At 43.9% G+C, this 56,314-nt stretch carries 61 protein-coding genes and 4 tRNA genes (1 of these 65 cut by a window edge); 42 read left to right on the top strand and 23 right to left on the bottom strand.

Annotated elements, in window-relative coordinates:
• Positions 1-680: 680 nt before the first annotated feature.
• On the top strand, positions 681-845 hold the full coding sequence (locus OC23_RS19115) for a hypothetical protein (RefSeq protein ID WP_161792250.1): 165 nt from the start codon (positions 681-683) through the stop codon (positions 843-845).
• A gap of 208 nt (positions 846-1,053) precedes the next feature.
• Here the strand turns inward: OC23_RS19115 and OC23_RS02165 are convergent, their stop codons facing one another.
• On the bottom strand, positions 1,054-1,734 hold the full coding sequence (locus OC23_RS02165) for a hypothetical protein (RefSeq protein WP_038342426.1): 681 nt from the start codon (positions 1,732-1,734) through the stop codon (positions 1,054-1,056).
• 375 nt (positions 1,735-2,109) lie between these two features.
• On the bottom strand, positions 2,110-3,033 hold the full coding sequence (locus OC23_RS02170; protein ID WP_171194736.1) for an alpha/beta hydrolase: 924 nt from the start codon (positions 3,031-3,033) through the stop codon (positions 2,110-2,112).
• A gap of 110 nt (positions 3,034-3,143) precedes the next feature.
• On the opposite strand from OC23_RS02170, the gene OC23_RS02175 reads away from it, so the two are divergent.
• The 7 genes from OC23_RS02175 (at position 3,144) to OC23_RS02205 (ending at position 9,465) form a co-directional block, all read left to right on the top strand.
• Entirely contained in the window at positions 3,144-4,046 is a 903-nt protein-coding gene (locus tag OC23_RS02175) for a LysR family transcriptional regulator (RefSeq protein ID WP_038342428.1), read from the top strand.
• A 404-nt stretch (positions 4,047-4,450) separates the two neighbouring features.
• On the top strand, positions 4,451-5,050 hold the full coding sequence (locus tag OC23_RS02180) for a UbiX family flavin prenyltransferase (protein ID WP_038342429.1): 600 nt from the start codon (positions 4,451-4,453) through the stop codon (positions 5,048-5,050).
• Positions 5,047-6,546, top strand: a complete 1,500-nt coding sequence (locus OC23_RS02185) for a UbiD family decarboxylase (protein WP_038342432.1) — start codon at positions 5,047-5,049, stop codon at positions 6,544-6,546. Before OC23_RS02180 ends, OC23_RS02185 begins: the two co-directional genes overlap by 4 nt.
• Complete coding sequence (locus tag OC23_RS02190; RefSeq protein ID WP_052209130.1) at positions 6,524-7,003, top strand: MarR family winged helix-turn-helix transcriptional regulator; 480 nt, start codon at positions 6,524-6,526, stop codon at positions 7,001-7,003. The genes OC23_RS02185 and OC23_RS02190 overlap by 23 nt, the downstream gene beginning before the upstream one ends.
• A 203-nt stretch (positions 7,004-7,206) precedes the next feature.
• A complete protein-coding gene (gene uraD, locus OC23_RS02195) occupies positions 7,207-7,707 on the top strand; it encodes a 2-oxo-4-hydroxy-4-carboxy-5-ureidoimidazoline decarboxylase (RefSeq protein WP_038342433.1) in 501 nt (166 codons plus the stop codon).
• The gene (gene uraH, locus OC23_RS02200; protein WP_038342434.1) at positions 7,707-8,042 is read left to right on the top strand and encodes a hydroxyisourate hydrolase; all 336 of its coding nucleotides are present in this window, start codon (positions 7,707-7,709) and stop codon (positions 8,040-8,042) included. Before uraD ends, uraH begins: the two co-directional genes overlap by 1 nt.
• Before the next feature lie 49 nt (positions 8,043-8,091).
• Positions 8,092-9,465 (top strand): nucleobase:cation symporter-2 family protein, encoded by a 1,374-nt coding sequence (locus tag OC23_RS02205; protein WP_038342437.1) that lies wholly within the window; start codon positions 8,092-8,094, stop codon positions 9,463-9,465.
• Between the two features lie 120 nt (positions 9,466-9,585).
• Here the strand turns inward: OC23_RS02205 and hpxO are convergent, their stop codons facing one another.
• Together hpxO and OC23_RS02215 are read right to left on the bottom strand one after the other, a co-directional pair.
• Positions 9,586-10,743 (bottom strand): FAD-dependent urate hydroxylase HpxO, encoded by a 1,158-nt coding sequence (hpxO, locus tag OC23_RS02210; protein WP_038342439.1) that lies wholly within the window; start codon positions 10,741-10,743, stop codon positions 9,586-9,588.
• Between the two features lie 263 nt (positions 10,744-11,006).
• The gene (locus tag OC23_RS02215) at positions 11,007-11,720 is read right to left on the bottom strand and encodes a FadR/GntR family transcriptional regulator (RefSeq protein WP_038342441.1); all 714 of its coding nucleotides are present in this window, start codon (positions 11,718-11,720) and stop codon (positions 11,007-11,009) included.
• Between the two features lie 161 nt (positions 11,721-11,881).
• Here OC23_RS02215 and alc point away from each other — a divergent pair, with 161 nt between their 5' ends.
• The 3 genes from alc (at position 11,882) to OC23_RS02230 (ending at position 14,538) form a co-directional block, all read left to right on the top strand.
• Positions 11,882-12,886 (top strand): allantoicase, encoded by a 1,005-nt coding sequence (gene alc, locus OC23_RS02220; RefSeq protein ID WP_038342442.1) that lies wholly within the window; start codon positions 11,882-11,884, stop codon positions 12,884-12,886.
• 199 nt (positions 12,887-13,085) lie between these two features.
• A complete protein-coding gene (locus tag OC23_RS02225) occupies positions 13,086-13,619 on the top strand; it encodes an ureidoglycolate lyase (RefSeq protein ID WP_038342444.1) in 534 nt (177 codons plus the stop codon).
• Positions 13,620-13,767: 148 nt separating this feature from the next.
• Complete coding sequence (locus tag OC23_RS02230; protein WP_038342446.1) at positions 13,768-14,538, top strand: hypothetical protein; 771 nt, start codon at positions 13,768-13,770, stop codon at positions 14,536-14,538.
• Between the two features lie 138 nt (positions 14,539-14,676).
• On the opposite strand, the gene puuE is transcribed toward OC23_RS02230, so the two are convergent.
• Both puuE and OC23_RS02240 read right to left on the bottom strand, forming a co-directional pair.
• Positions 14,677-15,624 carry an allantoinase PuuE gene (gene puuE, locus OC23_RS02235; RefSeq protein WP_038342447.1) on the bottom strand — a complete coding sequence of 316 codons (948 nt, stop codon included), beginning with the start codon at positions 15,622-15,624 and terminating at the stop codon, positions 14,677-14,679.
• A 128-nt stretch (positions 15,625-15,752) separates the two neighbouring features.
• Complete coding sequence (locus OC23_RS02240) at positions 15,753-16,685, bottom strand: LysR family transcriptional regulator (protein WP_038342606.1); 933 nt, start codon at positions 16,683-16,685, stop codon at positions 15,753-15,755.
• A gap of 162 nt (positions 16,686-16,847) precedes the next feature.
• On the opposite strand from OC23_RS02240, the gene OC23_RS02245 reads away from it, so the two are divergent.
• The 3 genes from OC23_RS02245 (at position 16,848) to OC23_RS02255 (ending at position 19,477) form a co-directional block, all read left to right on the top strand.
• Positions 16,848-17,903, top strand: a complete 1,056-nt coding sequence (locus OC23_RS02245; RefSeq protein ID WP_038342449.1) for a Rieske 2Fe-2S domain-containing protein — start codon at positions 16,848-16,850, stop codon at positions 17,901-17,903.
• Positions 17,904-18,392: 489 nt separating this feature from the next.
• On the top strand, positions 18,393-18,710 hold the full coding sequence (locus tag OC23_RS02250; protein WP_038342451.1) for a hypothetical protein: 318 nt from the start codon (positions 18,393-18,395) through the stop codon (positions 18,708-18,710).
• A 77-nt stretch (positions 18,711-18,787) separates the two neighbouring features.
• Positions 18,788-19,477 (top strand): hypothetical protein, encoded by a 690-nt coding sequence (locus OC23_RS02255; RefSeq protein ID WP_038342452.1) that lies wholly within the window; start codon positions 18,788-18,790, stop codon positions 19,475-19,477.
• A 39-nt stretch (positions 19,478-19,516) separates the two neighbouring features.
• Here the strand turns inward: OC23_RS02255 and OC23_RS02260 are convergent, their stop codons facing one another.
• Positions 19,517-20,215 carry a DUF1826 domain-containing protein gene (locus OC23_RS02260; RefSeq protein WP_038342454.1) on the bottom strand — a complete coding sequence of 233 codons (699 nt, stop codon included), beginning with the start codon at positions 20,213-20,215 and terminating at the stop codon, positions 19,517-19,519.
• Positions 20,216-20,778: 563 nt separating this feature from the next.
• Between OC23_RS02260 and OC23_RS02265 the strand changes: the two genes are divergently transcribed.
• The 4 genes from OC23_RS02265 to OC23_RS02280 all read left to right on the top strand — a co-directional run bounded on the left by OC23_RS02265 (position 20,779) and on the right by OC23_RS02280 (position 22,709).
• Positions 20,779-20,988: a hypothetical protein gene (locus OC23_RS02265; protein WP_038342456.1), complete on the top strand. Its 210-nt coding sequence runs from the start codon at positions 20,779-20,781 to the stop codon at positions 20,986-20,988.
• A 273-nt stretch (positions 20,989-21,261) separates the two neighbouring features.
• Positions 21,262-21,714: a hypothetical protein gene (locus OC23_RS02270; protein ID WP_038342457.1), complete on the top strand. Its 453-nt coding sequence runs from the start codon at positions 21,262-21,264 to the stop codon at positions 21,712-21,714.
• Between the two features lie 199 nt (positions 21,715-21,913).
• Complete coding sequence (locus tag OC23_RS02275) at positions 21,914-22,240, top strand: hypothetical protein (RefSeq protein ID WP_038342458.1); 327 nt, start codon at positions 21,914-21,916, stop codon at positions 22,238-22,240.
• A gap of 241 nt (positions 22,241-22,481) precedes the next feature.
• Positions 22,482-22,709 (top strand): hypothetical protein, encoded by a 228-nt coding sequence (locus OC23_RS02280; RefSeq protein WP_038342459.1) that lies wholly within the window; start codon positions 22,482-22,484, stop codon positions 22,707-22,709.
• A 207-nt stretch (positions 22,710-22,916) separates the two neighbouring features.
• On the opposite strand, the gene OC23_RS02285 is transcribed toward OC23_RS02280, so the two are convergent.
• On the bottom strand, positions 22,917-23,147 hold the full coding sequence (locus OC23_RS02285; RefSeq protein ID WP_038342460.1) for a hypothetical protein: 231 nt from the start codon (positions 23,145-23,147) through the stop codon (positions 22,917-22,919).
• A 291-nt stretch (positions 23,148-23,438) separates the two neighbouring features.
• Here OC23_RS02285 and OC23_RS02290 point away from each other — a divergent pair, with 291 nt between their 5' ends.
• Together OC23_RS02290 and OC23_RS02295 are read left to right on the top strand one after the other, a co-directional pair.
• Positions 23,439-24,050 carry a LexA family protein gene (locus tag OC23_RS02290; protein WP_038342462.1) on the top strand — a complete coding sequence of 204 codons (612 nt, stop codon included), beginning with the start codon at positions 23,439-23,441 and terminating at the stop codon, positions 24,048-24,050.
• A 4-nt stretch (positions 24,051-24,054) separates the two neighbouring features.
• On the top strand, positions 24,055-25,353 hold the full coding sequence (locus OC23_RS02295) for a Y-family DNA polymerase (RefSeq protein ID WP_038342463.1): 1,299 nt from the start codon (positions 24,055-24,057) through the stop codon (positions 25,351-25,353).
• A 79-nt stretch (positions 25,354-25,432) separates the two neighbouring features.
• Here OC23_RS02295 and OC23_RS02300 read toward each other — a convergent pair whose 3' ends face one another.
• Positions 25,433-26,338, bottom strand: a complete 906-nt coding sequence (locus tag OC23_RS02300; protein ID WP_038342464.1) for a LysR family transcriptional regulator — start codon at positions 26,336-26,338, stop codon at positions 25,433-25,435.
• 99 nt (positions 26,339-26,437) lie between these two features.
• Between OC23_RS02300 and OC23_RS02305 the strand changes: the two genes are divergently transcribed.
• From OC23_RS02305 to OC23_RS02340, 7 genes are all read left to right on the top strand, one after another.
• Positions 26,438-27,034: an NAD(P)H-dependent oxidoreductase gene (locus OC23_RS02305; protein WP_038342466.1), complete on the top strand. Its 597-nt coding sequence runs from the start codon at positions 26,438-26,440 to the stop codon at positions 27,032-27,034.
• 356 nt (positions 27,035-27,390) lie between these two features.
• Entirely contained in the window at positions 27,391-28,041 is a 651-nt protein-coding gene (locus OC23_RS02315; RefSeq protein WP_038342469.1) for a hypothetical protein, read from the top strand.
• A gap of 16 nt (positions 28,042-28,057) precedes the next feature.
• Positions 28,058-29,023 (top strand): 2-hydroxyacid dehydrogenase, encoded by a 966-nt coding sequence (locus tag OC23_RS02320; protein ID WP_038342470.1) that lies wholly within the window; start codon positions 28,058-28,060, stop codon positions 29,021-29,023.
• 111 nt (positions 29,024-29,134) lie between these two features.
• Positions 29,135-29,722 (top strand): 1-acyl-sn-glycerol-3-phosphate acyltransferase, encoded by a 588-nt coding sequence (locus OC23_RS02325; RefSeq protein ID WP_038342609.1) that lies wholly within the window; start codon positions 29,135-29,137, stop codon positions 29,720-29,722.
• A 155-nt stretch (positions 29,723-29,877) separates the two neighbouring features.
• Positions 29,878-31,290 carry a M48 family metalloprotease gene (locus OC23_RS02330; protein ID WP_413772394.1) on the top strand — a complete coding sequence of 471 codons (1,413 nt, stop codon included), beginning with the start codon at positions 29,878-29,880 and terminating at the stop codon, positions 31,288-31,290.
• A gap of 23 nt (positions 31,291-31,313) precedes the next feature.
• Positions 31,314-31,679: a GFA family protein gene (locus OC23_RS02335; protein WP_038342472.1), complete on the top strand. Its 366-nt coding sequence runs from the start codon at positions 31,314-31,316 to the stop codon at positions 31,677-31,679.
• Positions 31,680-31,719: 40 nt separating this feature from the next.
• Positions 31,720-32,079, top strand: coding sequence for a hypothetical protein (locus OC23_RS02340; RefSeq protein ID WP_038342473.1), 360 nt, complete (start codon positions 31,720-31,722; stop codon positions 32,077-32,079).
• Between the two features lie 76 nt (positions 32,080-32,155).
• Here OC23_RS02340 and OC23_RS02345 read toward each other — a convergent pair whose 3' ends face one another.
• Entirely contained in the window at positions 32,156-32,602 is a 447-nt protein-coding gene (locus OC23_RS02345; RefSeq protein WP_038342474.1) for a GatB/YqeY domain-containing protein, read from the bottom strand.
• A 27-nt stretch (positions 32,603-32,629) separates the two neighbouring features.
• Positions 32,630-32,845, bottom strand: coding sequence for a 30S ribosomal protein S21 (gene rpsU, locus OC23_RS02350; RefSeq protein ID WP_004652785.1), 216 nt, complete (start codon positions 32,843-32,845; stop codon positions 32,630-32,632).
• A gap of 144 nt (positions 32,846-32,989) precedes the next feature.
• On the opposite strand from rpsU, the gene tsaD reads away from it, so the two are divergent.
• The 3 genes from tsaD (at position 32,990) to OC23_RS02365 (ending at position 35,128) form a co-directional block, all read left to right on the top strand.
• Entirely contained in the window at positions 32,990-33,997 is a 1,008-nt protein-coding gene (tsaD, locus tag OC23_RS02355; protein WP_038342476.1) for a tRNA (adenosine(37)-N6)-threonylcarbamoyltransferase complex transferase subunit TsaD, read from the top strand.
• A gap of 176 nt (positions 33,998-34,173) precedes the next feature.
• The gene (locus tag OC23_RS02360; protein ID WP_038342478.1) at positions 34,174-34,677 is read left to right on the top strand and encodes a hypothetical protein; all 504 of its coding nucleotides are present in this window, start codon (positions 34,174-34,176) and stop codon (positions 34,675-34,677) included.
• A 127-nt stretch (positions 34,678-34,804) separates the two neighbouring features.
• Positions 34,805-35,128, top strand: a complete 324-nt coding sequence (locus OC23_RS02365) for a hypothetical protein (protein ID WP_038342479.1) — start codon at positions 34,805-34,807, stop codon at positions 35,126-35,128.
• Between the two features lie 22 nt (positions 35,129-35,150).
• On the opposite strand, the gene OC23_RS02370 is transcribed toward OC23_RS02365, so the two are convergent.
• The 4 genes from OC23_RS02370 to OC23_RS02385 all read right to left on the bottom strand — a co-directional run bounded on the left by OC23_RS02370 (position 35,151) and on the right by OC23_RS02385 (position 38,902).
• Entirely contained in the window at positions 35,151-36,059 is a 909-nt protein-coding gene (locus OC23_RS02370; RefSeq protein ID WP_038342481.1) for a DMT family transporter, read from the bottom strand.
• Entirely contained in the window at positions 36,056-36,634 is a 579-nt protein-coding gene (locus tag OC23_RS02375) for a TetR/AcrR family transcriptional regulator (protein WP_038342482.1), read from the bottom strand. Before OC23_RS02375 ends, OC23_RS02370 begins: the two co-directional genes overlap by 4 nt.
• Positions 36,635-36,810: 176 nt before the next feature.
• Positions 36,811-37,911, bottom strand: coding sequence for a DUF6670 family protein (locus OC23_RS02380; protein WP_038342484.1), 1,101 nt, complete (start codon positions 37,909-37,911; stop codon positions 36,811-36,813).
• Between the two features lie 100 nt (positions 37,912-38,011).
• Positions 38,012-38,902 carry an ATP-binding protein gene (locus OC23_RS02385; protein WP_038342485.1) on the bottom strand — a complete coding sequence of 297 codons (891 nt, stop codon included), beginning with the start codon at positions 38,900-38,902 and terminating at the stop codon, positions 38,012-38,014.
• Positions 38,903-39,076: 174 nt separating this feature from the next.
• Between OC23_RS02385 and OC23_RS02390 the strand changes: the two genes are divergently transcribed.
• From OC23_RS02390 to OC23_RS02425, 8 genes are all read left to right on the top strand, one after another.
• Positions 39,077-40,585: a DUF3336 domain-containing protein gene (locus tag OC23_RS02390; protein ID WP_038342486.1), complete on the top strand. Its 1,509-nt coding sequence runs from the start codon at positions 39,077-39,079 to the stop codon at positions 40,583-40,585.
• Positions 40,560-41,384: a protein kinase domain-containing protein gene (locus OC23_RS02395; protein WP_038342488.1), complete on the top strand. Its 825-nt coding sequence runs from the start codon at positions 40,560-40,562 to the stop codon at positions 41,382-41,384. The genes OC23_RS02390 and OC23_RS02395 overlap by 26 nt, the downstream gene beginning before the upstream one ends.
• 105 nt (positions 41,385-41,489) lie before the next feature.
• A tRNA-Leu gene (locus OC23_RS02400) sits at positions 41,490-41,574 on the top strand.
• A 71-nt stretch (positions 41,575-41,645) separates the two neighbouring features.
• A tRNA-Trp gene (locus OC23_RS02405) sits at positions 41,646-41,719 on the top strand.
• Between the two features lie 153 nt (positions 41,720-41,872).
• Positions 41,873-41,957: transfer RNA gene (locus OC23_RS02410), tRNA-Leu, on the top strand.
• A 68-nt stretch (positions 41,958-42,025) separates the two neighbouring features.
• Positions 42,026-42,099, top strand: a tRNA-Trp gene (locus OC23_RS02415).
• A gap of 581 nt (positions 42,100-42,680) precedes the next feature.
• A complete protein-coding gene (gene astA / locus OC23_RS02420; RefSeq protein WP_038342489.1) occupies positions 42,681-43,718 on the top strand; it encodes an arginine N-succinyltransferase in 1,038 nt (345 codons plus the stop codon).
• Positions 43,719-44,104: 386 nt separating this feature from the next.
• On the top strand, positions 44,105-45,559 hold the full coding sequence (locus OC23_RS02425) for an amino acid permease (RefSeq protein WP_038342490.1): 1,455 nt from the start codon (positions 44,105-44,107) through the stop codon (positions 45,557-45,559).
• Between the two features lie 86 nt (positions 45,560-45,645).
• Here the strand turns inward: OC23_RS02425 and purB are convergent, their stop codons facing one another.
• The 4 genes from purB to OC23_RS02445 are packed head-to-tail and all read right to left on the bottom strand — an operon-like array spanning position 45,646 to position 49,465.
• The gene (gene purB / locus OC23_RS02430; RefSeq protein ID WP_038342492.1) at positions 45,646-47,034 is read right to left on the bottom strand and encodes an adenylosuccinate lyase; all 1,389 of its coding nucleotides are present in this window, start codon (positions 47,032-47,034) and stop codon (positions 45,646-45,648) included.
• A 54-nt stretch (positions 47,035-47,088) separates the two neighbouring features.
• Positions 47,089-47,820, bottom strand: coding sequence for a high frequency lysogenization protein HflD (gene hflD, locus OC23_RS02435; protein WP_038342493.1), 732 nt, complete (start codon positions 47,818-47,820; stop codon positions 47,089-47,091).
• 18 nt (positions 47,821-47,838) lie between these two features.
• Complete coding sequence (gene mnmA / locus OC23_RS02440) at positions 47,839-48,972, bottom strand: tRNA 2-thiouridine(34) synthase MnmA (RefSeq protein WP_038342494.1); 1,134 nt, start codon at positions 48,970-48,972, stop codon at positions 47,839-47,841.
• A gap of 4 nt (positions 48,973-48,976) precedes the next feature.
• A complete protein-coding gene (locus OC23_RS02445) occupies positions 48,977-49,465 on the bottom strand; it encodes an NUDIX hydrolase (RefSeq protein WP_038342495.1) in 489 nt (162 codons plus the stop codon).
• A gap of 298 nt (positions 49,466-49,763) precedes the next feature.
• Here OC23_RS02445 and fmdA point away from each other — a divergent pair, with 298 nt between their 5' ends.
• A complete protein-coding gene (gene fmdA / locus OC23_RS02450; protein ID WP_038342497.1) occupies positions 49,764-50,939 on the top strand; it encodes a formamidase in 1,176 nt (391 codons plus the stop codon).
• A 43-nt stretch (positions 50,940-50,982) separates the two neighbouring features.
• The gene (locus tag OC23_RS18650; RefSeq protein ID WP_081407285.1) at positions 50,983-51,279 is read left to right on the top strand and encodes an FmdB family zinc ribbon protein; all 297 of its coding nucleotides are present in this window, start codon (positions 50,983-50,985) and stop codon (positions 51,277-51,279) included.
• A gap of 73 nt (positions 51,280-51,352) precedes the next feature.
• Here the strand turns inward: OC23_RS18650 and OC23_RS02455 are convergent, their stop codons facing one another.
• From OC23_RS02455 to OC23_RS02470, 4 genes are all read right to left on the bottom strand, one after another.
• Positions 51,353-51,895 (bottom strand): gamma carbonic anhydrase family protein, encoded by a 543-nt coding sequence (locus OC23_RS02455; protein WP_038342611.1) that lies wholly within the window; start codon positions 51,893-51,895, stop codon positions 51,353-51,355.
• A 91-nt stretch (positions 51,896-51,986) separates the two neighbouring features.
• Positions 51,987-53,135: a D-alanyl-D-alanine carboxypeptidase PBP5/6 gene (gene dacC / locus OC23_RS02460; protein WP_038342498.1), complete on the bottom strand. Its 1,149-nt coding sequence runs from the start codon at positions 53,133-53,135 to the stop codon at positions 51,987-51,989.
• 127 nt (positions 53,136-53,262) lie between these two features.
• Positions 53,263-53,667 carry an MCR_0457 family protein gene (locus OC23_RS02465; protein ID WP_038342500.1) on the bottom strand — a complete coding sequence of 135 codons (405 nt, stop codon included), beginning with the start codon at positions 53,665-53,667 and terminating at the stop codon, positions 53,263-53,265.
• Between the two features lie 472 nt (positions 53,668-54,139).
• Entirely contained in the window at positions 54,140-54,514 is a 375-nt protein-coding gene (locus OC23_RS02470; protein ID WP_038342501.1) for an MCR_0457 family protein, read from the bottom strand.
• 103 nt (positions 54,515-54,617) lie between these two features.
• On the opposite strand from OC23_RS02470, the gene surE reads away from it, so the two are divergent.
• Together surE and OC23_RS02480 are read left to right on the top strand one after the other, a co-directional pair.
• Positions 54,618-55,388 carry a 5'/3'-nucleotidase SurE gene (gene surE, locus OC23_RS02475; RefSeq protein WP_038342504.1) on the top strand — a complete coding sequence of 257 codons (771 nt, stop codon included), beginning with the start codon at positions 54,618-54,620 and terminating at the stop codon, positions 55,386-55,388.
• Positions 55,389-55,497: 109 nt separating this feature from the next.
• Positions 55,498-56,314, top strand: the 5' portion of a protein-coding gene (locus tag OC23_RS02480; RefSeq protein ID WP_038342506.1) for a peptidoglycan DD-metalloendopeptidase family protein. It continues 8 nt past the right edge of the window; only the first 817 of its 825 coding nucleotides appear in the window; its start codon is at positions 55,498-55,500; the stop codon falls past the right edge of the window.

Raw genomic sequence — 56,314 nt, forward strand, 5'->3', positions numbered from 1 at the left:
AAAAGGATGGATTTTTAAACCATTTTGGTGTTAATCCTATGGTTTATTATTTGTCTCACCTGGCTTTTCTACTTTTATCTTTAAATTTTATTAAAATGAATAATCAATCTATTCTTTTTCCAATAATAATATTATTTATCTCTTTTCTAGGGCTATATATTTTAATAAAACTGAAAGAAAAGATAAATTTTATTAATGTCTTATTTGAAACACCAATTATAAAAGGTAAATGATAATCTGCATGAGCCCTCTAAGGAGGGCTTTTACAATTATGGTTAAGCTTCTTCTGGTTGTAGTAACTTACGGCCATATGCGAGTAAATCATAAATATGGGTCACAGATCTGCCGCCAAACAGAGGGGGCTGATCTATTAATTCAGCATAGTTAAAGTAGCAGATTGAACGAATATCAAAATGTTTTTACCACTGCCTGTCTGATACAGGCAGCGGTAGAGTAAAATAAGCTGAAAATCTTTCTATCGTTTTTATCCCGATTAACTGAAGGGGATATGGACGATTGAAGTTTATTATTTTCCTGCGCTGGGGTAAATGTATTTCTTTTGTTAAGCAGACAGGTCTGTATACATGTTTTAAACAGCATTTTTATAGAATTTTAAATATCTTTATTTTGTATCCAGCAGGATATGTGATTTAAATAATTAAGTGATTTAAGGAAATTATATGAAAAAACTTATCCTCTCTTCAGCAATGCTTATGTTAATTGCATCAACTTCTGCGATTGCCGGACAAAATCATACATTAGCAACACAGGGTAAAAATCTGGCTCAGTCATCTGAATACAAGAATGTAGAAACGGTTTGCAAACATCGTTGGTGTGGGGGTTAATAATTAAAATATTTATGTTTTAATGAACTTGTTTGATAAGTATCATACATCATCATTAAAGGGAGTAATTCATTTTACTCCCTTTACTTGAGGCTTTTAAAGAGGCATTTCTCGCTTTAACTCAAAATACTTTTATACGGTTTTAAAGTTACATGATTTCAGGTTTTACTGTGGCTAATATCTGGAGATAGAGTCAGTAATCTAATGGTTAATCCTGGTTATATTGTGTCACAATAAGTTTATCTAGATATTCATACCATCGCACGAATGCTTTAAAAACACGCTTGACGGATTGAACTGCTATTTCTCTTTCAGCTTCGGTAAATGTAATCTGATTAATCATGTTTTCATCCTGGCCAATCGTATGGCCGGTTTCTTTATTAACATGAATATCACTACAATAACTTAATTGATATTCGGAATTATGTGTAATATCTCTGAGTTTTGAAAATATGACATTTCCGGTCACTTCTATTGCTTCAATAATAGCAAGACGGATATTGGCGGGTTGATTGTGGATTAAATCAATCAATTCAAAAAAAAGAATCTGATTTTCATTATTTTCTTTTGCCCATAGTTGTTTTAATGTTTCTGTAAAACTTTCTGGAAGTGCATAGTTTAGTTTCTCTAAATCTTGTATGAACCAGATCCAGTGTTCAGCATCTTCAGCGGTATGAATATTGATAATATTTTCCCAACTGTTTTTAGGTGATTGAAATGGCAAGATATATTTATTCAGATCGCCAAAACTCATGACAAAATAAGCAATAGAGGGAAGAAATATAAGCCGGTTTTTTAATGGTATTGATGGATTGTCCAGAGTTTTTAAAAGATTGGATTGATCCAGACGTATACGTTCTGAGTCGATCAGTTTTTTAATTTGCATCATCTTGCTAGCTCCGGTCAGGACGATAGGGAAATGAATTGATGGCATTTTTTATATAGGCTGAAACCATTCAGATATTAATCATTAACTGTGTTTCATTATTATGGCTTTTAGGTTTTTAATGTTAATGATGTAAATTGAATTGAAGCTGGTTTATTTGTGGTTGAATTTTATACCCGGCTTTGGTGAGTGCTGTGATGATAGTTTTAAGTTATAAATATATCGGCTTTTATAAATTTTTATTTTAGTTTGGCTATATAATCAGTACGAAGTTATAAAATAAAAACAGTTCCGGTTTAGCTATATAATTTAAATATGCTGTTCTGAACCGGTGAAAGCGGAAGGTTTCTTCAGAGGTGAAACCTTCCAGTCAGTGCATTAAAGATGTTTTTGGAAAAATGGAATAATTTTTTCTAAAGCTTGAGCAACCGGGCCTGGCTGATCATATAAATCATAATGGCTTGCACCTTTCACGATAAATAGGTTTTTCTCTTTAGACGCTGCTTTGTTAAATAGTTCATAGCCATCACGATAAGAGCCAAAACTGCCCGGAATGTCTGCAATCACGATCTGTAAGGGTTGGGTGAGCAGATGATCGGCCAAATGAAAAGCGTCAAACCCAACAGCAGCAGCCAGGCTGGAAAAACGTAATTTGTTTGGTGAACCTGTGGCCTGACCACGAGCGGTCGTATAGTAATCTACTGCTTCCCTGATATCGATATCATGAAGGCCAGACTGTTCACGTTGCTGTTGTGAATTGGGAATATAGGAGGTGATCAAGGCATCTGCACCCCGTGCTTCGGCCGTGCGTTGGGCTGCAATTGCTTCCAGAGTTTTAATGGCTGCATCAGCACTCTGATCGCCTTCATGCATTAAACGACCATAGTTTACCCCGACAACACTCGCCACTGCTTTGAAACGCCGTTCAGTCATGGCGGCATTTACGGCATAGCCGCCACCGCCACAGATTCCCAATACACCGATACGGTCTTGATTGACATAATCCAGCGTACTGAGATAATCGGCTGCACAACGGAAGTCTTCTACACGGGTTGCAGGATCTTCAAGAAAACGTGGTTCTCCACCACTTGCGCCCTGATAAGATGCATCAAATGCCAAAGTAATAAACCCGGCTTCTGATAGTTTTTCACCGTAAATTGTACCTGAAGTCTGCTCTTTACAGCTGCTAATCGGATGCGCACATACAATTGCGGCATAGGATTTGTTTTCATCAAAATCTTTGGGGTAGCGGATGGTTGCAGAAATATCAATATGTTTATTTTTGAAAGTTACGGTTTTCATCATGGTATCTCCGGAAAAGGAACTCTGCCGATGAAACCACTATAAGCGGTAAGATTTATTATGATAATCCGGTATAATAAGATAAGATTTATATTGAATACTTATAAATAATGAAAGAAAACCTGAATGATTTACATGTTTTTATGGTGGTTGCCCAAGAGCGCAGTTTTACCCGTGCAGCCGCCAGACTCAGAACCTCCCAATCAGCGATTAGTCAAACCTTACGCAATCTGGAAGACCGTATTGGCATAAAGCTGTTGTCCAGAACAACACGAAGCGTAGCACCCACGGAAGCGGGTGAGTATTTATTGAATCTGGTGCAACCGGCAATAGAAGAAATCGAGCAGGGTATGCATCAGGTTCGGGCCTTGAAAGAAAATCCGGCGGGAACCTTGCGGATCAGTGCCGATGAGTATGGTATCCAAAGTGTTTTATGGCCAGCTGTCGAAAAAATTATCCGGCAGTTTCCTCAGATCTCGGTAGAGATTACATCTGATTATGGGCTGGTCGATATTGTCGATGAGCGTTTTGATGCCGGCTTACGCAGAGGAGGGCTGGTTTCCAGAGACATGATTGCCTTGCAGGTAAGTAAGCCGATACCGATGTTAACAGTTGCAACCAGCGCGTATCTGGCGAGATATGGTTATCCCGAACATCCCAAAGACCTGATTGCACATCAATGTATAAATTTAAGGTTGCCAACACATGGCGCGCTTTATCGATGGCAGTTTACTCAGGCAAATAAAATCCAGAGTGTCAATGTGGACGCTAAAATTGTGTTTACAACCTTGTCCCCGATTCTGCAAGCAGTGAGAAGCGGGGCAGGCATTGCTTATCTGCCGATCGATATGGTGCAGCCTTATATTGAAAGTGGCGAACTGCAAGAAGTCTTGCAAGACTGGAGGCACTGTTATGAACCTTATCATTTGTATTATCCGCATAGACGAGAGCAAGCCCCTTTACTAAATATCCTGATCAATGCCTTAAAAGATAATTTTAATCCTCATGAATGAATGTTTCCGGTCATTGATGCTCATCCGGACGATCAGGGCTGGGTCTTTAATCCGGTACAGGTTACACAGCTGGATGATTTTTGGGGAACAGGCTCAGGTTTGTTGATTTATAGACATGTTGTATTTTTTAAATTATTGATAATAAAAATATTTAAATCTAATTGCTTGAACGTGTGATCAACAGAAGCCGTTTCCATTTTACTGTTCTCAATGATTCAACCTGATTTTTCAGCTTCTAATTCCTTAACGCATATCGTGATGTTTTGTGCAGACCCGTAGGACAACGCCCGGTAAATAGCTCATGTAAGTGAATAAGTAAAAAATTGTGTGCACATGCATATAACTGTTTGACACAGAGCCTGCTGCTGATAATATGTGTGCACATGCATATATTTTGAGGCAATATGAAACGTATCGTCGTATGTATTACCGGGGCAACGGGCGTTATTTATGGAATCAGACTGCTTGAGAAACTGACAGCATTAAATATCGAGACTCATTTGGTCATGAGCAAATGGGCCAAGGTCACCGTGCAGCAGGAAACAGATTATTCATTAAAAGATCTGGAAAAAATCGCCACTTACATCTATTCAGATGCAGACCAGTCTGCGCCTATTGCCAGCGGGTCATTTCGTTATGACGGTGTGGTGATTGCTCCTTGCAGCATGAAGACGCTGGCAGGTATCCGGATGGGATATGCCGAAAACCTGATCATGAGAACTGCGGATGTCGCCTTGAAAGAAAGAAGGCGACTGGTATTGATGGTACGCGAAACTCCGCTGAGCGTAATTCATCTGGAAAATATGCTCGGGGTTGCAAAAGCCGGCGCCATTATTTTTCCAGCCATGCCCGCCTTTTATCACCAGCCTTATACATTGGATGATGTGATTAACCAGGGGGTGGGCAGAATACTGGATATGTTTGATATTGATGATCCTTCTTTAAAACGCTGGGAAGGCCTGGCAAAGCAGAAAACAAGACAAAACAGGGAAAGCAAATCATGAGTTTACTTGAGAGCGCACTAGATTTTCGTACCTTTCTGAACGAACTGGCAAAGCGTCAGGATCTGGTTGAGATACAGCAGGAGGTTTCTGCGGAACTGGAACTGGCGGCAATTACCCGTAGAGTATATGAACACCGGTTACCGGCGCCGTTGTTTTGCAATATACGGGGCAGCATGCCGGGCGCACGTATTTTGGGAGCGCCTGCCGGCATGACAGCCAAAGCGGGTGAGGAATATGCCCGGCTGGCCCTGCATTTTGGCTTGGCTGCCCATAGCTCACCTCAGGACATTGTTGCCAAAATTCGCGCTGCAGTGAAAGCCGAGCCGGTCGCACCTGAATATTGCCTGACCGGACCGGTCAAGGAAAATATCTGGCTTGGTGATGAGGTTGATCTTGAACGTTTTCCTGTGCCTTTGCTGCATGAAAAAGATGGCGGAAAATATTTTGGAACCTATGGTTTCCATGTGGTGCAATCGCCCGATGGTGAATGGAAGAGTTGGGGCATTGGACGCCTGATGCTGGTGGATGGCAAGCGCCTTACAGGCCCTGCAATCCCGACCCAGCACATTGGCATGATCCGGGAAATGTGGAGCAAGCAAGGCAAGCCGACCCCTTGGGCAATGGTACTGGGTGCGCCACCCGCTGCCGTGGCGGTCGCTGGCATGCCGTTACCTGCCTATGTCAGCGAGCCGGATTATATCGGGGCCTTGCTTGGCAAAAGCCTGTCTCTGGTCAAGACACAAACCAATGACCTTTGGGTTCCTGCCAATGCAGAGATTGTGCTGGAAGGTGAAATTAGCCTGACCGAGCAGGCGCAGGAAGGCCCGATGGGGGAATATCACGGTTATCAGCATTATCAGGGCAACCTGCATCCGGTGTTTCATGTCAAGGCGGTCACTTTCAGAAACAATCCTATTTTACCTATCTGTGTGGCAGGATTGCCGCCAGAAGAGAACCATACCATTTGGGGAACCATGATCTCGGCACAGTTGCTTGAGATTATGCAACAGGCGCAGCTTCCTGTAGACTTTGTCTGGTGTTCGTATGAAGCTGCCACCTGTTGGGCTGTTGTTTCGGTCGATCCGGCGAAACTGGCCTTGCTCGATACCTGTGCCGCCGAGTTTGCCGCGCGGGTTGCAGAGCTAGTGTTTGGTTCTCATCCCGGTTATCTGGTTCCAAAGCTGATTCTGGTAAGCAATGATATCGATATTACCGATATTCAACAGGTGGTCTGGGCTTTGGCCACACGTTCACATCCGCAGCATGATCATTTTACTTTTCCTGAGCTGAAATCATTTCCGATGGTGCCTTATCTGACGGGTGAAGATAAACAACGTGGACGTGGAGGAAAGGTGATTATCAACTGTCTGTTCCCTGAGCAGTTTAAAGGCCGGGAAAGGGCAGGGACAGCTTCGTTTCAACATTCCTATCCCGAACACATACGGAATAAAGTACTGGAAAACTGGACGCGTTATGGCTATTCATCAGGATCTTAAACATCAACTGGATGAGGGGCTGGGTTTACCCCAGGATGCCCTGTATCTCATGACCGAACTGGTGCGTTATCGCGAGAAACGCCTCAGTTCATTACTTGGTCAAAAAGGTATTTCGCTGCATGAGTGGCGTGCACTACGCATTCTCTATAGCTTCAAGGGCGATGTAGCGATGAGTGAATTGATCGCGCATTCGCAGACGGATCGCACAGCATTAGGACGTACCATTAACCAGCTTGTTCACAGGGGCTGGGTCAAACGTTTTCCTGCGCCAGAGGATAAGCGTGCCTTGTTTTTGACGGTCACAGATGATTCCCGCGAAATATTTGTGCAGGTCTGGCAGCTTGTTACAGAGTTTGACCGGCAACTGCTAGACAGCATTGATGAAGCGGAGCGGCCTTTACTCAAGCGCCTTTTACAGACCATGATGCAATCAAGCGATATTCAGGATGACAAATAAGCCTTGAGGGCTGCCAGAGCACTGACAGCTCAATGTAGATCAAGCCATATATCTTGCTCAGGATAGATGGCTTTATTTTTATGCGTATAAATCAAAATAGACTCAACAATAAAAATAAGGAGCGTGGTTAAACTGGCATATTCATTGCTTCATTTAAGCCATCTGGTCAGACCAGTCAGACAATGCCTTAAATTGGAGCGTGTATGCAACTCGAGATATTCAATCAGCTAGATTCAGGTGAGGCCAGCCAGCTTTTGCAGGCCTGTGTGCATATGCCGGCCTGGATTTCTGAACTGCTGGCGCAGCGTCCTTATTGCTCTACGCAACAGCTTTATCGAGCAGCCGCCGCACAGGCCCACAGCTGGCAATGGCCTGAAATTGCTACAGCGCTGGCACAGCATCCACGCATTGGTGAGAAAAAGGCGGCAACGGCCTTGTCTGAAAAAGAACAGCAATTTTCACAACACGAACAAGCCGGGGTTGAAACCGGTGCGGTTGTGCAACTGGCGCTATATCAGGGCAATTTAGATTACGAGCACAAATTCGGGCATATTTTTCTGATTCGTGCGGCGGGTCGTTCCGGTCAGCAGATCTTGTCCGAGTTGCAACGTCGCTTACTCAATACGGCTGAACAGGAGCAGGCCGAAGTAAAACAGCAGCTGGCTGAAATTGCCTTGATTCGTTTAAAACAGGAGATTCAATAATGGCAGGCATTAGCACACATATTTTAAATGCATCACTGGGACAGCCAGCTGCTCAGGTACTGGTGAAACTCTATCAAGCAGTCAACCATCAATATATTTTGCTGGATGAACAGTTTACCGATGCAGATGGTCGTATTTCTGCTTTCAAGACCGAAACATTGATTCAGGCCAGCTATCAATTGGTTTTTGAAGTGGGGGATTATTTTCAGGCTTTAAATACAGCCAGCTTCTACCCAAGTGTCTGTATCAATTTTAAGGTGGCCGATACGCAACAGCATTATCACGTCCCGTTATTGATCAGCCCTTTTTCCTATTCAACCTACCGCGGTAGCTAAATCAATGCAAGCAATGTGGGCTTTATGAATCTGATTTGAGGAATTAACCATGCAGCAAAACAATACCCACCCAGAACGAGATGCACAGCTTCCGGCGGAACATCAATATTTGGGCATGAAGAAAAACATGTTGTATGGTTTACAGCATGTGTTGACGATGTATGGTGGAATTATTGCACCACCATTGATTATTGGAGCAGCGGCAGGGCTGGAAGCTTCAGAGACTGGATTATTGGTGGCTGCGGCCTTATTTGTCGGCGGGCTGGCCACTATTATACAAACCATCGGTTTCAAGCATGTTGGTGCACAGTTACCGATTGTGCAAGGTGTATCTTTTGCCGGTGTGGCTACCATTCTGGCCATTGTCAGCACCGGTGGCGGGCTGGCTTCTGCCTTTGGTGCGGTGATTGTGGCTTCGCTCGTTGGTTTATTGCTGACGCCATTCTTTGCCAAAATTATCCGCTTCTTTCCTCCGGTGGTGACGGGCTGTGTGATTACCATGATCGGTATTTCGCTATTGCCTGTGGCAATCCGCTGGATGATGGGCGGTAATCCCAAAGCTGAAAACTGGGGCGATCCGGCCAATGTCGGTCTGGCGGTGATGACGCTGGCGATCGTGATTATCTTCAGCATGTTACGCAGCCAGATGCTACGCCGGCTCGCAATTCTGGCTGCAATTGTCATCGGTACGGGGCTGGCATATGTTGCTGGGTTTACGGATTTTTCAACGGTCAGTGCCGGAGCTGTTGTCGCATTTCCAAGTTTCTTCCATTTTGGTGTTCCGGTATTTGAGTTTTCTGCCATTTTGTCGATGACCATTGTGACCTTGGTGATCATGACTGAAACCACCGCCGATATTATTGCGATTGGTGAAATTGTGGGGAGCCAGGTTGATGCAAAACGTATTGGCAATGGTTTACGTGCCGATATGTTATCGAGTGCCATTTCTCCAGTGTTTGGCTCATTCATGCAAACAGCTTTTGCCCAAAATGTCGGACTGGTTGCCATTACCGGCATTAAAAGCCGTTTTGTGGTGGCGACGGCGGGCGGTATCTTGATTATTCTGGGTTTGTTACCAGTCATGGGGCGTCTGGTGGCTTCGATTCCAATGCCGGTTCTGGGTGGGGCAGGCATCGTGTTATTTGGTACAGTGGCCGCCAGTGGTATACGAACCTTGGCCAAAGTAGATTATAACGATCATAAAAACCTGTTGATCGTAGCCACTTCACTGGCTATCGGCATGATTCCGATTGTTAATCAGGAGTTCTATGCACAATTTCCAACCTGGGTAAAAACCTTGTTGCACTCAGGCATCAGTTCAGCCTGTATGACTGCCATTTTACTCAATATTCTTTTTAACCATTTACCGTTCACTAAAAAAACAGTGCAAGTGGCACGTCTGCCTTTAAATTCAGGGCATTGATCATCACGGATTCAGGGCTGAATATACAAACTGAATCCCAACCTGTAGCGCATTAAAAGTGGCTTTTTTAATCTTGAAAAAAAAGCCCCCTATACAGGGGGGAGTTAAAAACGCAAAGACTTAATCCAGTGGATTACCGATAATATTACTGATAATGCCTTGCATGATATGTGAGCCTTGCTCCTGATAGAGTGACTGATACCATTCTTGGGTTACCTGCGGGTCTTTCATATGGGTCACATCGCAACGTTTGCGTGCTCTTAACACCATTTCTCGTGTCCGCTCATTACGTTTGTTTTGATAACGTGCCAAAGCATCTTCCAGACCAAAGGTATTGATTTGCAAGGCACGGGCAAGATATATCGCATCTTCCATGGCCTGGCAGCCACCTTGTCCAATATCGGGGGTGGTGCTATGCGCTGCATCACCCAGCAACACTACGCGTTCTTTATAAAAGTCCATAAAAGGTTCAATATCATGGATTTCAACACGATTGGTTTTGTGCTCATCTATATGTTCAATCAGTGTCTGTACGGGGTCGCACCAGCCACTAAAATGCAGCTTGAGATCTTGCTTATAGTGTTCACGGTGATTTTCCAGCCCAGCTGCTAACGGCACATCAAAAAAGAAATAAAAACGCTTCTGTGCAACCGGCATCAGCGAAACTCGTTTGCCTTCACCAATATAGGTGGTCCATTGCATGGCCGGCGCAATGCTTTCATCAATTTCAACCAGTCCGTTCCAGTTGACATAACCGGCATAGCGACGTTCGACCTGATAGCCCAGTACATATTGTCGGGTGAGGGAATGGGTACCGTCTGCCCCGATCAGCAGGTCGGCAGTAGCGTGTGAACCGTCTTGAAAATGAAGGCTAACCGCATCTGGACGGGCTTCAATCGCCGTCATTTTCATGCCCAGTCTGATATCTTCCAGCCCAAATTGCTGCATTAACAAGTGCTGCAGATCGGCCCGGGCAACGGGGTAGGCGCGTTGGCCAACTTCTTTATATAACGGTGTTAAACTAAATTGGGTCATGGTTTGCTGGCTTAGTCCATCGACATAGGCCAAAGATTCCATCTGTCCGCCGAGTGCCTGAATCTGGTCGGTTAAACCCAGATAGTTGAGGCATTTGACTCCATTTGACCAGAGTGAAATGGCGGCCCCAACAGGTAAAATTTCGGCTGCCTGCTCATAGATGGTGACCTGATGCCCAAATTTTTTTAACGCGATACCGGCAGTCAATCCCCCCATACCGGCACCTACAATTGCAATATTCATCGTTCAGACCCTAAATATAAAATGAAGTTTCTAAACAGTTCTAAGCGAGAAGTGTGCCAATTTTAGGAACTGGTTTTACTGGTCATACCAGATCGATTGCGTTATTCAAAAGCAAAAAATACAAGGCTGCATGGAGATGGTTCAAAGCATGCGGCAAAGTGGTGCATTGTCTGGTCGATGCTTTGCCCTGATATGACATAAAACAGCTGGCGTCCATGCCGTCCACTTTAGGGAGAGAGAGTTAAGCTGGATAAGAGGCTTTTTTAAATATGCTGATGCCGGGAAAAGTACACGCCCGCCCGTTGCGCCGCCCCGATAATATGTGCTTGCATGGCTTTTTCAGCCGCAACTGCATCCTGATGAAAGAGGGCTTGCAGTATCAGTTCATGTTCCTGAATGGTTTTAAATGCCAGTTTGGGCTGAACAAAAGGCAGGAGCTGGCTTTTTTTAATCCATTCATTATGCTGTTTAAGGGTTTGAATAATCGACTGATTATGGCTCAATTCAATAATATGTTGATGAAAGGCATAATCTGCCTCAGCGGCTGCCTGCCAGTTTTGTGCCTGAATTGCAGCGGCCAGTGACTGGTAATGTTGCTGTAAGGCCGATTGATCATGCTCAGTTAAATATTCGCAGGCCAGCAGCGCACAAAAACCTTCCAGTACATAGCGTAATTGATAAAAATCCTTGAGCGAAATACGGTGTTCACCGTCCCATTGTTCGGCGGCCTGACTGTGCTGTGAAATGACATAGACCCCTTTACCCGCCTTGATTTCCAGTAAGCCTAATGCAGCAAGGCGGGTGAGGGCTTCTCGTAGCGAAGCACGGCTGATACCCAATTGAAGGGCAAGATCACGTTGTGAGGGCAAGGCAGAACCGAGCGGATATGTTCCTTGCTGAATGCGTTGATGAATCACTTCCACCGCCTGCTCAGTGACCTGAAATGATTTTGCACCGAGCATCGTTTGTGGAGCCATACGCCACATCCTGTTGTTAAAATGCTGGTTTGATTCTACACAAAATTTTAGTTTGTAGTGACACCCGCAATTAAAAAATAGACGGGTTTTGGGCAACAGGTCAGACCAGTTGGACTGGATTTTGCATGCTTGCAAGCAAATGAAATATTCAGGATTGACCAATGACAGTGCATATTGCCCAGACTGTAGCCTTACCCGCCCATTTGCAGGCGTTCACCAATCTTGCCGATGCCAGAATTGGTGCAGGTATCGTGAGTTGTTCCGATGAGTTTTTTGCAGAAGCTGCAAGAATGTTGCAAAGCGCACCTGCCCGGTTCATTGAGGGAAAATATGATGATAATGGTAAGTGGATGGATGGCTGGGAAACCCGCCGTAAACGTGAGGCCGGTTATGACTGGTGTATTGTGCGTTTAGGTGCGACAGGAGTTGTCTCTGGATTTGATATTGATACCTCATTCTTTACCGGTAATTATCCCGCCTCTGCTTCCATTGAGGGCTGTTACGCGCCAGATAATCAATTGGAAGGTATCACCTGGACGGTTTTATTGGACAACTCGCCCTTGTCCCCTGATCAGCATCATTTTTTTGACTGCGCTGCACAGCAAGTGACCCATATCCGTATCAATATCTTTCCGGACGGAGGCATTGCCCGTTTAAGGGTATATGGCCGTGTAGTGGTTGAAAATGTCGATACAACCCGGCAGATAGACCTGATCGGGCTGAAAAATGGCGGGCGCATTGTTGCCTTTAGCGATGCACATTTTGGGCATCCCAACAATCTGATCAGTCCGGATCGTGGCTTAAATATGGGTGATGGCTGGGAGACCAAACGTCGCCGTGCCCCCGGTTTTGACTGGTGCATGATTGCGTTGGGACAACCCGGGCAGGTTGAAAAAATTGAAGTGGATACAGCCTATTTTAAAGGGAATTTTCCGGCATTTTGTTCGATTCAGGCCGCTTATGTTGATCATGCAAGCGACGCACAACTGATTCCGCAGAGTATGTTCTGGCCTTTTTTATTACAACAGCAGCCTTTGACCATGGACTGTATACATGAATATGTGGAAGAAGTGCTGCAACATCAAAAAGTAAACTATATCCGCGTCAATATGATTCCGGATGGCGGGATAAGCCGGATCCGTTTATGGGGGAAAGTCGTTGACTAAGATAAATGAGTTGATTGGGTACACTGGTAACACCTTATAAACTGGCCGTGTATAAGCTGATTTTTATAAGGGTACATTGCTGCTATCACAGAAACCGGCGGTGTCCATGCCGCCAACTGTGCTCGTGCAATATTGCGAGGTTTTTCATTGAGACAAGTGAAATTTGAGCAAGTATTTCTTTGGATGAAAGAGAATGTCTATGCATGAACAAGATATTGAAATCCGCCCTTTAACTCAAGACAGCTTTGCCCCTTTTGGTGAGGTGATCGAAAAGAGGGGTAAAGACTTTATTCCGATTAATCAGGGTCTGACTGAACGCTATCATGCGCTTTCACTCGCACAGCTGTCAGGAGAGCAGGCTGCCGTTGGCATGAGTATTTTTCATAACCTGTTTGCAACAACAGTTCCATTTCAGGTCGAGATGCTGGAACGGCATCCCTATGGTTCACAGTCTTTTATTCCATTACAGCAACAGCAGTTTATTATTGTTGTGGCACTGCCATTTGACCCAACACGACCCGATGAGCAGCAGCTTCAAGCTTTTATCAGTAATGGGCAGCAGGGAATTACCTACCATCAAGGGGTATGGCATCATCCTTTAATTACTTTGGAAGCACATAGCGATTTTCTGGTGGTAGACCGGATTGGCGGTGGTGCTAATTGTGATGTCTATCATTTATCTCAACCGTACCGGATCACGGCAACTTTAGCGCCACAGGTTGAGCCTCTCTGATGGTAGAACGGATAAAAACAAGATAAAACTTCATCTATTGGAAGCCTATGCATTTTAATTTAGAATGCCTGGTCAGCAGGATAGATGCCTGACATGATTATTTTTTTCATTCAGATTTTTTAGATAAAACAACAAATACTGATTTTCTATGTCCAGAAAACCTTATGGCACAAGCGATTTGCCTGAACAGCCTGCAAAGCAAAAGAAACAGCAGAAACAACAGCACAAACGTTTGGTGCTTGAACAACAAGCTAAAGCAAAAAGAAAAGCGATAGCAGTCATTGCTTGTTTGATGATTGTATTTGTTTTACCTATCTTTTTATTTCCAGCCTATCCTCGTAATCAGTGGCAGTATGAGATTTATCGGTATATTAGCGAGCAGATGTTAATAACGGTGGGAAGCAAAGGGCCGTTGCCATTTTTTACTATTCTTTCAAGCATTTATTATACGATTATCACCTCTGTTATAGGCGGTTATTTAAGCTTCTTATTTATTCAGAGAACCGGAGTAGGCAAGGCGTTTCAGGAAAAAATTTATAGCAAATTTTTTCAGGACGAGTTTAAGGCATCAAAGAAATATCCATGGCTTGAGAAACCGTTAATTAAAAAAACCATAGTGTCAGGTATATTTCTCTTATTATTTTTAATGGGCATTCTACATTTTATTTTTGATGAAATTTCCTTGCAGGATGGTAGCCGTAAAGGCGCGCTTATCCAGTTCAGTTATAATTACCGGCTTGGCGTAATTTTTTGGGAAGCCTGTATAAGTATAATCACGATATTCCCGTTTTTTTATTTCGGTTTTTTAATCATTTATCTTGTTAACTATTTTTTTCGGGGGTTCGGTACGGGCAAAATTATTATGCCCCCCAAAGTAGTTCATAAAAGCGCCAGAAAAAGATCGCGAAAAGGATCATAAACGAGAGCAGTCAATCGATGATTATTCAATGACAGACAGGAAGCACTGGTCGCTGTCTAGCATGCTTTTGCCAGCTTTCCCGGATATGGGAGCTATGCCATTAAGATGATTATAATATCAACAGTTTGCCAAGATCGTTTATCCCTGATAGGGATGATGCCTATACCAGTGCTCTGCGATCTGCTGACGGGTACAAATCCAGACCCGATCATGATTTTGCACATAATCCAGAAAACGTTGTAGCGCCTTAAAGCGGGCAGGCCGTCCTAAAATCCGGCAGTGCATGCCTACAGAAAGCATTTTAGGTCTGCTTGTTCCTTCGGCATATAAAACATCAAAAGCATCTTTTAAATATTCAAAAAAATCTTCACTACGGTTAAAACCTGTAGGCGAGGCAAACTTCATGTCATTGCAATCAAGGGTATAGGGAATCACCAGATGCGGCCGGGTTAGCCCCGCTGCATTGCTGAGTGTGGTCCAAAAAGGCAGGTCATCGCCATAGTAATCGCTGTCATATTGTACCTGATCATATTCCGCCAATAATTGACGGGTATTGGGGCTATCACGGCCTGTATACCAGCCGGTCGGCATTGCACCAAACAGATCTTTCAAGATGTGCATGGCCTCTGCCATATGCTGCTTTTCGGTTTCAATATCTATATTTTGATAATGTATCCAGCGTAAGCCATGTGAGACCACATCATAATGATTTGCCTTGATGGCCTCGACCACCTCTGGATTACGTTGTAAAGCCATCGCCACGGCAAAGATGGTCAGCGGTAATTGACGCTTGGCAAATTCCTGCTGAATCCGCCAGAAACCGACCCGTGAACCATATTCATAAATCGAGTCCATCGACAGGTGCCGTGCAGGATAACTTTCAGCGCCACTGATTTCGGACAAGAACTGTTCCGAGCCTTCATCGCCATGCAGGATATGTTTTTCCGCTCCTTCTTCATAATTCAGCACAAACTGAACCGCGATTTTCGCCTGATTGGGCCATTGCGCATGGGGAGGCTGATGAGCATAACCGATCATGTCTCTTGGATAGTCTGCTGTGAAACCTATGTCTTCCGATAAAACCATAGCAATGCCTAAGTGATGTAACCGATGAATCTTCACACCAAATTAGCTTGGATAAACTTGCATTGTCAAATATTAATTTTAATTAAATCAATATCTTGTGTGTTTATTTTTGGTGCAAAAATACAGTTTTATGGATCAATGTGCTTTAACATGCGCGATTTTAGTGCTTCCATTTCTGTAATGATCTGATTCATCATGATCTGGGCAATTCGCGAAAGTTGCCGTTTTGGTGCAACACAGAGCGCCAGCGTCACTGGATAAAGTCCCTTGTCCTGGATGGCTCTAAAGACAAACTCACCATTTTCTATATGAGGGGAGGCATCCAGATAACTCATGATGCCAATCCCCAGATGTTGCCTGAGTAATGAAATCATCATATGAATATCGTTGCATTCGATTTTATGTTGAGGATAAAAATCCTGCTTTTTATATAAGGCTGTGACATGGTCATGAATCATCAAGGGCTCGGCAGGGAGAATATGGTGAAATGTCAGTGTATCGGAGAAGTAGATTTTTTCTTTATGGGCCAGATGATGTTGTGAGGGAATGACAAAGCCCAGCGGCATTTCGACAAAAGCACTGACCTGTAACTGGTGCTGATGTTTTGGATTCAGAATCAGGCCAAAGTCGAGTTCAGCATTGATGACCCGATCAGCGATACGTTCACTGTCCAGTACACGGATATTGAAATTAATCCACGGATACTGCTGGACAGCCGATTGCATCACGGTACTGAGAAAACTGTTACTGAGGGCAGAAATCATCCCGAATTCAATTGAGCCCCGTTGTAAACCCTGAATTTCATGCAGACGTTTTTGTGTGACCTGAAACGCTTTTTGCCAGTTGCGTAGATCGGCATAGAGCAATTCACCAGCCAGGGTCAGTTTAAGTCCATTGGGCAAACGTTCAAATAGGGTCACACCCAATTGTTGTTCTGCCAGAACAATCTGCCGATGTACAGCAGATACCGAAATAAAAAGCTGATCGGCTGCTTTTCTTAAACTGCCTGTCTGGGCAACGGCAATAAAGTAATCGGCAAAACGTGAAAATGGCAATGTCATTGCAGACTCGCTGGAGTTAAGAGCAGTGCCCATACAGAAGCAATTATGATGCCGGACGTTCTAATTTTTAGAATGATGCATGTAATTCATTCTAATAGACGACAACAAGCTTCTATTTCACACTGCCCATAACAAGCAGAACCCTAAAAATGAGCAGCCACTATGAATGCGATTCCTTTCATTAGCCTTCCCCATAAACCATGTCATAGCCAGTTTGATGAGCAGGACTGGCAGATTCTTGCCCAGCACTGGTATCCGGTTGCACGTATTGAAGACATTACCAGCACGCCACAGCAAGTCACCTTGCTGGATATGAACCTGGCACTGTACAAGACCGAAGCAGGACAGATTCATCTGGTTCGGGATATTTGCCCACATCGTGGTGTACCTCTGAGTAAGGGCTGGGTTGAGGGAGATCAGCTGATTTGTCCTTATCATGGACTGCATTTTAATGAAGCAGGCCAATGTACCAGAATCCCGGCCCAGCCTGACTTGACTCAAATTTCTGAACGTTTTTCTCTGACCAAATTCCCTGTGGTTTTAAAATGTGGTCTGGTCTGGACCAGCCTTTGCGGACGCGATCAAAGTTTGGCTAATTTTCCGGTACTTGACACTTGGCAGAGTGATGGACATCAGGCCATTTTACCGCCTTATGTCGACATTGCTGGCTCCAGTGGCCGACAACTGGAAGGTTTTATTGATGTTGCCCATTTTGCCTGGGTCCATCATCAGGCTTTTGCAGACCGGGACAATCCGGTGGTGCCGAAATACACAACGGCACGTACCGAGTACGGCTTGCATACACATTACACCAGTCAGGTCAGCAATTATCCGCACGGCATGCAGCATCTGGCACCTGATGATTTTTTATGGCATCGGATTTTTGATGTATATCCGCCATTCTCGGCAGTGCTGACCGTTCACTTTCCCGAACAGGGCATTTTAAAGATCCTCAATGCTTGCTGTCCGGTATCGCACAATAAAACCCGGCTGTTTGTACCGCTAACCCGTAACTTTGATACAACCGGTGATCTACAGGCGGTCTATGATTTTAATGCCCAGATTTTTGCAGAGGACCAAGAGATGGTCGAGTCTCAAAAACCGGAGGAATTGCCTCTGGATATAAGTATGGAAGCACATTTTGAGGCAGATCGTTCTTCAGCCATGTATCGCCGTATTCTGGCAGAGTGGGGTCTCAGCAAGCGCTATACCGTTTAAAGTCCAGCACCGGTTTAGAGGGAAAAGACCCGTGCTTAAGCCATTTCCGCACAATGTATATTAAAAGTCGTTGTACCGTAGAAAAATGCGAGCTGGTCGGGACGATATCTGGCAGCCGTGGGTCAGGAAAATATTATAATTGGCACTCCCGGAAGCCGAGCCTGATATGTTGTTATTAAAGCTTGTTTTTACCTTTTAATATTTTGAACCTGATGAATGATATTGGTCTTGAGTATGAAAAGATGTGGATAAGGCGATTTTCTATCAGAAAAATTGAAAGATACTGACTTTTCCTTTTATTTATGAAACCGTATCCTGTTTAGACCCAAGCAGGAAATGATTGATCTGTTTTTCAATTGACTTGCATTTAACAAGGTACACCATTTATTGATGTGCCTTTTTTATTTGGTTTAATTTTCATTTTTAAGTGATTGAGTTTTGACTCGATAGTTGGGTCTTAAATTTGGCTCTATTTTGCGGTGTCATATCATGAATAAAAAGCATGTAACTTTTTCAGTAATTATTGGTTTAGTGGTTGGTCTTATCTTAGGCACTTTTGGGTATTCAAAAACGGTTGGACGTATCGATGTCATGACAACAGCCTGCACAATCGTCAATCAGGCGGTTGAACATGAGATATTGAAACCTGAACAGGTGAAACCATTAGGTGAGTTGACAGGTCAGGTCTTGAAGAAAGATTATGCATCAGTTGCATCGAAGTTTAAGTTTTCTGAAGAAAACTTAGCCAATGCTTCTGAAGGCTCGAACTGTAGCCAGTTTGTTGTTGGTGTCAATTCAGCCAAATGATAAGAAAAGCCCATAGTGTTATGGGCTTTTTTATTTTATAAACGTCAAACTTTTTTCTGCAGAACGGTAATAAAAGCGTGCGTTTTCCCAATTATCTAAAAACTGTTTGCCTGATTCCGGTACTTGTTTTACCGGCTTGCGCTTCTTTAAGCCTGGAAAACAAATATCCAAGCTACGAGTACAGAACCGACTATAAAATTTTGCAGGAAGATCGCATTACCGGCTTGGGAAAAATAAAAGCTGAAGATAAACAGGCTTCCAGTACCTTGCTGATTGGTGAAAATTATAATTATCTTCTGAGTGATGGCGGCGATGATGTTTTAAAGATCATGCAAAATTTGCCTGTACAAGAACGTGCCATACGCAACACCTTGCCGCTTGAACTTGATGTTTATAATGACAATGTTTTTTACGGACACATTCATTTTTATCATCCGGTTCCGATGAGCCAGCTCAGTGCGGCAAAAAAACAGCAATTACGTGCACTCGGTTTTATGGAAGAACCGGTGTCAGACCAGTCTGATGTGAAAGAGATATATCTGGCCAGAAACATTGCGATCAAGGGAACTGTCTATCAGGCAAAGCCGCAGCAAGCTAATCTTTCCCTCACCAGCAGTGTGCCGATTGTACTCCGTGAAGCGCGCCTGAAAACACAGGAAAATAAAGCGAATGTCATGAAAAAGCGGGTGCTGATGCCGGTTGCTCTGGCATTTGATATCGTGTCCTTACCAATTCAATGGGGGGCCGGAAAGCTGGCAAACAAATAATTTGCAACGGCCCTCAACAAGCACAGGCGGGTAGGGGTTTTAGCAGATCAACAGCAGTCTATACTCGCCGTCTTTTTCAACAGGTGCCCGATGAACGCACGGTAAAACATGTTGGCCGGGATGGTCGACTGCCAGACGCCAAAGATGGCCAACCCCGAGGTTGAGTGCTGTTGCGCCAGCACTGGGTTGATAATGCAAGTCAAAAAAATGTGCTTGCAGGAAGTTGTCAAACTCATCTGCCGGGCCATCATGGAGTTGTTCAAGCTGTGTCCTGATTTCTGGAATCAGGATTTTTTGTCTGACTTGGTGATTGGGCAGAATTTCGCTGGCAGCGCCATGATAGGTGCATAAGAACGTATCTGTTTCGATCGGTGAGCGATCGACATGATATGAATAGACGTCAGTCGAAATGAAGTCCAGCTCTGTATCGCGTGGATAAGATTGAATCAGGTTAAGCACAGGATCTGCTCCCCAATCGGTTAGCTGCCGGATATCTTGCAGAATTGTTAGCCTTGCGATATGGCCTTGTTCTGATAATGACAGTTCCAGCAGGTCTTCCGGCGTGACTTCAGTCACATGCTCTTGTAACGACAGTTTGTTTACAATTTCGGTAAAATCGCCAGAAAGACGTCTATGCCAGCACAGGGCATTCATTTTTCCATGAAAACGGGTTTGTACAAGCTCGGTAAAAGTAGAAACCACGCCAACTTGCGGGTTATCAGAAAATTGATGACTCATATAAAAAATTAAAAAGTAGCCCGTCCAATAATATACACCGATTCTGATCCGGATTTTTACATCAACCGCTTAGGTGAGGATTAAGCAGAATGGGGGAGGTCAGTCCATACTCAAGAGTCGAGTCTGGGAAAATAATGGCGAATGAGGCAGATTTGCTATTTCTTTTATGCTGCAGGACGCTTTATAAATGTGAGATTAATCACATCTTTAGCACGGCTCTTGATTTTTTTTAATGACATGGATTTTATTTAAATTTTTGATTTTTATAGTTATAAAATTAAAAAATATTTTTCGTTACAACCCCGTGATCGACAATTTAGGTTTTTATTTGAGATATTCCCTAGGCGTAATTTTGCGCAACATTAGCATGTATTGAAGAGATTTATCTCTTGAGCCAGATAAGGAGTTTTAGTTTAAATCACAGTCTTTAAAAAAAGCAGTGTAGATGATAACTGCATCATATCATCTTGCTTTTATTGTATTTTTTAATATTTTTATTTTTTATAAGATTTATCTTTTTAACCTGATGACAAGCTGTTTTACACTTTAAATGGAGTGATTCAATGAATAATATAAAAATCAAAGTAAAGGATCAGTTTGAGACTGAAAATGTTGCCCGTGCCTGGATTCGTCAAGCCAATGATCAAGAGCTTCCTTTATTCAAGCGCATAGAACACATTGAAATTGAGGGAGAAATTATCCTGCCCAATATGGAACTGCTTTATGAAAATCCGAAAGATGGCCGCATTTATAAATTTATAGAAGTGCTTTAGTCTCGCCAGCTCTTGGCTTCTATGCATCTATATCCATCCATAATCAAAAGATTATGGATTTTTTAATTGTATATCTTGGCAGCTAAAGCTGTAATTTTTCTTGTCTGATATGGTGTCTTGGATTGCAACAGATCAATGCATACAGCCTATTAAAAATTGTGTAGATGTTGCACAAAGCTGGTATTACTTACATGAGGCTTATAATTATTTACAAATAGAAAATGGTTTTCATTTCAAAATAATATTAACAAGATTTGCATTAAGGAAATGGAAATGCCCCAGTATTTGCGAATATCTGAAAATATCTACAGGAAATTTCAGGAAAACAAGCAGTTTACAGACAATAAGCAAGATTGCCTGAATTTAATTATCAAGCAGCTTCGTAAAGAGCTGGTCGACACAGACCTGAAGCTGACTTGTCAGTATATTGATTTTGTTGAAGGTTTTGAGCAACCACTCACCAACAGCCGTATCAGTCTGGATATTAGTCTGGTGCCTAGCTATAAGCACAAGGATGAATTTGTATTGTGGCTGGCAGGATTTATCGAGCGGATTACAGACGGTGGCGTAAAACGGTTACCCCCGCTACATACGGATATTCCTCCTGAATTTACGTTCCAAAGCGATCCCAATGTCATTTTAGATAGGCGCAATGAACATAGCGGGGAAAGGATTATTTCTTACTTTAGAAGTGATGACTTTGCCGAAGAAATCAAGAATATTTAGCCCGTCCTTGCAACCTCTTTTCGAGAGAGCAGGCTGATCTTGCGATGTTGACCGGAATGCAGGACAAACCGCGCCAATCGTAGCTGCGGCAGCTAAATCTGCGTTTTAATAGAAAGAATTGATTAAATTTTAACTCAATTCATAAGCCATAACATGATAATATTAAAGACTAAAATTACAATTGAATGGGGAATCAATGATGAAGGGTGCACTAGGTTTAATGTTTGTGTTTATTGTGGCAACACCTGTTTTTGCTGCTGAGACCATTGCACCTTTAACCGGTTCAGAAGCTGCTGTCGCCTCTACCGTATCAAAAGAAAAGGCCAAAAACTCTCTCATCAAGCAATCGGTGAAAAAAGCCAATATCAATGAAGAAGTAGACACACAGGCTTTAAAACTAGGCGGGATACACCGTAGAGAAGATGCAAGAGAATATCTGGAACTCAAACAGGCAGAAAAAAATGCGGCCCCCTTGCCAGACAAGACCAAAGTGAAAAATACAGCGGAAGAACTGGCAAGTAAATAGATGTATAGTGAGACCGCATATTGAACCTGTTTCAGCAGGATTCTGAAACCTTGAGTGCTTAAATTTGTAACCCAACGGTTAAGTTAATAGGAATATAAATTAAGACTTTAGCTAATTTTCAAAGACTTGGCTCGCTGAAATATAAAACGATAATAGTTATAATTCTTGTTACAACCCTCTGGTCGACAAGAGCGCAAAAATTTCCCATAGTCCTAGGAACTATAGTATTGGGAGAACTGTTATGGATAAGATTACAGTTATCGTAAAAGATCAAGAAGAGAACGAGTCTATTGTCATCGCCCAGTTAAACGATCTGGAAGATCAGGATATTCCTTTTTTTAAACGGGTCGAACATATCGAGGTAGAAGGCAATATTATCTATCCAAATATTGACTTGCTTTTTGAAAATGAAGCTGACGGCAAAATTTATAAACTGGTTGCTCCAGTAGACGATAAACGGTTTATCTAAATCCAGATGTTGGGGATCAGACAGAACAATACCCACTTGGTGGTCTGGAATAAGTGGGTTTCGTCATTTGCATGATAAAAATGTGCATCTGCTCTGGCAGTATTTTTGAGATCAATTTCTGGACAGTGGGAGCAAGTTATTTAAAGAGCCGGGAGATTAAAGGGCAGGGTCCGAGCTCTTTTTCAATTAAAAATTGGTATCTCTTGCTCAGGTAATCGGGTTCAGACCTTTTACGATATCGTTAAATTCAGAGCCATTTAACCAGAAAGATTTTTTCAGGAACAGCGTCGTCATAATACTCTCTGCGGTCTCACTATCCGGATTTTCGCAAAACAGGCCATAGCTATTGCCAAGTACGGTATTGTTCTCGATCAGGCGGATAAAGTAAGCATGTTGTTCATCTGCATAACCTAAAATAGCATCACGTTGTTTGTTCATTTTTCATGTCTCCACATCAAAAATCTTTGAATAAAACCTTACGGCTCTAGGCCAGATTTATTCATCAACCAGATCAATCACTTAACTCTGCCAAAAAAATAAAAAAACAAGCTAAGTCATTTATTTGATTCATGAATTTTAGTTGCGTTACATCCTTGTTCAAACTCGGCAAGCTAAAATCTGATCTACCGGATTTATTGTTATGCAAAATTAATTGGGCGTCAACTTGAATTTGTAACTTTTTCAAGTTAAATTATTTGAAGCTATTTTAGACTTGGGTAAGGGGGGAGTATGTCCAAAAAAAAAGAATTTGAACATGGCGGGGCCAGAGCCAATGCGGGCCGGAAGGCGCAGTTTAGTGAACCCACCAAAGTCATTCGTGTGCCTGAGTCCCAGGTCGATTTTATTAAAAACTGGCTACTCAATAATACCAAGACCGGAACCCGTTCAGATTTGACCCCGACCTTGAAAATACAGAATGTACAGGCCAACCATGAACGACTTTACCACATTCCGCTCGCAACGGAACGCGTCGCAGCGGGTTTTCCATCGCCTGCCCAGGATCATGTCGAGCAAGCGCTGGATTTGAATGAGTATTTAATCCGTAACGAAAACTCGACCTTTATAGTAAAGGCAAATTCACTTTCCATGCTGGATGCAGGTATTGATATTGATGATCCCCTGGTGGTAGATCGCAGTCTGGTCGCCAAATCCGGAGACATTGTGATTGCCCTGATTGATAATGACTTTACGGTAAAACGGCTGATGATCGACTATCAGTTCAATCCACCCAAAGTCTGGCTAAAGGCTGAAAACCCCGATTACCAGAATATTTATATTACAGAAGAGCAGGAGTTACAGATCTGGGGGGTTGTGACTTACAACCTGAAACCGATGAGGTAACCCGATGCGCCTGCCACAACGTATTTTTGCCTTGATTGATGTCAACAACTGTTATGTCAGTTGTGAGCGGGTATTCAATCCAAAGTTAGAAAACCGTCCTGTGGTGGTGTTATCCAATAACGATGGATGTGTGGTATCCCGTTCCTATGAGGCCAAACAGTTGGGAATCCGTATGGCGGTTCCTGTATTTCAGATTGAGGAACTGATCCGGCAATATCAGGTCGCTGTATTTTCAAGTAACTATGCGTTATATGCCGAAATGTCACGCCGTTTCATGAACATCCTGGCCAGCTTTGTAGAACCCTGTGAACAGGAGGTCTACTCCATTGACGAATGTTTTTTAGAGTTAACCGCTTATCAGCAAAGCTACGATTTAACTGAATATGCCCGGCAAATTCTGGATACCGTGAAGGCATGGCTGGGACTGCCTTGCTGTATCGGTATTGGTTACTCCAAAACTCAGGCCAAACTGGCCAATAATCTGGCCAAGACCCATGCCAGTTTTCAGGGAATATGCAATCTCATCGCGGAAGATCCATGCGTGATTGAAGATTTACTGGAAAATATGCCGGTGGGTGAGGTTTGGGGAGTAGGACGCAAGATTCGACAACGTCTGGAACAGATGCATATACACTCGGTCATGGACCTGTTACAGGCCGACCCGAAAATGATCGGAAAATATTTTTCAGTGGTTATGGAAAATACCGTAAAAGAATTGCGCGGCATGGCCTGTCTTGAAATCGAAGATGTTGTGCCGGACCGCCAGCAAGTTTTAAGTAGCCGTTCCTTTGGGCAGCCGATTCAGGATAAGGACCACCTAAGTGAAGCTTTAACCGAATTTACTTTACGTGCTGTAGAGCGACTCCGCAAACAGAAGCTGCTTTGTAAAGCGGTCGGGGTAAGTATCCGGACTAACCGTTTTAATAAAGAAAATTACTATCGGCCCTTCACTGTGGTATATCTGGCCGATTATAGCGATGACCGGCTACAGATCATGAAGGCTGTACTTCAGGGGCTGGACCGCATTTATCAGGACGGTCACCGTTATAAAAAAGCAGAAGTCATCTTGCTGGATGTCATTCCGCAACAGCGTCATGTGGTGGATTTGTTCCACAATACCGATGAGCTTATTGCCCGTCGTGAACTTTCACTGGCTTTTGATGAAATCAACAAGAAATTCGGGCGCGATAGCATGACTTTAGCTCGCCTGATTACACCGCATGGACGGTCATGGAGCATGATCCAGAACCATAAATCTCCCAGTTACCTCACCAAATGGGAAGACCTGCTCAGGGTGATTTGAAGCACTTGCCTGTAAACTATTAAGCAAAGCTGTTCTGGCTGGCAAGCTCGTTTTATACAGGCTGATGCAGGTCACAACGTTAATGTTTTAGTTGGGGTGCCAGCGTTGCCACCAACTGGTCAATTGCCAGACGGGTCTTTAACGGCATGTAAGGTAAAGCCGGCCAGATGACATGGATCGGAAAGTCTACACTGGAAAACCTTGCCAGTACCTGTACCAATACGCCTGACCGTAATTCATGATGAATCAGCCAGTCCGGCAGCCAGGCGATACCCTGATGCATTAATACGGCATTCTTGATGGCCTGCATATCATTCATCATCAATTTTGCCTTGGGCTTGATGGCATATTGCTGATGCGCCTCATCCTGTAACTGCCACTTGGGGAGCTGTCCCGAATAGGGATAGGAAATGGTGGTGTGCTGCTGTAAATCTTCCAGACTGTTGATGGGGGGCGACTTGCGCAGATACTCGGGCGTGGCGCAGAGTAGCATCCGGTGTACCCCCAGTTTTCTGGCTACCAGATGATGACTGTCGGGTAAATTGCCAATCCGGATGGCCAGATCAAAACCATCTTCAACTAAATCGACAGTACGATCATTAAAGGACAGTTCAACCTGTAAACCAGCATGCTGTTGGGCAAATTCAACCATGAGCGGGGCAACATAAAGCTGTCCAAACAGGGCCGGGGCCGAGATTCTGAGTAGTCCGGTGGCACTGATTTTACCTTGATCAAGCAAGGTTTCAGCACGATGAATCTCGGCAATTGCACGCTGGCTATGTTCATAAAACAGAATCCCTTCTGCGGTAAGGCTAAGGGTGCGGGTGGTACGTTTAAATAAAGTCGCCCCGAGGCGTTCTTCCAGACGGGCAATGTTTTTACTTACGGCAGAGCGGGTGAGATGGAGTTGTTCGGCTGCCTTGGTAAAGCTGCCTGCCTCCACCACTGTCACGAAAATTGAGATCGTATTGAATTCGGTTTGCATTATTGTAGATTTTTTGGAATCAATTGAGAGAAATACTATCACTACTGGTTCCTGAGCGGTAGTAGTAAGATGGCTCCATCAAGAATATGGAGAACAAACATGGCGAAAGTGTTGGTGTTGAAGTCAAGTATTATGGGTGATCACTCACAAACCAGCCGTTTGATCGATGAATTTTTAAAACAGCGTGTGGAAAATGGCATACAGGATGAGATCATCGTCCGTGATTTGACCACATTAAACCTGCCAGTACTGGATGCCGAGATTTTTCATGCCTTGCGTGGCGCTGACAATGCGAGTGCAACCATCCAGCAGATCGTGCAATTATCCGATGAGCTGATCGCAGAGCTAAAAGCGGCAGACTTATTGTTGATTGGCGCACCAATGTACAACCTGAATGTGCCAACACAGTTGAAAAACTGGTTTGATCTGGTTGCCCGTGCCCGTCATACCTTCCGTTATACCGAAACCTATCCGGAGGGTCTGGTTGAAGGTGTCAAGGCGATTGTCATGAGTAGCCGTGGCGGTATTCACGTGGGACAGCCAACCGATGCAGTCACGCCTTACCTACGTTCGGTATTGGGCTTGATGGGAATCCATGAGGTTAATTTCATCTATGCTGAAGGTCTGGATATCTCTGCATTAAAAGCCGAGGCGTTAAATGAGGCTTACCAGAAAGCGCGCCAGATCGCAGTTTAAATCACTCTCTACCCCTTTGCTGCTTTATGGCAGAATCGGACAATATTCCAACTATTGTCCGATTTTTTTTATTTAAAAAGCCTTCCAGATTTTTTATTGTATTTTGAAATGAGCATGCGAAAAACGCAAAGCCATAACCTGATAAAACCGGAATGAAAAGTCCGGACATGCTTGCTTGCCTGGCAGCTAGGATGTCTGGCTGGCCTGATAAGTGCTGGGCTTTATCCTCCGGTTTGAACTGTTTGGAGGCGTGATTGGACAAAAGGAAGTCATTTAGACCAAGGCAGTTTATGTTAGACTATAGGTCGCGTTACAGGAGCGAAAATCGCTGTAAGTGAAGAGTATGAGTAGATAAGATGGTCGGGCAGCAGAGAAACATATTGGCAACTTTGGGAATTGATATCTGGATTCCTCGAGAAGTGGTATGTCAAAAAAATACTGCGCCCAGCTTGTGGCGGGATCAAGTCATTGAAGACATCTCGCAATCTACTGTGCCTGCATTTGAGACTGGAGCGGTTGCTCAGGACGTTCAGGTCAAGGTTGTACCGGCAGCGCCGGTTACAGAAATCATTCCCCCGCCACAGGCCGAAATTGCTGCAAAACCGGCTATTCAGGAAGAAGCGGTTGCGGACAAGGAAACGGTCATTATCACAACCCAGGTTCAGGCATTTGAATTGCAAATGTATGTTCTGGAAAATTGTGCAATTTTACTGGAAAGTAGCCAGCTAGGCGATGCTCAACGCCAGTTGTGGCAAAACATTCAAAAGGCAAAACTGGGGCAATATGCAGAGTTGAAATGGCCATTTCCATTGCCCGCTTTTCAGGAAAGCAGGGGCCTTTCTTCGTATGTTCAGGGCTTTCTGGATGCAACGGCCACCAACAAAAAAATATTATGCTTAGGTCAACTGGACTTTATTCAGCATTCTAATATATTACATTTGGCAAGTTTGGACGAAATGCTGGCCCAACCTTTGTTAAAAAGAAGATTGTGGCAGCTCATGCAATAAAGAACGGAATTGAATCATGAAGAAAGTCGTTGTATTTAGCCAGATTGATCAGGATATTATCGCACGGTTGCAACAAGATTATCAGGTGGTGGTACTGCATCCCAAGCTGGGCGATATCAATGAGCAGATCCGGACTGAAGTCGTAGATGCCGATGCCATGATCGGGGCGGGGCGCTTACTCAATGAAAGTAATCTGGCGCCTGCACAAAAGCTCAAGGTGATTTCTTCGGTATCGGTGGGCTATGACAATTACGATGTCAATTATCTGAACCAGAGAAAAATCTGGCTGGCCAATACACCGCATGTATTGACAGAAACAACGGCCGATCTCGCTTTTACTTTATTGCTCAGCGCGGCACGACAAATTCCATATCTGGATGCATGGACCAAACAGGGTCAATGGAAACGTACTGTATCAACTGAACAGTTTGGTGTTGATGTATTTGGTAAAACCCTGGGAATTATTGGCCTGGGCAATATTGGTGCTGCCATTGCCCGTCGCGGTTTTCATGGTTTCAATATGAATATTCTGTACCATAATCGCCGTGAAAAAATTGAAGTGGCGCAGGCATTCAATGCCCAGTATCGCGAACTAGACCAGTTATTACAACAGTCTGATTTTGTGGTGGTTGCGGTTGATTTAAATACCGAATCCAAGGCACTGATTGGTGCAGAACAGTTCGATTTAATGCAAAAACATGCGGTATTTGTCAATATTGCCCGTGGTTCGGTGGTTGATGAACAAGCACTGATTGCAGCCTTACAGCAAAACAAAATCTTTGCAGCAGGTCTGGATGTTTATACCAAAGAACCTTTGCAGAGTTCCCCTTTATTTGAATTGCCAAATGCAGTGACTGTCCCGCATCTGGGCTCGGCAACTGCCGAAACACGTAAGAAAATGGTCAATCTGGCTTATCAGAATCTGGTAGATGCACTGCAAGACCGGACACCGCGTTATCTGGTCAATCCAAAGTTTGAATAATTGCTTACAATGCAGCACATGTGATCGCTGGATTATTGTACGGGCTGATCTTTCTAAACGGATGGATATTGCTACACTTGCGCCCTTTGTGACTTCGTCTTGGGGCGTCTGGTGTTTGAGAAATTAGCTGAACAAAGTTTAGGTTTAATGGGCTGGGAAATTGACAATCACTGGGATCTGGAGATTGATCAATGTGTCATGATTGCCGCCCCGCACACCAGCAACTGGGATGCACTTTATGCGCGTCTGGCCTTGAAAGCTTTGGGGGTGAATGTGCGGATCACCATTAAAGACAGTTATATGAAATTTCCCTTCGGACCGTTTGTGCGGGCGATGGGGGGAATCGGGATTGACCGTAGCGTAAAGCAGGCCGGTCAGGAACGTCCAAGCATGGTTCAGCTCATGAGTAACCTGTTTAAGACACATCCCAAACTGGTGATGTTGGTGACCCCTGAAGGAACACGCGCAAAGCAGGAACAGTGGAAGACGGGGTTTTATCATGTGGCGACCACTGCAGGTGTACCGATTGCCTTGGCCTATATGGACTATGCCAGAAAAAAGACCGGTGTGGGAAAAATAATTTATCCGACAGGGGATTATGCAAAAGACATGGCCGAAATCATGGCTTTCTATGCCAAGATTAATGCTAAATTCCCGGAAAAGTTCAGTGTAGACCGGCGTTATATGGCCGCAGAATAAATCGGCTGCTTGCAAAAATCATAAAATAAGGCAGATTTTTTCTGCCTTTTATAACACATTGTTGCAAATTTCTCCTTTTTTCAATGCTATATTAAATTTCTTTATTAAAATCATAGAGAAACCACTTGAGATCGTTGCTGCTTGCATGTGGCTTACTGGCCACAACTCAATTGAGCCATACAGAGGTGTTTTTGCCGACAGTGACGGCCGGGCAGACGGAAGTGCCTGAAATTGGCAGCGGTATCGGTTTGCTCGACCAGCAAAAAGAAAAATTTATTGGGGAAAAGGTGTATCGTGAAGTGCACCGGCAAATGCCAACGGTGCAGGATGCATGGCTGGAGGACCAGTTCTTGCAGGTTTTCTCAGGTATTTTAAGCCAGACCCAGCTAGGACAGCCCATCGGTCTGGTGATTGTCAAAGACCCCCAGATTAATGCTTTTGCCGTACCAGGCGGGCTATTTGCCCTGAATACAGGCCTGATTACTTCTGCCAAAAATATGGACGAGATTGCTGGCGTGATGGCGCACGAGATTGCGCACGTGGCGCAGCGACATTACAGCCGTTCTCAAGAAGCCTTCAAAGGTCAGGGTTTGCTGGCATTGGCCGGGATTATTGTGGGTGCAGCGATTGCCTCGCAGGCAGATGGCAGTGCCGGTTCGGCAGTCATGTTGGGAACTCAGGCTGCATTGATGGACAAGCAATTGAGTTATAGCCGTAATCAGGAGCGTGAGGCGGACCGGATTGGTATGCAGTTTATGTATGCGGCTGGCTATAATCCGCAAAGCATGGCCGATTACTTTGAGACCATGCATCGTGCGACCAGCCGTGTCAGCTTTTTACCCGACTTCTGGTTTACCCATCCTTTAACGACTGAACGTATGAGCGAAGCGCGGTTACGGGCTAATCAGCTGCCGAAGGTCAGGTCAAAACTGTATGACCTTGATTTTGAAATTTTGAAACTGTATACCGCAGTAGTGTCCAATCAGGCCACAGAAATCCAGTTACAGGCACTGGCCAACCAGAATAACACCGCAGCACAACTTGCACTGAGCAAGTTTTATCTGGAACGCGGAGATTATGGTCAGGCTCAGGAAAATCTGGATCTGGTTAAATCAAGATTAAAAAATCATGTGCTGATTCCTTTGATCCAGACGGATATTTATCTGGGGCAAAATAAAATAGAGCAGGCCGGCAACAGTATTGCTGCAGTGCAAAGAACCATGCCTGAAAACCGGGCCTTGTCGTATAAACTGGCAGAAGTGTTGATTCGACAAGGCCAGATTGCACAGGCACAAAGTCTGGTACAACGTTTTATCCATAAAAACCAGCGAGATATTGAAGGCTGGCAATTATTGCAACGTGCAACCAATCTGGATAAAAGCTCATCTCTGCAAGCAATTAATGTGCTATGTTACCGAGCAGAAGCCGAGTACTGGTCAGGTTATGAAGAAAACGCGATCAAGTCGATGCTGCATGCCCAGCGCTTGGCAAAAGGTAATCTGGCCATGTCGGCCAAAATCGATTCACGTCTCAAACAAATGCAGGATGACCGTCGCATGAAAATCTGAGCCGGTTAAATAAGGACAATAATATGATCAAAGGACAATGCCTGTGCGGCGCTGTGCAGTATCAATATCATGGGGAAATTGAAAACAGTATTTTATGCTACTGCTCGCATTGCCAGCAGGCACAAGGGACGATTGCCGGATGGAATAGTCCACTGGAGCAAAGCAAATTTGAGCTGATTGCCGGACATGCGCAGCTAAAAGAATATTTTCATACACCCGACAAGGCCCGGGTGTTTTGTCAAAACTGTGCCAGTCCGCTGTATTCTTATCGTATTGATTTGCCAAATGTCATTCGTTTACGTCTAGGTACAGTGACAGAAGGTAATCTGCCTGCGCCGAAACAGGAATTTTTTCTTGAGCATAAACCAAATTTTATTGAATTAAGATAAGATGGCCAGCGTAAGCAATGGCCGAGAAGTTAGAACGTCTATGAAGCAGATTTTAGTTTTTATGTTTGCAATAAGCAGTGTGGGGATCAGTTCGGCGGCATCGATTGAGCAATATGTAAATGCAGTCGATAAAATTCGTGGTGTATATGCCCGGGAGATCCGTGGCTTTCTACGCAGTCTCAATCCGCAAACGTCACAATTTACCCCTGAACAGCAGGCCAAATATTGCCAGATTAATCAGCGTTATATTCAGGATATGGCTGATGCAATTGAACGCAACCGTACTTCCTTGCCGCCGCAATATGCCAGTATGACCAGACAGGACTTAATCAAACAGGTGACAGATTCAAAAGAAATGCAAATGCTTGCAAAATATAATGTTCAGTGTGATTTTAAATAAAGCGGGGGGATTGGGTTCATTATTGAAATGAATCCAGTCTGAAACAGAGTAGTGGGGATACAGTTGGTTAAGCAGATTAGCTTAATTTGGCTTTAATTTTGGCAGATACTTGTGCAGGATCGGCACGCCCGGCTATGATCGGACGTAGAGAATTCATCACCTTACCCATATCTTTCATGCTAGTAGCTTCTTGAGCAGCAATCGTTTGCTCAATGATAGAATCAAGCTCTTCCTCAGTCATAGCTTCTGGTAGAAATTGAGAAATAACGTCAACTTCGGCTTGTTCTTTACTAGCTAAATCATCACGACCAGCGCCCTGAAAGGCTTTGATCGATTCTTTACGTTGTTTAATTTGCTTTTCAATGACCGCAAGAACCTGAGCATCGTCAAGCTCTATGCGCTCATCGACTTCGATTTGCTTAATTGCTGCCTGTACACCACGAATCACCGTTACTGTCGCCATATCTTTGGCGCGCATTGCATTTTTTAATACGTCAGTAATCTGGTTTTTTAAAGTATTCATAGTCTTCAGCAGTCAATCACAAATTAATTAGTAAAGGCGAGTAGTACGTACAGATTCGCGAGTCAATTTCTTTTGATAACGCTTAACTGCAGCAGCTTTTTTACGCTTACGTTCTTGAGTTGGTTTCTCATAGAATTCGCGCTTACGAACGTCAGCTAAAACACCCGCTTTTTCGCATGAACGTTTGAAACGACGGATAGCTACGTCTACTGGTTCGCCTTCTTTCAACTTAACTTGTGGCATGTAAAATCCTCTAAGATGATGGATAAGATCTAACGCACTATGCACTAGATCGCAAGTGAAGGTCAGTATTTTACTCATTTACAACTCAGATCACAAGTCTATAATAGCCTGGATATTATTTTTGATCGTAGTAAAGGCAGTTTAATGATTGTTTTGGGCTTGGAAACTTCGTGTGATGAAACTGGGTTAGCACTCTATGATAGCGAGCTCGGCTTACGTGGACAGGTTCTCTATAGCCAGATCAAACTGCATGCAGAATATGGTGGCGTGGTGCCGGAGCTGGCCTCGCGTGACCATGTCCGTAAAATGATTCCCTTGATGAATCAGTTGCTTGAGCAAAGTGGCGTTAAAAAGCAAGAGATTGATGCAGTGGCTTATACCCGGGGTCCGGGGCTGATGGGTGCACTCATGACAGGTGCATTATTTGGCCGTAGTCTGGCCTTTGCACTGAACAAGCCAGCCATTGGGGTACATCATATGGAAGGCCATATGCTTGCACCATTACTTTCAGAAACTCCACCGGAATTTCCGTTTGTCGCATTACTGGTCTCTGGCGGTCATACCCAATTAATGGCGGCTTATGGTATTGGTCAGTACGAGCTGCTAGGCGAGTCGATTGACGATGCAGCGGGTGAGGCCTTTGATAAGGTCGCCAAAATGATGAAACTGCCTTATCCGGGTGGGCCAAATATTGCGAAACTGGCTTTACAGGGCGATGCCCAGGCATTTGAATTTCCACGTCCAATGTTGCATCAGGGGCTGGATTTTTCGTTTAGCGGCCTTAAAACGGCGGTTTCGGTACAGTTGAAAAAGCTGGCTGAAGAAAATCGTGATGCAGATGTTGCTGCTTCTTTCCAGGAAGCGATCGTTGATACACTGGTAAAAAAATCGGTAAAGGCTTTAAAGCAGACCGGTTTAAAACGTCTGGTCATTGCAGGCGGGGTCAGTGCCAACGTTCGTTTGCGTGAGCAGCTGGAAGTTTCACTGAAAAAAATTAAAGCACAGGTGTACTATGCCGAACCTGCTTTATGTACTGACAATGGTGCCATGATTGCCTTTGCTGGCTATCAGCGTTTAAAGGCAGGACAACAGGACGGTCTGGCGGTCACCACCACACCTCGCTGGCCGATGACCGAGTTAAAGCCGACCTGAAGACAGTTTCTCTTTTTATCACGGCCAGGCTGCGGGGCAGTCTGGCGCTTTCCTATTTTTAAAAAATCAGATCATTGACAGATATACAGGGTGCCGGTGACAAACCAGTGCTCGTGTTAAGGCATTGAATATATTATTTATTTGAATGAGCTAAAACTCATTGTGGAGTACAAAAGTTGAAAATTTCTTATATTTTTACATGTGGCCGGTTAGAGTCTTTATTTAAGATTCTATGCCTCACTCAAAAAGGTGAGGACAAGGTGGCAGCAAAAGAAAAAATCGTCGAGCAATATAGAAAAGACATCGCGTTAGGGCGACCATTTGAAGAAACCGAACTTTATCAATTGATTGAACAAAGCGAAGAAAAAATTATTGTCAATCGCCTGAATAATATCCTGCGTGATAAACCAGCACAGCAAAAGAGCAGCTTTGATGCAGACGAATACAAGACTGGTGCCTGGTCTGAGTTTAATGACTATAAGCTGGCAGTACGCTTTTCAAATGCAAAAACCGAGTTAAGTGAAAAGCACTTTGCAAAAACAGGCGAGTATATGACCAGCCGTGGTATTGCCAAGCTGACGGGCTTTAACCCGACCAACATTAAAAATATGCTCAATCATAAAAGAACTGTAGTCAGAAAAATGCTAACCACTTTAGAAAAGTTGGCAAAAGAATATTAATATTTAAATCTGGTGATGGATGCAGAAAAGGTCTTTTCTGCATTTATCATCGTGATGGTTTGTGATTGTTCTGGAACACCGGTTCATATTCTCAATAATAAATCATTTTATAAAAAAGGAAGGAAAAATGTGGGTCGTTAAGGCTGCAACAATATTGGCATGGTTAGGTATCATTGTTATTGCTGCAGCAACACTATTTTCTATTTATGTTTTAAGTACTCCGTGTCGTTTTGACCAGATTTGTGAAATGCCACCGATCCATTTATTCTTTTTCATGGCGTTGATCATCTCGGTAATCTGTAATTTCATCGGTATCATGCTGGCGGCAATTGCCATGGGCGACGAGCCCCCGGTAAAAGAGTCGGCAAAAATCGCCCTGTTCTTCAATGGCAAGATGATTGTATTCAGTCTGGTATGTGCCATCTTCCTGCTATTGATGTTTATGAGCTAGAAGGTCATCTTAATCGTGGTTGCTAACGGTCTGGTTTAGACAGCACAGCCAGGCATACAAAAATCAGAGCCATGCCGAGCCAGCCAATTGCGGCCAGTTGTTCACCGACCAGCAACACGGCAAACAGTGCTGCCACCAGAGGCTCAAATAACGTGAGCGTGGTTGCAGTGCTGGCCGAAATGGTTTTTAAGGCATAACCAAACAGCAAATAGCCAAGGAACATCGGGATGAGCATCATATAACCCACCACATACAGGTTTACGGGCTCATCAAACAGGTTTGTACCGGTGAAGAATAAGGTCGGTAACAAAATCAAGGCACCAAACCCGAAAATTAGTCCCATAGAAGCTTTGGAGTCGACACCCCGGTCAATCATTTTCTTGGCGGCCCAGGAATAAAGAGAGTAGCTAAGTGCAGCGACCAGCCCGAGTATAATGCCAACGGTTTTCTGATCATGAGAAAGCTGCTGCATATTTCCTTGGGAATGTGACTCGCCCAAGGACAGGAGCAGTACTCCGGCCACACCAAAGATAAAGCTGATAAACCACTTTAATGAAAGCGCTTTTTTATCAAAAAACTTTTCCAGTAATGCGCTAAACAGGGGAGCCGAACCAATCGAGACCACCGTACCGATCGTGATGCCTGCCATACGCATAGAGGAATAGAAGGCAAGTGGATAAATAGCAACCGAGACCATGCCGATCAGCAGCAACGGATAATAAGCGCGGATTTGTGGCAAATGGCTACGGATATTTTTATGTGCCAAGAGGGCTTGTAATAATCCGCCACCGCCCATGGCGATTGCACCGATTGCTAAAGGGCTTAAATTGGGTGCATAGGACGCGGCAGTGCCTGTAGTTCCCCATAAAATAGAAGCCACCAAAACTGCAATAAAACCATAATAGGCTTTGATATTGATTGAACTGTTCAAGGTGAAATCTCTTGTTCTAATAAGCGCCGGGCCATGTGTCTGGCAGCAAATACTTTGTCACTCGAGCTTTCCAGTCCAGCACGGGCAATCGATCCTTCTAAAATAAAAGAAAGGTGCAGTGCCAGTTCCTTTACGCGTTCAGGATCATGGATAAACTGACTTAAATGTCCGGCTACAATCGCTTCGATTTCATCTTTATGTTTTTTGACGGCTAAGCGTTCAGGACTATGCGCAGGAAATTCTGCTGCCGCATTAAGCAGGCCACAGCCACGAAAACCTTTTTCATAGGCAAACTCGGCGTGGTCCTGATAGGCATCAAATACTGCCATTATGCCGTCTAGAGGTGTTTTTACCTGCATTTTTCTTTTTTCATACAAGTCGAGCCATTCCTGATGCCGTGCTTCGATATAGCAAGTGACAAGGTCTGACTTGGTTGCAAAGTTATTATACAAAGACATTTTGGCAACATTGGCTTTCTCGGTAATGCTGTTAATACCCGTGTTGCTGATGCCATCGTTATAAAACAAGCTTGACGCTGCATCCAGGATTTTTTGTTTTGCTGATTTTGAACTCATAATCGAATTTATTTATGTATACCGACCTACCTAATATTAGGGGGAAACTTTGGGTTTGGCAAGTATGAGTTGAACACTCACGATCATATTTTTTAGCGGCATAGTACCCAGATACAGGGTAAACATAAGCCTTCAAATTATTTTAAAGGCCTATTTGCAGCTACACTTAAATGGATTTATGCCTTAAATGCGTTCTGGTTTTCGACATCTATATATTCGATATAACCACGACCTTGAACGGAGGCATTTAAATATTCCCCTGTAAATGTGTAGGCACTGGCATAACCGACACCATGACCATAACGGAACGGGCTGTCGACTTCAGCACTAAGCTCCAGCACGTTCTGATCAGCATCGTTTTTAACCGACCAGATAAATTGCTGCGGTAGACGCATATATTTACCGCTTGGTGAAACATGGGGTTCGGGCTGATAGCGGGTGACCTTAAACTCGACATTGGTATAGATTTCAGCAGGACGGTCGGTATGGCGGACATGCAGGCTATAGGCCGCTGGCTGACCCAGAATATCGGCTTTGGTCAACAGTAATTGCGTGGTCTCGTTCAGGTTAATAATCTGGTAGGTAAAAAAGTCGAGCGGTAATTTATACGATTCGGGCAACAGCTTGCTGACGACCCCGTGTGCACCTGTTGCACGGGCGTATTCATAGGTACACAAACCTTGTGCCGCCGTGGTTTTACCCCGATACTCAAGTTGACCCCTAAAGCTTGCCAATAGACTAAAATGATCATAAATCGGGGTCTTGATAAACCATGAAACCTGATCGGTGACATCTAAATCAAACTCAAACGTCAGTCCATGATAAGCACCTTTCAGGTGAATATTTGGTAGTGTGCCCTGAATTGACACTTCTTCTCCCAGTGCTATCGTCGTACCATCTGCCTGAATATTGGTGTTTTCGGGAATAATGTAGGCCTTTAGCACATACTCATCAATTGCAGCGGTACTGGAAAAGAAGGTGGCACTCTTTCTGGGATGACCTACCGTAATATCGTCATGATCAAATGCCAGTGCACCTGGTGTGCCGAGCAAGATCATGATATTCAGATAACGGTGCGGTTCAGGCAGGAGCGGAAAGAAAACTCCGTAATGCGTCCATGTATAAAATTTTTCTGCGGTACGGGGCCGGATAATCTCCGGTTCGGAAAAAGGGATCGTTGAATACTTGACTGCTTTATCTAAAGTGCTCTGCGCAAGCAACAGGCTTTTGCCCAGGAGCTTGCTGGTCAGCGAAGTCGGTGGCAATTGTTTTTTCATCTCGTTTTCCTAAACTCGGTTTACGCTGGAGAGTAGGTTAGGGAAAACAATTGCCCATGCTAAGCGGAAATGAGGACAAAACCACAGCTTTAGAGGACAACTAACTACTTAACTTTTTAGGTAATTTTTCTAAATTTTGTGAACCAATCCAATGTTTTGAGAACTGGTACGCGGCACGTCCGGAACGCTGTCCACGGGCCTGACACCATTTTAAACTTTCAGCCCGGACCAGCTCGTTATATTCCAGTCCAGCCTTGACAATATAGTGCTCAACGATTTGCAGATAAAGCTGCTGATCCATAGGATAGAATGAAAGCCATAGTCCAAAGCGATCCGAGAGTGAGATTTTCTCTTCAATGGCTTCTTGTGGATGCAGTTCTGTATATTGGGGTACATCGACTTTACGCACCGGGGTATTTTCATGCATAAACTCAGGGAGCAAATGACGACGGTTACTGGTGGCATAAATAATAAAATTGCTAGAACCGGACTGGAGTGAACCATCCAGAACGCTTTTTAAACTGCGATAGTTTTCATCTTCAGCGTTAAACGCCAGATCATCACAATAGACAATAAATTTTTCCGGGCGTGTTTCAATCAGCTTTTGAATTTTAGGCAAGTCTGACAGATCATCACGTTCAATCTCGATCAGGCGCAGCCCCTGAGCCGAATATTCGGTAAGCAGGGCGCGTACGATTGAAGATTTCCCGGTGCCACGGGAGCCTGTTAAAAGCACATCATTGGCAGGAAAGCCATTCAGGAATTGTCGTGTGTTGTGGATAATCTTGTCTTTCTGGCGTTCAATCCCTTTTAAATCTTCCAGATACATTTTTTTTGGCTGTTGTATGGCAACCAGCTGCTGGTTTTCCCAGCGAAAAGCAATTGCAGAAAAGTCTGTGGGCTGTTTTGGGGCAGGAAGCACTTGCTGCAGTTGTGTCAGGACATTTGATAAAGACTGGATGATAGATTCAGGTAAATCAAGGATCGCCATACATACAAACCAAACTTAATGATGAATAGCGATACTAACATTGCCGTGACCAAAATAAAGAATATCTCATCAGAAAGATCGAAATAAATCGATTTTACCCTTGATTGTTACAACAGCTTTTTGCATTGTATAGGTGCAAGAATATAAAAAATATACTGAAAATCAGGATCGCGAATGTTCAATAGAGTTCAGGAAAAAAAGAATACATATCAGTCGCATAGGGTTGATGTGTTAAAAGAACACTTACGACACGCAAGTTGTTATGAGGAATGGAAGGAAATTGCCCTAAAGCTGGACGAAGAGTCGGGGCATGAAGCATGGAAATATGACAATGAATCGCCCTATTTTGATGCAGAAATCTTGTCCAAGCGTTATAACCTATTAAAAAAATATCGCACCCAGCACCGGACTCTTGATCTGATCTATGTATTGAGAGAGGGATTGTCCTATGATTTTGCCAATATTGGTCATCCCATGTTATTTGCCGAGACCTGTATCGGCACCAAAAAGATTATTGAAAGCTATGTTGAGGAAATGAGTGACTGTTTCCGCTATCTGGCCTCAAGTGAATGCATTACCTTTCAGCTAAAAGAAAAAATCCAGTTTTTTGAAGACTGCCAGACTGCTTATGGACAGCCAGCCCTGATGTTTTCAGGCGGGGCAACATTAGGGCTGTTTCATACAGGTGTATGTAAAGCGCTGCTAGAACAGGACTTAATGCCCCGGGTATTGTCCGGTTCCAGTGCCGGCGCCATCATGACCGGAATGCTGGGTGTTTCGGCACCAGATCAGGTTCCGGATTTGCTAAAAGGTGAACACTTCTTTAGCGATGCCTTCAAGTTTAGAAAACTGCGTGAGCTGATCAGGGGACATGGCGGATTTGCCGATGTCATGTATTTAAAACAGTTCCTGATGCAAAACCTGGGAGACCTGACCTTTGCCGAGGCTTACCAGCAGTCCGGACGCCATATCAACATCGTGATTGCCCCGTATAATACTGCCCAAAGCCCACGGATCATGAATGCCTTGACTGCACCGAATGTATTGGTCTGGAGCGCGGTTCTGGCATCTTGTGCAGTGCCCGTCCTGTTTCCGCCTGTGCATTTGACCAGTAAGCGTTATGACGGCCAGCATACCCCGTATCTGGCCAATACCAAATGGGTCGATGGCAGTATGCGTAGTGATTTTCCACAGGAAAAAATGGCCCGGCTTTATAACATAAATTACACCATTGCCAGTCAGGTCAACCCACATATTGTGCCCTTCATGCAAAGTGATACTGAACGGTTCCGCCGGGATGTACTGAGCTGGCCTGAACGCATCGTTCGACGTCAGGGTAAAGCGATTGCACTTGAGATGATGGATTTAACCCGTAATTATGTTGGTGGATTCTTTCCGGTTCGCCGTGCGCTGGATCATGGTTATGGAATTTTGGGACAGCGCTATTATGGCGATGTCAATATCATTGCCAAATACGGTTTAAGGCATTACAGCTATATGTTGAAAAATCCACGGCCAAAGCTGTTTAAAATCTTGCAACGGGAAGGCGAGCGTGCAACCTGGCCAAAAATTTCTGCCATTGAAACCCATGCCCGGATTGGTAAAACCATTGAGCATTGTTTAACATCATTGCGAAAGCAGGAAGAAAAGCAGCAGAATGAGTTCTACTACGTGGATCTTTGACCCCGAGATACAACCTGAAAACCTCACTTTAGTGACGAAAGCTAAAAGCTATGCCTTTGGCCGGCGCTTGTATCGCTGCGATATTAATCAGCAGCGTCATTGGCTCAAGTTTCATCAGTTCAATACACAGCCGGACTTGGAGCAGGCATTTCTGCGTGAGCTGGATTTTTATCGGCAGCCAGGCAACGGGCATAGCATTTTATTACCGCATCGGCTGGTTCCAATCCGGCCGTTTAAGCATTTACTGGAGGCCACAGGTGCAGAGATCGGCTTGCTAACGGTCGATGCACCATCCGATTTTTTTCCTCCGCTTAACCATAACCTTGATATCGGGCTGATCCGGCAACAGCTGTTGAAGGCTCTGGATAGCCTGGATGCATTGCATCAGGCTGGCTGGATTCATGGTGATTTGAAGGCCGAGCATTTTCGCTTATATGACGGTAACTGCACACTGATCGACTTTGAACAGTGCCTGAGGATAGGGCAGTCCATTCAGCGTTTAGAGGCTACGCCACGTTATATGGCACCTGAATTATTTCATGGGGCAGGGAAGAGTATCCAGAGTGACTTATATGCCTTTGGGATTATTGTGTATGAATGGTTGAGCCGAAACAGATTGCAGGCCAGAACTTATCATGATTGGGCGCTATTGCACTGCCAGCATTTACAGATTGGGCTTCCTGAGCAGTTGCAAGTTTTTTTGCCCTTACTGCAAGGTTTATTACAGAAACATATCCAGCAACGTTTTCTATCTGTTGCAGCAGTAAAAAACGGTCTAAACAGCACTTTTTCGCTCTAAAAGTAAACATAACACCTTGATTTGAATATTATATGTTCACTTGATAGGTTTTTTCTCAGAAAGACTTGTCATCAGAAATGTTTATCTCTAATATACAAATCCATCGGGGGCGTGGCGAAATTGGTAGACGCACTGGATTTAGGTTCCAGCGCCGCAAGGTGTAAGAGTTCGAGTCTCTTCGCCCCCACCAAATTCAAAAAAGCAAGTTTAACTTGCTTTTTTTTATGATTAAAGGTCGAGATGCCTTAATCATGCGATTATAGAGGATTGGTGTAATGGTAGCATGACGGTCTCCAAAACCGTTCGTCAAGGTTCGAGTCCTTGATCCTCTGCCAAACAAATAAAAGGGCCCTTGTGACAGCAAGGGTTTTTTTATTACCTGCAATTTGGTGGGTTGTACATAAAAAAAGCATTAGATTTCATAGATATGTTTTTTTATAAAAAAGACTTGTCATGAGGAAAGTTTCTCTCTAATATACACACCCATCGGGGGCGTGGCGAAATTGGTAGACGCACTGGATTTAGGTTCCAGCGCCGCAAGGTGTAAGAGTTCGAGTCTCTTCGCCCCCACCAAATTTAAAAAGTGAGTTTATCTTGCTTTTTTATGATTAAAGGTTGAGATACCTTGATCATGCGATTATAGAGGATTGGTGTAATGGTAGCATGACGGTCTCCAAAACCGTTCGTCAAGGTTCGAGTCCTTGATCCTCTGCCAAATAAATAAAAAGGCCCTTGTGAAAACAAGGGCTTTTTTATTGTCCGTAATTTTGTGTATGCCATGTGGTTTTTAGTGGGGAGTGACCACGGTGGGGACGTGCCTGTATAGAAAAACTAAGGCAGCGTCGTTTCAAATATTTTGTATTTCTTTCTTAAGGTTCTCGGTTTGATCATATGGGCCATGAATTCTGCCAAAACTCGTAAATTTTCAGCCAAATAGTTTTCATATTGATATTGTCAATGAATAAAATGACAAAAAACAGTCCATTTTTTGCTTAATTTTAAATTTTTTACAGCAATTAGTTTTTGAATAATAAGAGCATCAGCCTGAAGATGCATTTCTTGATGTTATTCAATCTTGGTTTCAGGTAAATGAAAGTAGTCAAAAAAGACTTGCATGATTAAAGTCAGCCCAGCGTCAATTGGCCGGGCTAGGGAAATTTAATAATTAAGGAATAAGAAATGTTTGGATTATGCATGGTTCGGCAGAGAAACGGTAAACTAGATGAATTTACTCACCCTGCTCATCAAGATTGTACCCGTCCGTTTTTGATCCGGGTAAGCTGAGGGGAATAGCGCATGATGATTATTCGTTATATCCAGCAGAAAGATATTCATGATCTTTACCAACTGGCAAAAAAAGCAGGTTTTGGCCTAACTTCATTGCAACCTGATATGGAAATATTGGCTGCCCGTATCGACCGGGCTGTCAAGACGGTTGAGGGTAAGCTGGATAAGTCAGAGCAAGGTTACCTGTTTGCACTGGAAGATACTGCCCTGAACAAGGTGGTTGGTGTTTGTGGAATTGAGGTCGCACTTGGATTAAAAGAGCCCTGGTATAATTTCCATGTGGGTACCCAGGTCCACTCCTCGGAACCTTTGAATGTTTATAAGGCCCTGCCGACTTTATATCTCAGTAATAACCATACCAACTGTAGTGAACTTTGTACCTTGTTTCTAGATCCGGATTATCGTTTAAACAAGAACGGTAAATTCCTTTCCAAGGTGCGTTTTTTATTCCTGTCAGCCTTTCGTCAATATTTTGAAGAAACGATTGTAGCTGAAATGCGCGGTTTTTCTGATGAGCATGGGCGTTCACCTTTTTGGGATGCAGTAGGGCATAAATTCTTTGATATGGAATTTGCCAAGGCAGATTATCTGAGTGGAACAGGTAAAAAGGTGTTTATCGCAGAATTGATGCCACGACATCCACTATATGTGGATATGTTGCCTGATGAGGCCAAGGCGGTGATTGGAGCAGTACATCCCAACACGGTGCCCGCTTATAATCTCCTGATTGAAGAAGGATTGCGTTATAAGGGCTATGTGGATATCTTTGATGGCGGTGCAACCTTGCAAGCCGATATTGAACACCTGCGCGCAATGAAGGACAGCCATGTGGTGAGGGTAGAGGTGGTGCAGCAGGAAAATATCCCTGTTGCTGATGCGCCGTATATTGTAGCCAATGATGATTATGACCATTACCGTGCCATTCTGGTCTATAGTTCACCTGCACACGATGTTCTGAAACTGAGTGAGGAACAGGCTCATCAGCTGCATGTCAGCGATGGCGATTCAGTCCGGGTGTTGAATATTGAAATTCAAAAAAAATCTTAAAGTGGGTCTGATCCGGCGCTGCAATTAATTCATGTAAAAGTTATGTGAATTATGTGATAATTTCATCAGCAAAAATCTGTTTATAGGAGTAACGATCTTATAAACAGATAGATAACCAGACAAGGCAGGGAACAGCTATTTAAGATCCGGGTGGCTGGTTGCTTGGTTGCCTGTTCAATCGGTAAAGCCGTGATATATCGGCCAAAAATGGCTGGTGAATAAGAAATAAGCCTATAAGCAATAATTGATAAGTGAGGTGAACCGATCAGGAGGATTTTTTTAAGCGCGAATAAGGAAAAACGGAATTTTTATAAACAGGCGGTTTGAAAATATTTTATTTTTATCAATTGCTTATAATGGTTGTTGGAAGTTGGAGTAAGGATTACATGAGTCAGAAGAATAACGAAATGCAACTTCAGGATGGAGTGCAGCAAGGGAGTGGGCAGGAAGAAGAAAAACTGCAACGCTCTTTGACCAATCGGCATATCCAGATGATTGCGATTGGTGGTGCAATTGGTACAGGGTTATTTATGGGCTCTGGCAAGACCTTGAGTGTTTCTGGTACCTCGATTGTTTTAACTTATTTAATTATCGGTTTTTTCTTTTTCTTTGTGATGCGGGCAATGGGAGAGCTATTGCTGGCCAATACAAATTTCAAAACCTTTGCAGACTTTGCAACCGCCTATATAGGCCCCTGGGCCGGATTTTTTCTGGGCTGGTCTTATTGGTGTAACTGGATTATTACCGCGATTGCAGATGTGATCGTCATTGGGGGCTATATGCAGTTCTGGTATCCTGACATACCGGTCTGGATTCCTGCATTTACTTCTCTGGCTATTTTAACCATTCTCAATTTTGTGGCTGTACGAATGTTTGGAGAGCTGGAATTCTGGTTTTCCCTGATCAAGATTTCTGCCATTATTTTATTTATTCTTGCCGGGATTTATCTTATCAGTACAGGCTTTACTTCCCCAAGTGGTGTTAAGGCGTCAATGAGCCACGTGTTTGAAACCCAGTCCATGTTTCCTTATGGTGTCACCGGGTTTTTGGCGGGCTTCCAGATCGCGATTTTTGCCTTTGTCGGGATTGAACTGGTCGGTACGACTGCGGCTGAAACCAAAGATCCACATAAATCCTTACCTAAGGCAATTAACTCCATTCCGTTGCGTATTCTGCTGTTTTATGTCGGGGCGCTGGTCTGTATTATTGCTGTGACGTCGTGGGCAAAAATTTCACCTGAGAAAAGTCCATTTGTTGAAATGTTTTCTTTGATTGGCTTGCCGATTGCAGCAGGTCTGGTCAATTTTGTGGTGGCAACTTCGGCACTTTCTTCTGCCAATAGCGGAATTTTTGCGACCAGCCGTATGCTTTATGGTCTGTCTCTGGACAATGATGCACCGAAAAGCTTTAGCAAACTGTCAAAAAGAAAAGTGCCTATTCGTGGTCTGGTTTTCTCCATGACATGCGTGACTGTCGGGACTTCTATTTTATTTATTGTTCCCAATGTAATGACAGCATTTACAATTATTTCTGCATTAACCTCTATTTTGTGCATTTTTACGTTTATGCTGATTATTCTGTCTTATATCGGTTATCGTAAGAAGTATCCAGAGCTGCACCGGCAGTCCAAGTTTAAAATGCCGGGAGGATTATTTATGGCCTGGTTTACCATGCTATTTCTGGTCTTCACCATTGTTATTTTGGCTTTAGATCACGATACCCTGATCGCACTGGCTGTGTCACCGGTCTGGTTTATCGGATTATTGATTGCATACCGTCGTAAAAAGAAAAAAATGCTGGAGCTTGATCTGTTAAAGACCAGGGCAGTGGATTATGTTTAGCTGATCTGAATGCGCTGCCAACAGTTGTGGCAGAGCTTGAAGCAAAAAAAAGCAGAGCCAAGGCTCTGCTTTTTTCATCATCGGTTTTAGATCTTGCTGATCAAGTCATTGATCTGTTTTGCCTGTTCCGCTGCATTACCTGTATAGGTTGCAGGTGTAAGCTCGGCAAGACGGGTACGTTCGTCTTCTGGAACTTGAGCAAGTTCATCGCCTTTTACGAAGTTGACCATCATGTCGCGTGTCATGGCTTGACCACGAGTTAGGGCTTTTAGTTTCTCGTAAGGCTTTTCAACGTTATAGCGGCGCATCACGGTTTGAATTGGTTCTGCAAGCACTTCTTGCGCCTGGTCTAAATCTTCATTTAAGCGGGCAGCGTTGAGCTCAAGTTTGCCAATTCCTTTCAGGCAGGCATCAAATGCAATCAGGCTTTGTGCAAAACCAACACCCATATTACGCAATACAGTTGAGTCGGTTAAGTCACGTTGCCAGCGGGAAATTGGCAGTTTTTCACCCAGATGACCCAATACTGCATTGGCGATACCCAGGTTGCCTTCAGAGTTTTCAAAATCAATCGGGTTGACTTTGTGTGGCATGGTTGAAGAACCCACTTCGCCTTCTTTCAATTTCTGTTTGAAATAACCGAGAGAGATATAACCCCAAACGTCACGGTTAAAGTCGATCAGAATCGTGTTAAAGCGACGTAATGCATCAAACAATTCAGCCATATAGTCGTGTGGCTCGATTTGCGTGGTGTATGGGTTAAATGCCAAGCCTAAAGACTCAACAAATGCCTGTGCATGTGCAGCCCAGTCGATTTCCGGATAAGCAGAGAGGTGAGCGTTGTAGTTACCGACTGCACCATTGATCTTGCCCAGTAATTCAACATTTTCAAATTGCTTGATCTGACGTGCTAAACGGTAGGCTACGTTCGCCATTTCTTTACCCAAAGTGGTCGGACTTGCTGTTTGACCATGAGTACGAGACAACATTGGTTGTTCAGCATGGGTGGTTGCCAAGGTGGCAATCGCATTGAGAATCTGCTTCATGCTGGAAACTAAAACTTCACGGCCATTTTTAAGCATCAATGCATGAGACAGGTTGTTGATGTCTTCTGATGTACATGCAAAGTGAATAAATTCGCCTGCATTTTTTAATTCATCAATGTTGGCAATTTTTTCTTTAAGGAAGTATTCAACTGCTTTTACATCGTGATTGGTGGTGCGTTCGATTTCCTTAATGCGGTTCGCATCTTCTTCAGAGAAATTTGCCACAATGGCATCCAGCGCAGCATTGGTTGCATCTGAAAATGGCGCAACTTCAATGATTTCTGCACGATTTGCAAGTGCTTGTAACCAACGCACTTCAACCGTAACACGAGCGTGGATTAAACCAAACTCAGACAAAAAAGGGCGTAGGGCATCGCATTTGCTAGCGTAACGTCCATCAAGTGGCGAGAGTGCGGTTAAAGCATTCATACAGATTCCTTAATTTTGGAATAAACATAAAAAATAAAATCGTTGGCACATCGGCTATACCACCTGATACTGCAAACGAGCGAGAGCTTGAATATCTTGCAATAACTTGCGTTTACTAAAGATCATACTCCACGAGCTGCCGCCGGACTGTTTCCATAAATGGGCCAGCTGCAAGCCTGTAAACAGGCAAGCCCGGATCCGGTTGGTATGATTAATATCTTTAAAGGCTTCCGCATTACCACGGACTAAAATGCGCGGATTAATCTGGCCGGCGGTGTCGACATAGGTTTGTGCAAGGTTGGCAATAATACTTGGGTGTAAATAGTTGTTATCAAAAAAGGAAAGTTGTTTCAGGATTTTCTGTTGGGCTGTTTCAATGATTTTAACGTATTCGGGATTGCCGTAGACTTTCTTTTCCAGCTGTAACAATGCCATTGCATAGGACATTGGCAGTTTGGCTGCCGACATCTTGGGAACCCGTGATTTGGGGGCCGTATTAAAAGGCTGGGTAATGCAGCCTTCCAGTGTTTTTAAGCCAAGCGAAATATCGGCCAGCTGGTTAAAGAAATCGAGTGTTTGTGTGGCATTGTTGGCCGTCGGGCGGATATTCAGACTGGCCTTGATGAGCAGTTCAAAATAAAAGTTACCACTATCGCCAATACTTTGCTGTCCGGCCATCGCTGTCATATGCGTGAGCTGGGTTGCCTGAAAGACTGCTGCCAATGCCAAAGCACGGTTTTGTCTGACATTCAACGCTTGCGTGTGCTGAAAGGGTAACTCGACCATGCTGCGCTTCCAATTTCCTTAAATAAAATCCGGTACAGGTGCATTGGTATGGTGAATGACACCACCGCCCAAGCAAACCTCGCCTGAGTAAAACACCACACTTTGCCCTGGTGTCACAGCGCGTTGTGGCTCATCAAATTCAACACGCACACCATTTTCAGTGTGTTCGTCACGGTAAATGGTACAGCCCTGATCCGGTTGACGATAACGGGTTTTTGCGGTGCAACGGAAACCTGTACCCGGAATATCCTGTTCGCCCGCCACCCAGTCAATTGACTCACTCCAGAGCTGGGTACTTTGCATCAATGGATGTTCATGTCCTTGACCAATGACCAGCCGGTTATTGGCAATATCTTTATGCAGGACAAACCATGCACCTTCTTGTGCATTTTTCATACCACCGATCCCGATGCCACCGCGCTGACCCAGCGTATAGTACATCAAGCCATGATGTTCACCAACTTCTTTGCCTGACTCCAAAACAATTTTTCCGGCTTGTGCTGGCAAATACTGTTTAAGGAAATCGGTAAAGCGGCGCTCACCAATAAAGCAAATACCTGTAGAGTCTTTTTTCTTGGCCGTTGCTAAATCGAGCTGTTCTGCAATACGACGAACTTCCGGTTTTTCGATTTCACCGACAGGGAACAGGGTCTTGTTAATTTCGCGACCATGCACTGCATGTAAGAAATAAGTCTGGTCTTTATTGTTATCGACCCCACGCAGTAAAGGGGCGTAGGTTTCACCACGAGAGTTTTGCATGCTCGCACCACGGCGTGCGTAGTGACCTGTTGCAATGAAATCTGCACCCAGGGTCATGGCATGATCGAGAAAGGCACGGAATTTAATTTCTTTATTACACAGAATATCCGGGTTTGGCGTACGGCCAGCCGCATATTCAGCCAGAAAGTGCTCAAAGACACGATCCCAGTATTCCATCGCAAAGTTGGCGGTATGCAACTTGATGCCGATTTTATCTGCAACGGCCTGAGCATCTGCCAGATCTTCAAGTGCTGTGCAGTATTCCGTACCATCATCTTCTTCCCAGTTTTTCATGAAAAGACCTTCAACCTGATATCCTTGTTGAAGTAACAGTGCGGCAGAAACAGAGGAATCTACACCACCAGACATACCGACGATGACACGTTGTTGCATCTAATTAAGCGTCCAAATGAGAAGTGAATGAGGGAGAAAAAGGGTGCTCATAAATAAGCGATAAAGGATATTTCTTGCCAGCAAGGGCATCTTCAACAGCTTTTAAAACCAGTGGACTGCGCGCCCGTGCAGATTCCTGGAGTTCATCCAGATTCATCCAGACTGCAGCAACAATGCCTGTGTCCAGTTGCGCATTTTCCTCAACTGAGGTCACATGTGCCAGAAAGCAAAAGCGGTAGTAGGTACGATCTGGAAACATCGGCGGGGTATAGGTATAGATCCCAAGCAGGTGATCGATTTCAACGTGATGACCTGTTTCTTCGAAGGTCTCACGGATTGCTGCCTGAACAATGGTTTCGCCACATTCTACATGACCCGCAGGTTGGTTAAACACGGTATGTACAAAGCCTTCACTGTGCTCTTCAACAAACAGAAAACGTCCGTCTTTTTCGACTACAGTGGCGACTGTGACATGAGGTGTCCAAGCGGTCATAGAAAGCACCATGGTTTTAAAAAATGTATTCTACAAAATTTGAGAGTTTTTGGCTACACAGGTGGGCTAATTCACCAAAGTGGAAAAAAATATTTGCTGCTATCAGTGTGTATTTGATGTGTTGAAAATCGAAAAGAATTGCTTCAAAAAAACAGAATATGATAGGGTGTTTTTTGAACACAAGGTAAAAACAATTATTCTAACCAGAAAAATGTAGCCTTGGTCTCGGCTTTTAATGATTCAGAACTAGAACAGAGAATTGATCAGATTCATATACATCACATGGAGTTGAAGTCATATGCAACATATTAAAATTAAACCCGGTGTCGCTTTAGCAGAACAGGCAGAAATTGGTCATAACCGTTGGCATCCGGATATTCCTTTTTTGACTTCGGTAAAACCGGGAGAAGAAATCCTGATTGAAAGTCTGGATTTTTTAGATGCTCAAATCAAAGATACTGATGATGCCTCCGATGTGAAAAATGTGGATCTCACACGAGCCCATCCTTTAACCGGGCCTTTTTATGTTGAAGGCGCTGAACCGGGGGATTTACTGGTAATTGATCTGCTGGATATCCAGCCGATTTCAGCAGTGGGTTTTTCTGGGGTGTTTGCGAAAGAAAATGGTGGTGGTTTTTTAGCAGACTATTTTCCTGAAGCGGACAAGGCAATCTGGGATTTAAAAGGATTGTTTGCAACGTCACGTCATATCCCCGGTGTTCGTATTGCAGGCTTAAAGCATCCGGGTTTGATGGGAACACTTCCTTCACATGAGCTGCTCAAAGAATGGAATCGAAGAGAGGCGTTATTGGTTGCAAAAGGACAGGCTAATCCACCTGATCCAAGAACAGCCGTGTTACGCGGTGTGACTGGCGCCGAGTTTGACCGGATGGCACTTGAGGCCGCCCGCACAGTGCCGCCACGTGAACACGGAGGGAATACCGATATTAAAGATCTGGCGGCAGGCAGTCGTATTTATTTTCCGGTCTATCAGAAGGGCGCTGGCTTCTCGATGGGTGACTTGCACTTTTCACAAGGTGATGGTGAAATCGGTTTTTGCGGTGCCATTGAAATGGATGGGGTAACTCGTGTCGGCTTTGATCTGATCAAAGGCGGTATGCAAAAATATAATATTGATTCACCTGTGTTTGTACCGAGCAATGTCAGACCTAATTATGATCAGTGGTTAACCTTTGAGGGGATTAGCGTTGAAAATGGGGTCAACCATTATCTGGATGCTACTGTTGCCTATCGTCAGGCCTGTTTAAAAGCGATTAAATATCTTGAGAATTTCGGTTTTACCGGATCTCAGGCCTATATGTTACTGACTGCCGCACCTGTTGAAGGGCGTATCGGTGGTATTGTGGATATTCCAAACTGTGCATGTACCATTTCTTTGCCAACGTCTATTTTCGAGAAGAATATTTTGCCGCAGGGTGCCTTAAACGAAAACAAGTTCTGGGGACATCGTTAGTTCTAGGGGAATGCAGAGTTAATCGTTCAATAAGGATTTTAAGATGCCACTATATGATTTTAGATGTGAACATTGTGAAGGGATTTTTGAGAAGAATGTTCCGATGGCCAGTATTGCAAGAGATCATACGTCCTGTCCCTATTGCCAGCACACCATGTTATTAAGGCCAATGATAACGGGACACCAAAAGATAGCGGTCAAAGATAAATGGCGACCGTCATCAAGTGCAGAGCAACTTGCAGGGCCCTTGGTTGAGGGGCCGGGTACCCATAAAAAAAGTGCTCGGACATCTGTGCTGCATAATTGCCGAGGTGTGAATTGCTCTTTATGTGAAGTTTGATACTTACGTTGCTGGCGTTTTAGTCGTTAAGTTGAGTCAGCATTTAATGAGGATTTTATGCTGACTTTAAAAACTAGTTATCTTGATTCAAATAATTATCTTTCACTTTCACATAGTGACGTGCCGAGTAAGGTAAAAATTCCATTTCCTTTTCGGTCAATGCACGCACCTGTTGAACCGGGCTGCCCACATACAGATAACCGCTTTTTAACACTTTACGTGGTGGTACCAGACTCCCGGCACCAATCATTACATCATCTTCAATAATCACGTCATCCAACACCACGGTATTAATTCCGATCAGGACACGATTACCAATGGTGCAGCCATGCAAGGTCACATGATGTCCAACCGTTACATCTTCACCAATCACCAGCGGAGAACCATTCGGTTTAGATTGATTCTTATGGCTGACATGCAACATGCAATGATCCTGTACGTTGCTGTTTTTACCAATCTGAATTGAATTCACATCACCACGAATCACGGCAAAAGGCCAGACCGACACATTTTCAGCGAGTTTGACATCACCTACAACAACCGACATGTCATCGATATAACAGCTTGGATCAACATCAGGTTTCTGGTCGAGATAGGGACGAATGTTCTTTTGCATGGCGGCGTTCGCTTGAAAATTTAGGGCAATTATAAAATAAAAAAGCATTCATACCCAAGCGCATGAATGCTTAATCTACCTATCCTGAAATTTAGAACAAGTTGCTGAAGAACATTTTGATATGGTCAATCATGCGGGCGAAGAAACCGGCTTCTTCAACAGGTTTTAATGCCACTAGCGGTTTCTCTGCAATGACCTTACCATCAAGACTGGCAACCAGTTTACCCACTACCTGACCCTTGGCTAAAGGTGCATTGAGCTTTGGCTGAACAACCAGCTGGGTTTTGATTTTATCGGCCTGACCTTTTGGCATGGTCACGTTAAAGTTTTCGGCCAGCCCGATTTGAACTTCATCTTCTTTACCAAACCAGACTTTTGCTTTTGCAAGAACCTGATTGGCAGGCTGAACATTGGCTGTTTCAAAGTTTGCAAAGCCCCAAGCCAGAAGTGTACGGGTTTGATTGGCACGCTCATTCATGCTTGGTGTGCCAAAGATCACCGAGATCAGGCGCATTGGCCCGCGTTTGCTTGATGTGGTCAGGCAGAAACCGGCTTCATCGGTATGACCTGTCTTTAGGCCATCTACACTTGGATCGGTATAAAGCAGGGCATTACGGTTGCCTTGTTTAATTCCGTTAAAAGTAAACTCTTTTTCTGAATAGATCGGGTAATACTTGGAACTGTCTTTAATGATGTGCTGTGCAAGGATACCCATGTCTTTGGCTGTTGAATAATGACCTTCAGCCGGCATACCGGTCGAGTTGATGAAGTGGGTGTTCACCATTCCGATACGTTTTGCTTCCTGGTTCATCATGTGGGCAAAAGTGCCTTCATTGCCTGCAATATGCTCAGCCATTGCTTTAGACGCATCATTGCCAGACTGGATGATAATGCCCCGTAACATTTCCAGCACGGTTGCCGTGCCATTAAGCGGGACATACATACATGATTCAGAGCTGCTGCCGCGACACCACGCCGATTCATTCATGCGTACCTGTTCGTTTTCAGTCAGCTCACCCTTTAAAAGTTTCTGCTCAATGATGTAGCTTGTCATCATTTTGGTCATTGAAGCAGGGGCCAGTTTTTCATTTTCGTTTTTGGCAGCGAGAATCTGTCCGGTCTCGTAATCCATCAATACATAGGATTTATTATTTAATTCTGGTGGAGCGGATAAGACAGTTGCTGCATATGAAAAGCTTGGCAAAAGTAATAATGCAGCAAGAGCGCTTTTTTGAGTCATTCTAGGTGGTTCCAATATCTTGTATGAAGCAGACGAGCCTAGCATTTTAGGATAAAGCAAAGCCGACTTCTACGGGGGAAATCGGCTTTTTCATACAGTATTGTAACCTGAACCTTAATTGCTCAGTTTATTTCGAATAATAATTACGGACATCATCGCAAATTTGGCGGTTGTCACTATCCGATGCCGCTTTTGCATCACTACGTGCTTCTTTTAAAGCTTCCTGGAAGTCTTTCTCTTTTGCCCGTTTATTTAAGGTGTCTATGGCTTTTGGATCATTATTTAAATAGGCCTTGACCAGATTGTCATAGGCTTTGTTAAATTTTAAATCTTTACCAATCAGGCTCGGACAAATCTCGGAAAGTACGTAGATCGCGGCAAGCTCTTGCTTGGTTACGGTATCAGAGGTTGGGGTTACTTCGATTTTTTCTGCATCAGCCGATTTTTTGTCTGCCGCAAAGGCTGTCGGCGCGAGCGCGCTAGAAGCGATGAGCAATGATAAACCTAGTGTTTTAAAAACATTTTTCTGCATAAGAAATCAATCTCAGAACAAGACTTAAAGAAATTGAATAACTTATAGCATAGAAAGTCGTAAAAAAATGTATGCTTGCTGTAGGAAACGTGAAGAAAATGTGGTTTTGGATGTGTAGTAGACCGAATCTGCTCAGTACCAACAGAAGATAACGCCTAAGGTGAATGACTGTATTGTAGCAGGCATATTTAACAAGCATTTATGAAAATAAATGTACATTCAGGAGCTATTACAGGACTCAGTGAAATTGCTTTGATTGTCAGGAGTTGCCAGAGAAAGGCGCCGTTGAATGTCATACGGAAGGGGAAGCAAATAGCTATCAGTACCTTTAGGGGATGGGACTGGCAAAGATTGTCCGGAAGAGTTTAAACGCCAGAAAAATAGTAACAACACAAGACTGGAATGTAGCAGGTAGTGTGCGGTATTAAACGGATCAGGTTTAAGGCCACACATTTACCTCAGGTGCGTACAATTATGCTTGGAAATTTAATACTTCTTCGCAGACGGCTTTCTGTTCGGCCTTGTCGACCTCGGTCGCTGCTTCACGGGCATCTTTTAACAGGCCTTTAAATTCAGCATCCTGTTGCAAACTTTCAAGTGACGCAGTTTTGTCTGAATAACTGCCGAGGTAGGTGCCGACCATTTTTTTGATATTCTGATCAAATTTCGCATTCTTTCCAATCAGGGCAGGACACATTTCGATCAGGACTTGCGCGTTGGCAATATCATCTTTGATTAATGCATCTGCTTCTTTGACTGAAACCGTCTCATCTGCAAATACAGCAGATGCTGTAAATAGCGTGAAACTTACCCCAAAAACTTTAATAAAATTAGATAAATGTCTCATGTTTACGTAAATTTTTAATACTAGGAAGCCATAAATATATATAATTCAAAGAATAATTCAATTGAAAAAACTGCTTAGTAAATAGTGTAGAGACTGGATTTTTGTGAATATTCTCATAGCAAACGATGATGGTGTGTTCGCACCTGGGTTACAAGCTTTGGCACATGCGTTAAAACCTTTGGGGCGTGTCGTGGTTGTTGCACCCGAAAGCGAACGTAGTGGTTATTCAAGTGCCTTAACACTGGATCGCCCTTTGCGTCCTGTTCAAATATCGAAAGATGTCTGGGCGGTCAATGGCACTCCGGCAGACTGTGTTTATCTGTCGATGAACGGGCTATTCGATTTTGAGTTTGATCTGGTGGTTAGCGGAATCAATAGCGGGGCAAACCTGGGAGATGATGTTCTATACTCAGGCACAGTCGGTGCGGCTTTTGAAGGCCGGTTGATGAAACATCCGGCGATTGCCGTATCATTGGCCGGTGCCAATGTGCGTGCTTATGAACAACCTGAACATTATGCCAAGGCAGCGCAATGGGTACATGATTTCATTGCCAGAGGCTTGCCGGTATTACCGCCACGACATATTTTCAATATTAATATTCCGGACGTCGAGCATATCCAGGGTACCCAAATCACCTATCAGGGACGCCGTGGGCAGTCTAAGCCGATCAGCAGCCATGTCGATCCGCGTGGGCGTCAGGTGTACTGGATTGGGCTGGCCGGTGAGGCTGTTACCGACCCGCAACCTGTGTCCAGTGATATCCAGTCTGATTTTTTTGCGGTGTCAAACGGTTATGTCAGTATTACCCCGATCCAGATGGATGCCACCAACTACACGGTACTGGAAAATTTGCATCAGCATGTAAATGGTTAATGGTGTGTATGTTATAACTTTGTGAATAAAGAAAGTGAGCACTCGTTTTTTCTCACTTTTTTGATACTCTTAGCGCCAATAAATTAAGGTTTTTTCGATGAGGGCGAAGATGCACTTAAACCATGTCTCGTTTTTTCTATCACAGAAAATGATTAAAACAATCGTTTTGTCTATGGCGGTTGCGACAGTGGCAGTTATGACAGGGTGTGCATCAAAACCGCAAGTCAATGGTGGAGTACGCCATACTTTGCCTGCACCAAACTACTATACGGTGCGTTCAGGTGATACATTAAGTGGAATTTCAAATCGTTATGGCCTGAATTATCTTGATGTTGCTGCATTGAACGATATTGCGCCGCCTTATCGAATTTATGTTAACCAGTCATTACGTTTAAAAGGCTCTGCATCACAGCGTACAACTTCTACTCAGGCAATGGCACAAACGGCGCCAATTCAACGCCAGAGTATTAATCTGCCGACCCAGCAACCTGTAACACCAAAACCGGTTGTACCACGCCCTGTGGTGCCATCGGTGCCTGTCAATCCGTCTTCTTCTACCATTGCATCTAGCCTGCGTTGGGTAAAACCATCCAATGGTGCCGTGATTCAGACTTTTAACCTGGCGAGTAATGTCAAAGGTACCCGCTATGGTGGCAATGAAGGCGATCCGGTTTTCGCGGCTGCCAATGGCCAGGTGGTCTATGCAGCAGATGGCTTGAAAGAATATGGAAATCTGGTTTTGATCAAGCATATTGATGGTTATATTACCGCTTATGCGCATAACAGCAGAATGCTGGTGAAGAGTGGTGATAACGTGACTGCAGGACAAAAAATTGCAGAAATGGGGTCTTCCGGTGCTTCACGTGTGATGCTGGAATTCCAGGTTCGTTTAGATGGAAAACCTGTGAATCCAAGCACAGTTTTAC

This window comes from Acinetobacter sp. A47 (assembly GCF_000805455.1).
Lineage (GTDB): Bacteria > Pseudomonadota > Gammaproteobacteria > Pseudomonadales > Moraxellaceae > Acinetobacter.

What these genes read in the sequence shown, in the direction of transcription:
- OC23_RS19115 (WP_161792250.1), top strand. Translation starts at nt 681, where the DNA reads ATGAAAAAACTTATCCTCTCTTCAGCAATGCTTATGTTAATTGCATCA.
- OC23_RS02165 (WP_038342426.1), bottom strand. Translation starts at nt 1,734, where the DNA reads ATGATGCAAATTAAAAAACTGATCGACTCAGAACGTATACGTCTGGAT.
- OC23_RS02170 (WP_171194736.1), bottom strand. Translation starts at nt 3,033, where the DNA reads ATGAAAACCGTAACTTTCAAAAATAAACATATTGATATTTCTGCAACC.
- OC23_RS02175 (WP_038342428.1), top strand. Translation starts at nt 3,144, where the DNA reads ATGAAAGAAAACCTGAATGATTTACATGTTTTTATGGTGGTTGCCCAA.
- OC23_RS02180 (WP_038342429.1), top strand. Translation starts at nt 4,451, where the DNA reads ATGAAACGTATCGTCGTATGTATTACCGGGGCAACGGGCGTTATTTAT.
- OC23_RS02185 (WP_038342432.1), top strand. Translation starts at nt 5,047, where the DNA reads ATGAGTTTACTTGAGAGCGCACTAGATTTTCGTACCTTTCTGAACGAA.
- OC23_RS02190 (WP_052209130.1), top strand. Translation starts at nt 6,524, where the DNA reads ATGGCTATTCATCAGGATCTTAAACATCAACTGGATGAGGGGCTGGGT.
- uraD (WP_038342433.1), top strand. Translation starts at nt 7,207, where the DNA reads ATGCAACTCGAGATATTCAATCAGCTAGATTCAGGTGAGGCCAGCCAG.
- uraH (WP_038342434.1), top strand. Translation starts at nt 7,707, where the DNA reads ATGGCAGGCATTAGCACACATATTTTAAATGCATCACTGGGACAGCCA.
- OC23_RS02205 (WP_038342437.1), top strand. Translation starts at nt 8,092, where the DNA reads ATGCAGCAAAACAATACCCACCCAGAACGAGATGCACAGCTTCCGGCG.
- hpxO (WP_038342439.1), bottom strand. Translation starts at nt 10,743, where the DNA reads ATGAATATTGCAATTGTAGGTGCCGGTATGGGGGGATTGACTGCCGGT.
- OC23_RS02215 (WP_038342441.1), bottom strand. Translation starts at nt 11,720, where the DNA reads ATGGCTCCACAAACGATGCTCGGTGCAAAATCATTTCAGGTCACTGAG.
- alc (WP_038342442.1), top strand. Translation starts at nt 11,882, where the DNA reads ATGACAGTGCATATTGCCCAGACTGTAGCCTTACCCGCCCATTTGCAG.
- OC23_RS02225 (WP_038342444.1), top strand. Translation starts at nt 13,086, where the DNA reads ATGCATGAACAAGATATTGAAATCCGCCCTTTAACTCAAGACAGCTTT.
- OC23_RS02230 (WP_038342446.1), top strand. Translation starts at nt 13,768, where the DNA reads ATGTCCAGAAAACCTTATGGCACAAGCGATTTGCCTGAACAGCCTGCA.
- puuE (WP_038342447.1), bottom strand. Translation starts at nt 15,624, where the DNA reads ATGGTTTTATCGGAAGACATAGGTTTCACAGCAGACTATCCAAGAGAC.
- OC23_RS02240 (WP_038342606.1), bottom strand. Translation starts at nt 16,685, where the DNA reads ATGACATTGCCATTTTCACGTTTTGCCGATTACTTTATTGCCGTTGCC.
- OC23_RS02245 (WP_038342449.1), top strand. Translation starts at nt 16,848, where the DNA reads ATGAATGCGATTCCTTTCATTAGCCTTCCCCATAAACCATGTCATAGC.
- OC23_RS02250 (WP_038342451.1), top strand. Translation starts at nt 18,393, where the DNA reads ATGAATAAAAAGCATGTAACTTTTTCAGTAATTATTGGTTTAGTGGTT.
- OC23_RS02260 (WP_038342454.1), bottom strand. Translation starts at nt 20,215, where the DNA reads ATGAGTCATCAATTTTCTGATAACCCGCAAGTTGGCGTGGTTTCTACT.
- OC23_RS02265 (WP_038342456.1), top strand. Translation starts at nt 20,779, where the DNA reads ATGAATAATATAAAAATCAAAGTAAAGGATCAGTTTGAGACTGAAAAT.
- OC23_RS02270 (WP_038342457.1), top strand. Translation starts at nt 21,262, where the DNA reads ATGCCCCAGTATTTGCGAATATCTGAAAATATCTACAGGAAATTTCAG.
- OC23_RS02275 (WP_038342458.1), top strand. Translation starts at nt 21,914, where the DNA reads ATGAAGGGTGCACTAGGTTTAATGTTTGTGTTTATTGTGGCAACACCT.
- OC23_RS02280 (WP_038342459.1), top strand. Translation starts at nt 22,482, where the DNA reads ATGGATAAGATTACAGTTATCGTAAAAGATCAAGAAGAGAACGAGTCT.
- OC23_RS02285 (WP_038342460.1), bottom strand. Translation starts at nt 23,147, where the DNA reads ATGAACAAACAACGTGATGCTATTTTAGGTTATGCAGATGAACAACAT.
- OC23_RS02290 (WP_038342462.1), top strand. Translation starts at nt 23,439, where the DNA reads ATGTCCAAAAAAAAAGAATTTGAACATGGCGGGGCCAGAGCCAATGCG.
- OC23_RS02295 (WP_038342463.1), top strand. Translation starts at nt 24,055, where the DNA reads ATGCGCCTGCCACAACGTATTTTTGCCTTGATTGATGTCAACAACTGT.
- OC23_RS02300 (WP_038342464.1), bottom strand. Translation starts at nt 26,338, where the DNA reads ATGCAAACCGAATTCAATACGATCTCAATTTTCGTGACAGTGGTGGAG.
- OC23_RS02305 (WP_038342466.1), top strand. Translation starts at nt 26,438, where the DNA reads ATGGCGAAAGTGTTGGTGTTGAAGTCAAGTATTATGGGTGATCACTCA.
- OC23_RS02315 (WP_038342469.1), top strand. Translation starts at nt 27,391, where the DNA reads ATGGTCGGGCAGCAGAGAAACATATTGGCAACTTTGGGAATTGATATC.
- OC23_RS02320 (WP_038342470.1), top strand. Translation starts at nt 28,058, where the DNA reads ATGAAGAAAGTCGTTGTATTTAGCCAGATTGATCAGGATATTATCGCA.
- OC23_RS02335 (WP_038342472.1), top strand. Translation starts at nt 31,314, where the DNA reads ATGATCAAAGGACAATGCCTGTGCGGCGCTGTGCAGTATCAATATCAT.
- OC23_RS02340 (WP_038342473.1), top strand. Translation starts at nt 31,720, where the DNA reads ATGAAGCAGATTTTAGTTTTTATGTTTGCAATAAGCAGTGTGGGGATC.
- OC23_RS02345 (WP_038342474.1), bottom strand. Translation starts at nt 32,602, where the DNA reads ATGAATACTTTAAAAAACCAGATTACTGACGTATTAAAAAATGCAATG.
- rpsU (WP_004652785.1), bottom strand. Translation starts at nt 32,845, where the DNA reads ATGCCACAAGTTAAGTTGAAAGAAGGCGAACCAGTAGACGTAGCTATC.
- tsaD (WP_038342476.1), top strand. Translation starts at nt 32,990, where the DNA reads ATGATTGTTTTGGGCTTGGAAACTTCGTGTGATGAAACTGGGTTAGCA.
- OC23_RS02365 (WP_038342479.1), top strand. Translation starts at nt 34,805, where the DNA reads ATGTGGGTCGTTAAGGCTGCAACAATATTGGCATGGTTAGGTATCATT.
- OC23_RS02375 (WP_038342482.1), bottom strand. Translation starts at nt 36,634, where the DNA reads ATGAGTTCAAAATCAGCAAAACAAAAAATCCTGGATGCAGCGTCAAGC.
- OC23_RS02380 (WP_038342484.1), bottom strand. Translation starts at nt 37,911, where the DNA reads ATGAAAAAACAATTGCCACCGACTTCGCTGACCAGCAAGCTCCTGGGC.
- OC23_RS02385 (WP_038342485.1), bottom strand. Translation starts at nt 38,902, where the DNA reads ATGGCGATCCTTGATTTACCTGAATCTATCATCCAGTCTTTATCAAAT.
- OC23_RS02390 (WP_038342486.1), top strand. Translation starts at nt 39,077, where the DNA reads ATGTTCAATAGAGTTCAGGAAAAAAAGAATACATATCAGTCGCATAGG.
- OC23_RS02395 (WP_038342488.1), top strand. Translation starts at nt 40,560, where the DNA reads ATGAGTTCTACTACGTGGATCTTTGACCCCGAGATACAACCTGAAAAC.
- astA (WP_038342489.1), top strand. Translation starts at nt 42,681, where the DNA reads ATGATGATTATTCGTTATATCCAGCAGAAAGATATTCATGATCTTTAC.
- OC23_RS02425 (WP_038342490.1), top strand. Translation starts at nt 44,105, where the DNA reads ATGAGTCAGAAGAATAACGAAATGCAACTTCAGGATGGAGTGCAGCAA.
- purB (WP_038342492.1), bottom strand. Translation starts at nt 47,034, where the DNA reads ATGAATGCTTTAACCGCACTCTCGCCACTTGATGGACGTTACGCTAGC.
- hflD (WP_038342493.1), bottom strand. Translation starts at nt 47,820, where the DNA reads ATGGTCGAGTTACCCTTTCAGCACACGCAAGCGTTGAATGTCAGACAA.
- mnmA (WP_038342494.1), bottom strand. Translation starts at nt 48,972, where the DNA reads ATGCAACAACGTGTCATCGTCGGTATGTCTGGTGGTGTAGATTCCTCT.
- OC23_RS02445 (WP_038342495.1), bottom strand. Translation starts at nt 49,465, where the DNA reads ATGACCGCTTGGACACCTCATGTCACAGTCGCCACTGTAGTCGAAAAA.
- fmdA (WP_038342497.1), top strand. Translation starts at nt 49,764, where the DNA reads ATGCAACATATTAAAATTAAACCCGGTGTCGCTTTAGCAGAACAGGCA.
- OC23_RS18650 (WP_081407285.1), top strand. Translation starts at nt 50,983, where the DNA reads ATGCCACTATATGATTTTAGATGTGAACATTGTGAAGGGATTTTTGAG.
- OC23_RS02455 (WP_038342611.1), bottom strand. Translation starts at nt 51,895, where the DNA reads ATGCAAAAGAACATTCGTCCCTATCTCGACCAGAAACCTGATGTTGAT.
- dacC (WP_038342498.1), bottom strand. Translation starts at nt 53,135, where the DNA reads ATGACTCAAAAAAGCGCTCTTGCTGCATTATTACTTTTGCCAAGCTTT.
- OC23_RS02465 (WP_038342500.1), bottom strand. Translation starts at nt 53,667, where the DNA reads ATGCAGAAAAATGTTTTTAAAACACTAGGTTTATCATTGCTCATCGCT.
- OC23_RS02470 (WP_038342501.1), bottom strand. Translation starts at nt 54,514, where the DNA reads ATGAGACATTTATCTAATTTTATTAAAGTTTTTGGGGTAAGTTTCACG.